At 68.9% G+C, this 56915-nt stretch carries 53 protein-coding genes (2 of these 53 running past the window's edge); 29 read left to right on the top strand and 24 right to left on the bottom strand.

Features of this window, described 5'->3' with window-relative positions; translation table 11 throughout:
* On the bottom strand, positions 1 to 317 hold the 5' portion of the coding sequence (pdxH, locus tag NI2_RS19010; protein WP_371851991.1) for a pyridoxamine 5'-phosphate oxidase. 367 nt of this gene lie to the left of the window's left edge; 317 of the gene's 684 nt are visible here — the first part of the coding sequence; it begins with the start codon at positions 315 to 317; the stop codon falls past the left edge of the window.
* Positions 318 to 471: 154 nt separating this feature from the next.
* Here pdxH and NI2_RS19005 point away from each other — a divergent pair, with 154 nt between their 5' ends.
* The 3 genes from NI2_RS19005 (at position 472) to NI2_RS18995 (ending at position 2462) form a co-directional block, all read left to right on the top strand.
* Positions 472 to 1593, top strand: coding sequence for a citrate synthase 2 (locus NI2_RS19005; RefSeq protein ID WP_067492434.1), 1122 nt, complete (start codon positions 472 to 474; stop codon positions 1591 to 1593).
* Positions 1594 to 1722: 129 nt separating this feature from the next.
* Positions 1723 to 2043, top strand: coding sequence for a type II toxin-antitoxin system Phd/YefM family antitoxin (locus tag NI2_RS19000; protein WP_067492432.1), 321 nt, complete (start codon positions 1723 to 1725; stop codon positions 2041 to 2043).
* Positions 2043 to 2462, top strand: coding sequence for a type II toxin-antitoxin system VapC family toxin (locus NI2_RS18995; RefSeq protein ID WP_067492430.1), 420 nt, complete (start codon positions 2043 to 2045; stop codon positions 2460 to 2462). Before NI2_RS19000 ends, NI2_RS18995 begins: the two co-directional genes overlap by 1 nt.
* 209 nt (positions 2463 to 2671) lie before the next feature.
* Here the strand turns inward: NI2_RS18995 and NI2_RS18990 are convergent, their stop codons facing one another.
* On the bottom strand, positions 2672 to 3307 hold the full coding sequence (locus tag NI2_RS18990) for a hypothetical protein (protein ID WP_067492428.1): 636 nt from the start codon (positions 3305 to 3307) through the stop codon (positions 2672 to 2674).
* Positions 3308 to 3546: 239 nt separating this feature from the next.
* Between NI2_RS18990 and serC the strand changes: the two genes are divergently transcribed.
* From serC to NI2_RS18975, 3 genes are all read left to right on the top strand, one after another.
* On the top strand, positions 3547 to 4668 hold the full coding sequence (gene serC / locus NI2_RS18985; RefSeq protein WP_067492426.1) for a phosphoserine transaminase: 1122 nt from the start codon (positions 3547 to 3549) through the stop codon (positions 4666 to 4668).
* 309 nt (positions 4669 to 4977) lie between these two features.
* Entirely contained in the window at positions 4978 to 6051 is a 1074-nt protein-coding gene (gene sepH / locus NI2_RS18980) for a septation protein SepH (RefSeq protein WP_067492424.1), read from the top strand.
* A gap of 128 nt (positions 6052 to 6179) precedes the next feature.
* Positions 6180 to 6896: a DUF6928 family protein gene (locus NI2_RS18975; protein ID WP_067492422.1), complete on the top strand. Its 717-nt coding sequence runs from the start codon at positions 6180 to 6182 to the stop codon at positions 6894 to 6896.
* On the opposite strand, the gene NI2_RS18970 is transcribed toward NI2_RS18975, so the two are convergent.
* Both NI2_RS18970 and NI2_RS18965 read right to left on the bottom strand, forming a co-directional pair.
* The gene (locus NI2_RS18970; RefSeq protein ID WP_067492420.1) at positions 6870 to 7166 is read right to left on the bottom strand and encodes a DUF2537 domain-containing protein; all 297 of its coding nucleotides are present in this window, start codon (positions 7164 to 7166) and stop codon (positions 6870 to 6872) included. The two genes, NI2_RS18975 and NI2_RS18970, sit on opposite strands and share 27 nt — an antisense overlap.
* On the bottom strand, positions 7163 to 7966 hold the full coding sequence (locus NI2_RS18965) for a TrmH family RNA methyltransferase (protein ID WP_133733954.1): 804 nt from the start codon (positions 7964 to 7966) through the stop codon (positions 7163 to 7165). The genes NI2_RS18970 and NI2_RS18965 overlap by 4 nt, the downstream gene beginning before the upstream one ends.
* Positions 7967 to 7991: 25 nt before the next feature.
* On the opposite strand from NI2_RS18965, the gene NI2_RS18960 reads away from it, so the two are divergent.
* The gene (locus NI2_RS18960) at positions 7992 to 8378 is read left to right on the top strand and encodes a YccF domain-containing protein (RefSeq protein WP_067492416.1); all 387 of its coding nucleotides are present in this window, start codon (positions 7992 to 7994) and stop codon (positions 8376 to 8378) included.
* Here the strand turns inward: NI2_RS18960 and NI2_RS18955 are convergent, their stop codons facing one another.
* Positions 8379 to 8810, bottom strand: a complete 432-nt coding sequence (locus tag NI2_RS18955; RefSeq protein WP_067492414.1) for a MarR family winged helix-turn-helix transcriptional regulator — start codon at positions 8808 to 8810, stop codon at positions 8379 to 8381. It abuts the gene before it with no gap.
* A 68-nt stretch (positions 8811 to 8878) separates the two neighbouring features.
* Between NI2_RS18955 and NI2_RS18950 the strand changes: the two genes are divergently transcribed.
* On the top strand, positions 8879 to 9139 hold the full coding sequence (locus tag NI2_RS18950) for a DUF2530 domain-containing protein (RefSeq protein ID WP_067492412.1): 261 nt from the start codon (positions 8879 to 8881) through the stop codon (positions 9137 to 9139).
* Here the strand turns inward: NI2_RS18950 and NI2_RS18945 are convergent.
* Entirely contained in the window at positions 9136 to 11169 is a 2034-nt protein-coding gene (locus NI2_RS18945; protein ID WP_067492410.1) for a neutral/alkaline non-lysosomal ceramidase N-terminal domain-containing protein, read from the bottom strand. The genes NI2_RS18950 and NI2_RS18945 overlap by 4 nt on opposite strands.
* A gap of 131 nt (positions 11170 to 11300) precedes the next feature.
* Here NI2_RS18945 and NI2_RS18940 point away from each other — a divergent pair, with 131 nt between their 5' ends.
* The gene (locus NI2_RS18940; RefSeq protein WP_243749836.1) at positions 11301 to 11915 is read left to right on the top strand and encodes a TetR/AcrR family transcriptional regulator; all 615 of its coding nucleotides are present in this window, start codon (positions 11301 to 11303) and stop codon (positions 11913 to 11915) included.
* Here the strand turns inward: NI2_RS18940 and NI2_RS18935 are convergent.
* On the bottom strand, positions 11912 to 15064 hold the full coding sequence (locus NI2_RS18935) for a sacsin N-terminal ATP-binding-like domain-containing protein (RefSeq protein WP_067492408.1): 3153 nt from the start codon (positions 15062 to 15064) through the stop codon (positions 11912 to 11914). The two genes, NI2_RS18940 and NI2_RS18935, sit on opposite strands and share 4 nt — an antisense overlap.
* The gene (locus NI2_RS35745; protein WP_371851989.1) at positions 15061 to 16476 is read right to left on the bottom strand and encodes a DUF3027 domain-containing protein; all 1416 of its coding nucleotides are present in this window, start codon (positions 16474 to 16476) and stop codon (positions 15061 to 15063) included. The genes NI2_RS18935 and NI2_RS35745 overlap by 4 nt, the downstream gene beginning before the upstream one ends.
* A gap of 17 nt (positions 16477 to 16493) precedes the next feature.
* Between NI2_RS35745 and NI2_RS18925 the strand changes: the two genes are divergently transcribed.
* The 3 genes from NI2_RS18925 to NI2_RS18915 all read left to right on the top strand — a co-directional run bounded on the left by NI2_RS18925 (position 16494) and on the right by NI2_RS18915 (position 19673).
* On the top strand, positions 16494 to 17270 hold the full coding sequence (locus tag NI2_RS18925; protein ID WP_067492406.1) for a glutaminyl-peptide cyclotransferase: 777 nt from the start codon (positions 16494 to 16496) through the stop codon (positions 17268 to 17270).
* Positions 17271 to 17337: 67 nt separating this feature from the next.
* Positions 17338 to 19158 (top strand): MFS transporter, encoded by a 1821-nt coding sequence (locus tag NI2_RS18920; protein ID WP_174552216.1) that lies wholly within the window; start codon positions 17338 to 17340, stop codon positions 19156 to 19158.
* Positions 19155 to 19673, top strand: coding sequence for a DUF2771 family protein (locus NI2_RS18915; RefSeq protein ID WP_067492403.1), 519 nt, complete (start codon positions 19155 to 19157; stop codon positions 19671 to 19673). The genes NI2_RS18920 and NI2_RS18915 overlap by 4 nt, the downstream gene beginning before the upstream one ends.
* A gap of 180 nt (positions 19674 to 19853) precedes the next feature.
* On the opposite strand, the gene NI2_RS18910 is transcribed toward NI2_RS18915, so the two are convergent.
* Complete coding sequence (locus NI2_RS18910) at positions 19854 to 20276, bottom strand: cold-shock protein (protein WP_174550347.1); 423 nt, start codon at positions 20274 to 20276, stop codon at positions 19854 to 19856.
* A gap of 162 nt (positions 20277 to 20438) precedes the next feature.
* Here NI2_RS18910 and NI2_RS18905 point away from each other — a divergent pair, with 162 nt between their 5' ends.
* Both NI2_RS18905 and NI2_RS18900 read left to right on the top strand, forming a co-directional pair.
* Entirely contained in the window at positions 20439 to 20666 is a 228-nt protein-coding gene (locus tag NI2_RS18905; protein ID WP_067492399.1) for a hypothetical protein, read from the top strand.
* A gap of 368 nt (positions 20667 to 21034) precedes the next feature.
* Positions 21035 to 21643, top strand: a complete 609-nt coding sequence (locus NI2_RS18900) for a transglycosylase family protein (protein WP_067492397.1) — start codon at positions 21035 to 21037, stop codon at positions 21641 to 21643.
* Between the two features lie 64 nt (positions 21644 to 21707).
* Here the strand turns inward: NI2_RS18900 and NI2_RS18895 are convergent, their stop codons facing one another.
* Positions 21708 to 21899, bottom strand: coding sequence for a hypothetical protein (locus NI2_RS18895; protein ID WP_067492396.1), 192 nt, complete (start codon positions 21897 to 21899; stop codon positions 21708 to 21710).
* 39 nt (positions 21900 to 21938) lie between these two features.
* Between NI2_RS18895 and NI2_RS18890 the strand changes: the two genes are divergently transcribed.
* Complete coding sequence (locus tag NI2_RS18890; protein WP_067492395.1) at positions 21939 to 24239, top strand: helicase-associated domain-containing protein; 2301 nt, start codon at positions 21939 to 21941, stop codon at positions 24237 to 24239.
* A 4-nt stretch (positions 24240 to 24243) separates the two neighbouring features.
* On the opposite strand, the gene NI2_RS18885 is transcribed toward NI2_RS18890, so the two are convergent.
* Positions 24244 to 24750, bottom strand: a complete 507-nt coding sequence (locus NI2_RS18885; RefSeq protein WP_133733952.1) for an LppU/SCO3897 family protein — start codon at positions 24748 to 24750, stop codon at positions 24244 to 24246.
* Positions 24751 to 24849: 99 nt separating this feature from the next.
* Here NI2_RS18885 and NI2_RS18880 point away from each other — a divergent pair, with 99 nt between their 5' ends.
* The gene (locus NI2_RS18880; protein WP_067492392.1) at positions 24850 to 25701 is read left to right on the top strand and encodes a hypothetical protein; all 852 of its coding nucleotides are present in this window, start codon (positions 24850 to 24852) and stop codon (positions 25699 to 25701) included.
* Positions 25702 to 25703: 2 nt separating this feature from the next.
* On the opposite strand, the gene NI2_RS18875 is transcribed toward NI2_RS18880, so the two are convergent.
* From NI2_RS18875 to NI2_RS18865, 3 genes are all read right to left on the bottom strand, one after another.
* A complete protein-coding gene (locus NI2_RS18875) occupies positions 25704 to 27095 on the bottom strand; it encodes a M1 family metallopeptidase (RefSeq protein ID WP_067492391.1) in 1392 nt (463 codons plus the stop codon).
* 58 nt (positions 27096 to 27153) lie between these two features.
* Positions 27154 to 27819 (bottom strand): DUF3239 domain-containing protein, encoded by a 666-nt coding sequence (locus NI2_RS18870; RefSeq protein WP_067492389.1) that lies wholly within the window; start codon positions 27817 to 27819, stop codon positions 27154 to 27156.
* 96 nt (positions 27820 to 27915) lie between these two features.
* Positions 27916 to 29586 (bottom strand): DNA repair helicase XPB, encoded by a 1671-nt coding sequence (locus NI2_RS18865; RefSeq protein ID WP_067492386.1) that lies wholly within the window; start codon positions 29584 to 29586, stop codon positions 27916 to 27918.
* 400 nt (positions 29587 to 29986) lie between these two features.
* Here NI2_RS18865 and NI2_RS18860 point away from each other — a divergent pair, with 400 nt between their 5' ends.
* The gene (locus NI2_RS18860; RefSeq protein ID WP_067492384.1) at positions 29987 to 30631 is read left to right on the top strand and encodes a LysE family translocator; all 645 of its coding nucleotides are present in this window, start codon (positions 29987 to 29989) and stop codon (positions 30629 to 30631) included.
* Positions 30632 to 30760: 129 nt separating this feature from the next.
* Positions 30761 to 31420 carry a trimeric intracellular cation channel family protein gene (locus NI2_RS18855; protein ID WP_067492568.1) on the top strand — a complete coding sequence of 220 codons (660 nt, stop codon included), beginning with the start codon at positions 30761 to 30763 and terminating at the stop codon, positions 31418 to 31420.
* A 16-nt stretch (positions 31421 to 31436) separates the two neighbouring features.
* Here NI2_RS18855 and NI2_RS18850 read toward each other — a convergent pair whose 3' ends face one another.
* Positions 31437 to 32615 carry a pyridoxal phosphate-dependent aminotransferase gene (locus tag NI2_RS18850; RefSeq protein WP_067492382.1) on the bottom strand — a complete coding sequence of 393 codons (1179 nt, stop codon included), beginning with the start codon at positions 32613 to 32615 and terminating at the stop codon, positions 31437 to 31439.
* A 173-nt stretch (positions 32616 to 32788) separates the two neighbouring features.
* On the opposite strand from NI2_RS18850, the gene NI2_RS18845 reads away from it, so the two are divergent.
* Positions 32789 to 33004: a hypothetical protein gene (locus NI2_RS18845; protein ID WP_067492380.1), complete on the top strand. Its 216-nt coding sequence runs from the start codon at positions 32789 to 32791 to the stop codon at positions 33002 to 33004.
* Between the two features lie 40 nt (positions 33005 to 33044).
* On the opposite strand, the gene NI2_RS18840 is transcribed toward NI2_RS18845, so the two are convergent.
* Positions 33045 to 33941 carry a sigma-70 family RNA polymerase sigma factor gene (locus NI2_RS18840; protein ID WP_067492379.1) on the bottom strand — a complete coding sequence of 299 codons (897 nt, stop codon included), beginning with the start codon at positions 33939 to 33941 and terminating at the stop codon, positions 33045 to 33047.
* Between the two features lie 112 nt (positions 33942 to 34053).
* Here NI2_RS18840 and NI2_RS18835 point away from each other — a divergent pair, with 112 nt between their 5' ends.
* Both NI2_RS18835 and NI2_RS18830 read left to right on the top strand, forming a co-directional pair.
* The gene (locus tag NI2_RS18835) at positions 34054 to 34638 is read left to right on the top strand and encodes a GNAT family N-acetyltransferase (RefSeq protein ID WP_067492377.1); all 585 of its coding nucleotides are present in this window, start codon (positions 34054 to 34056) and stop codon (positions 34636 to 34638) included.
* A gap of 194 nt (positions 34639 to 34832) precedes the next feature.
* Complete coding sequence (locus NI2_RS18830; RefSeq protein ID WP_084476523.1) at positions 34833 to 35375, top strand: class I SAM-dependent methyltransferase; 543 nt, start codon at positions 34833 to 34835, stop codon at positions 35373 to 35375.
* 139 nt (positions 35376 to 35514) lie between these two features.
* On the opposite strand, the gene NI2_RS35550 is transcribed toward NI2_RS18830, so the two are convergent.
* Positions 35515 to 38289, bottom strand: coding sequence for an ATP-dependent RNA helicase (locus NI2_RS35550; protein ID WP_067492566.1), 2775 nt, complete (start codon positions 38287 to 38289; stop codon positions 35515 to 35517).
* 87 nt (positions 38290 to 38376) lie between these two features.
* Between NI2_RS35550 and NI2_RS18820 the strand changes: the two genes are divergently transcribed.
* Complete coding sequence (locus NI2_RS18820; protein ID WP_067492373.1) at positions 38377 to 38994, top strand: LysE family translocator; 618 nt, start codon at positions 38377 to 38379, stop codon at positions 38992 to 38994.
* 47 nt (positions 38995 to 39041) lie between these two features.
* On the opposite strand, the gene NI2_RS18815 is transcribed toward NI2_RS18820, so the two are convergent.
* Complete coding sequence (locus tag NI2_RS18815; protein WP_067492372.1) at positions 39042 to 40130, bottom strand: 3-deoxy-7-phosphoheptulonate synthase; 1089 nt, start codon at positions 40128 to 40130, stop codon at positions 39042 to 39044.
* Positions 40131 to 40425: 295 nt separating this feature from the next.
* Between NI2_RS18815 and NI2_RS18810 the strand changes: the two genes are divergently transcribed.
* On the top strand, positions 40426 to 41229 hold the full coding sequence (locus NI2_RS18810; RefSeq protein WP_067492370.1) for an NmrA family NAD(P)-binding protein: 804 nt from the start codon (positions 40426 to 40428) through the stop codon (positions 41227 to 41229).
* Positions 41230 to 41241: 12 nt separating this feature from the next.
* Here the strand turns inward: NI2_RS18810 and NI2_RS18805 are convergent, their stop codons facing one another.
* The 3 genes from NI2_RS18805 to NI2_RS18795 all read right to left on the bottom strand — a co-directional run bounded on the left by NI2_RS18805 (position 41242) and on the right by NI2_RS18795 (position 46435).
* On the bottom strand, positions 41242 to 41712 hold the full coding sequence (locus NI2_RS18805; RefSeq protein WP_067492565.1) for a carboxymuconolactone decarboxylase family protein: 471 nt from the start codon (positions 41710 to 41712) through the stop codon (positions 41242 to 41244).
* A 79-nt stretch (positions 41713 to 41791) separates the two neighbouring features.
* The gene (locus NI2_RS18800) at positions 41792 to 42655 is read right to left on the bottom strand and encodes an oxidoreductase (RefSeq protein WP_067492368.1); all 864 of its coding nucleotides are present in this window, start codon (positions 42653 to 42655) and stop codon (positions 41792 to 41794) included.
* Between the two features lie 54 nt (positions 42656 to 42709).
* Positions 42710 to 46435 carry a non-ribosomal peptide synthetase gene (locus NI2_RS18795; RefSeq protein ID WP_067492367.1) on the bottom strand — a complete coding sequence of 1242 codons (3726 nt, stop codon included), beginning with the start codon at positions 46433 to 46435 and terminating at the stop codon, positions 42710 to 42712.
* 151 nt (positions 46436 to 46586) lie between these two features.
* Here NI2_RS18795 and NI2_RS18790 point away from each other — a divergent pair, with 151 nt between their 5' ends.
* Positions 46587 to 48194, top strand: coding sequence for a (2,3-dihydroxybenzoyl)adenylate synthase (locus NI2_RS18790; RefSeq protein WP_067492366.1), 1608 nt, complete (start codon positions 46587 to 46589; stop codon positions 48192 to 48194).
* 290 nt (positions 48195 to 48484) lie between these two features.
* On the opposite strand, the gene NI2_RS18785 is transcribed toward NI2_RS18790, so the two are convergent.
* Positions 48485 to 49771, bottom strand: a complete 1287-nt coding sequence (locus NI2_RS18785) for a salicylate synthase (protein WP_371851990.1) — start codon at positions 49769 to 49771, stop codon at positions 48485 to 48487.
* Positions 49772 to 49963: 192 nt separating this feature from the next.
* On the opposite strand from NI2_RS18785, the gene NI2_RS18780 reads away from it, so the two are divergent.
* The 3 genes from NI2_RS18780 to NI2_RS18770 all read left to right on the top strand — a co-directional run bounded on the left by NI2_RS18780 (position 49964) and on the right by NI2_RS18770 (position 54283).
* Complete coding sequence (locus NI2_RS18780) at positions 49964 to 52390, top strand: glycerol-3-phosphate 1-O-acyltransferase (protein WP_067492363.1); 2427 nt, start codon at positions 49964 to 49966, stop codon at positions 52388 to 52390.
* On the top strand, positions 52387 to 53727 hold the full coding sequence (locus tag NI2_RS18775; RefSeq protein WP_067492362.1) for a 1-acylglycerol-3-phosphate O-acyltransferase: 1341 nt from the start codon (positions 52387 to 52389) through the stop codon (positions 53725 to 53727). Before NI2_RS18780 ends, NI2_RS18775 begins: the two co-directional genes overlap by 4 nt.
* 115 nt (positions 53728 to 53842) lie before the next feature.
* On the top strand, positions 53843 to 54283 hold the full coding sequence (locus tag NI2_RS18770; protein ID WP_067492361.1) for a DUF6069 family protein: 441 nt from the start codon (positions 53843 to 53845) through the stop codon (positions 54281 to 54283).
* 56 nt (positions 54284 to 54339) lie between these two features.
* On the opposite strand, the gene NI2_RS18765 is transcribed toward NI2_RS18770, so the two are convergent.
* Together NI2_RS18765 and NI2_RS18760 are read right to left on the bottom strand one after the other, a co-directional pair.
* Positions 54340 to 55101, bottom strand: coding sequence for a polyprenol monophosphomannose synthase (locus tag NI2_RS18765; RefSeq protein ID WP_255284029.1), 762 nt, complete (start codon positions 55099 to 55101; stop codon positions 54340 to 54342).
* An 84-nt stretch (positions 55102 to 55185) separates the two neighbouring features.
* Positions 55186 to 55869 (bottom strand): GAP family protein, encoded by a 684-nt coding sequence (locus tag NI2_RS18760; RefSeq protein ID WP_067492359.1) that lies wholly within the window; start codon positions 55867 to 55869, stop codon positions 55186 to 55188.
* A gap of 158 nt (positions 55870 to 56027) precedes the next feature.
* Here NI2_RS18760 and NI2_RS18755 point away from each other — a divergent pair, with 158 nt between their 5' ends.
* Together NI2_RS18755 and NI2_RS18750 are read left to right on the top strand one after the other, a co-directional pair.
* Positions 56028 to 56345: a hypothetical protein gene (locus tag NI2_RS18755; RefSeq protein WP_133733951.1), complete on the top strand. Its 318-nt coding sequence runs from the start codon at positions 56028 to 56030 to the stop codon at positions 56343 to 56345.
* On the top strand, positions 56345 to 56915 hold the 5' portion of the coding sequence (locus NI2_RS18750; protein ID WP_067492357.1) for a hypothetical protein. It continues 716 nt past the right edge of the window; 571 of the gene's 1287 nt are visible here — the first part of the coding sequence; its start codon is at positions 56345 to 56347; its stop codon lies beyond the right edge, outside the window. The genes NI2_RS18755 and NI2_RS18750 overlap by 1 nt, the downstream gene beginning before the upstream one ends.

Genomic DNA, 56915 nt, shown 5'->3' with positions numbered 1-56915 from the left:
TACGGGTCGGCGGCGAGCTGATTGCCCTTGGCCGAGTCGTAGTTCGTATAGAAAACGACACCCTCGGGTGAGAGGCCCTTACACAGCACCGTGCGCGCCATCGGCCGTGGCGCCGGTCCGGCGAGCGAGACGGTGGCCAGCACCATCGCGTTCGGTTCGGCCACCCCGAGGGTGCCCGCCTGTTCGATCCAGCGGCGCAGCAGCGGCTCCCAGCCACCGGCCACCCACGACTCGTCCAGATCGGGTTCGGTGGTGCGCACCGCCCGCGGATCGCCGTAGTCGACACGCATCGTGCTCAGGTCGACAGCGCCGGAAATCGCGGCGTCGGACAGGGTTACGGAAGGCTGCGCGGCGGGCTCGGTCGCGGCCGCCGAGGACGGGTCGAGTTCACGCATAGGGGCGACGTTACTCCGCAGTACCAGCGGGTCTATCGTTGCGAAAGATCGGCCTGCCCCTGCAAGGAGAGTCACCATGACCGCGAGCTCGGTACCACAGGATTTCGTCAGCGGATTGGAAGGCGTGGTGGCCTTCACCACCGACATCGCCGAGCCCGACAAGGACGGTGGCGCCCTACGGTATCGCGGCGTCGACATCGAGGATCTGGTCGCCAACCGGGTGACTTTCGGTGACGTGTGGGCGCTGCTCGTCGACGGTCAGTTCGGCCGCGGCCTGCCGCCCGCCGAACCGTTCCCGCTGCCCGTGCACACCGGCGACGTGCGCGTCGACGTGCAGGCCGGCTTGGCGATGCTCGCCCCGATCTGGGGTTACGAGCCGCTGCTCGACATCGACGACGAGACCGCCCGCGAGAACCTCGCGCGCGCGTCGGTGATGGCGCTGTCGTATGTGGCGCAGTCCGCGCGCGGCATCTACCAGCCCGCCGTTCCGCAGCGCAAGATCGACGAGTGTTCCACCGTCACCGAGCGGTTCATGACCCGCTGGAAGGGTGACCCGGACCCGCGCCACACCGAGGCCATCGACGCCTACTGGGTCTCGGCCGCCGAGCACGGCATGAACGCCTCGACCTTCACCGCCCGCGTGATCGCCTCCACCGGCGCCGACGTGGCGGCATCGCTGTCGGGCGCGATCGGCGCCATGTCGGGCCCACTGCACGGCGGCGCGCCCGCCCGCGTGCTCCCGATGATCGAGGAAGTCGAAAAGACCGGCGACGCACGGGCTCTGGTGAAGGGCATCCTCGACCGCAAAGAGAAGCTGATGGGCTTCGGCCACCGCGTCTACCGCGCCGAGGACCCCCGCGCCCGCGTCCTGCGCGCCACGGCCAAGCGCTTGGCCGCCCCCCGCTACGAAGTCGCCGCCGCCCTCGAGCAGGCCGCCCTCGCCGAACTGCGCGAACGCCGCCCCGACCGCGCCATCGAAACCAACGTCGAATTCTGGGCCGCGGTCATCCTCGACTTCGCCGAGGTCCCCGCCCACATGATGCCCGCCATGTTCACCTGCGGCCGCACCGCAGGCTGGTGCGCCCACATCCTCGAGCAGAAGCAGCTCGGCAAGCTCGTCCGCCCCGCCGCCATCTACACCGGGCCGGGCCCCCGCAAGCCGGAGGAAGTCGCCGGCTGGTCCGCCATCGCCGACTGATCCCCACTCCCCCGACCGGGCACCGACTTAACGGTGCCCGGTTTCTTGTTGACCAGGTGACCTCCTGCCCGCGCCGAAGCATGTAGTAATACCGTAGCGCGGCCGTAGCACCAGGGCTAACCTGGAGAAATGACCACACCGGCCGAGTTGCCAGAGATTCCGCAGCGAGAGTTGCGCAACGATGCGAGCAGGGTGCTCCGAGATGTTCGGGGTGGCCGGTCCTACACCATCACCGTGGATGGAACACCCGTAGCGGATCTGATTCCCCACCGGCATCAGCGACGGCGCACCACCGTGCCGCGAGCTGAAGTGCTTGCGGCCTTCGCCGGGCTGTCGACTTCGAGCGCGCAATGGTCTACCGACGCCGAGAGCGCCATCGACGACTCCCTGTACGACCCTTACGACCGCGCCTACCGACGAGGAGAATTCGCCCCGGAAGACTCCGAGTGATGGCCGCGGACACGCGTGGGCTGGTCGACACCAACGTGGTCATCCTGCTCGACGAACTGGAGCCGTCCGAACTGCCCGACGAGCTGGCAATCAGCTCGGTCACGATGGCCGAGCTGGCAGCTGGACCCCACTACGCACCCGACCCGGGGGAACGCGCTGTCCGAATCGAGCGCCTGCAGAACGCCGAGGCCCTGTTCGATCCGCTGCCCTTCGATACACGGGCTGCCCGACGCTACGGGCACATCATCGCGGCGGTACTCACCGCAGGGCGAAATCCGAAGCCGCGTCGCATCGATCTGATGATCGCGTCGATCGCATCAGTACACCAACTGCCGCTATACACGGTGAACCCCAAGGACTTCTCCGGCTTGCAAGGCCTTCTAGAAGTCCGCACTGTGACGCACCCGCACAGGCGATGAAGTGCGTTCACTTAGGTCGACCACCAGATAAGCCAGAGAAATACACACCGTTCCGTACCAATCTTGGCGTTGGTACATGATTCGCTGCGGAGATCAGAACTCCCAGGGTCGCGGCTTCGCTGCGCGTCGCACCTTCACGTCACCACAGCAATTCTGCCCTCGCGGGCTCAATTGCCCTGTGCGCGACCACGAACGCGTATGCCGATGAGTCAGCTCAGGGAGGTGAAGTCGAGGGCTACGGACTTTCCTCGGTCGACGGTGAAGAAGGCGGCTTCCAGGCGGGTGCCCAGTTCTATTTGGCCGACGGCGGTCAAGGGGACGGGTTGGATGAGGCGGACTCGCCAGGGGGTTGGTTCGTCCCAGGCTCGGAGTTCCAGGTCGAGACGTAGGACCGGGTCTTCGCGGGCGGTGTAGTCGGTGGCTATGGGGGCTACGGCGAGGACTGTGGCTTCGGCGCGGCGGCCGTTGGCGAGGATCTTGGCGGTGGAGCCGGGGGTGGATTTCGTTTGTTCGGGGAGGTACAGGACGACGCGGTCGGGGTCGCCGGGGTCGACGCGGCAGCCGATGGTGTCGCCGGGGCGCATCCATTCCAGGTCCTGGCTACGGATCCGTTGCCGTACGCGCACGTCGTAGGGCAGCTCGTCGGGCAATTGGACCCGCACGCTGAACCGGTAGCCACCCTCGCCCCGGCGCGACCACACCGACAAGACGGTGGCACTTGCGGGCAGCCCTCTGAGCAGCAGTTCCCGGCGAGCTCCCTCCGACAGCAAGCCCGGCCGCCGCCCGAAAACCCACAGCCACCGGTCGAGCAGGTTCCGTCCCGAATCGACCGCGAGCAGAGTCATAGCGGAAGAGTACTGCCAACTACGTTGGCGCCAGGGCAAATTCCCCGCACCCGGACCGGTGACCCGCCGGACAGAGCATCCGGACGTCGATAACGCGGAGCACCGAGAGGCAGCTTCCACGCACAACCGGCCAGTCGGCGGGCGGGGGCGTCGGCAGGATCCCAGGTCGGACGTGGGGCGGCTCACAGACCCGCACCCACCGCGACCACCGTCATCCGCCCACCACTAAACTCCCCCGCATGACCAGTGCGTTCCCGACAATTCCCGCCGACCTCAAGCCCGCCGACGGACGGTTCGGCTGTGGCCCGTCCAAGGTCCGCCCGGAGCAGCTGCAGTCGCTGGTGACTGTCGGCGCCTCGGTCTTCGGCACCTCGCATCGCCAGAAGCCGGTCAAGGACGTGGTGGCGCGGGTGCGCAACGGCCTGCGCGAGCTGTTCTCGCTGCCCGAGGGCTACGAGGTGGTGCTCGGTAACGGTGGCACCACCGCGTTCTGGGACGCGGCCGCCTTCGGCCTGATCCGCGAGCGTTCGCTGCACCTGACCAACGGCGAGTTCTCCTCGAAGTTCGCCTCGGTCGCCAAGGGCAACCCGTTCATCGGTGACCCGATCGTCGTGTCGTCGGAGCCGGGCAGCGCCCCCGAGCCCGTGTCGGACCCGAGCGTCGACCTCATCGGCTGGGCCCACAACGAGACCTCGACCGGTGTGTCCATCCCGGTGTCGCGTCCGGCCGGTTCGGAGAACGCGCTGATCGCCATCGACGCCACCTCCGGCGCGGGCGGTCTGCCGGTGAACATCGCCGACTCCGACGTGTACTACTTCGCCCCGCAGAAGTGCTTCGCCGCCGACGGTGGCCTGTGGGTCGCGATCATGAGCCCGGCCGCGCTGGCCCGCGTGGAGGAGATCAAGGCCTCGGGTCGCTGGACCCCGGAGTTCCTCTCGCTGCCCGTCGCCATCGACAACAGCACCAAGGACCAGACCTACAACACCCCGGCCATCGCCACCCTGCTGCTGTTCGCCGACCAGATCGAGTGGATGAACACCAACGGCGGCCTGGACTGGACCGTGAAGCGCACCCTCGACTCGTCCTCGCGCCTCTACACCTGGGCCGAGCAGAGCTCCTTCGCCACCCCGTACGTCACCGATCCGGCGCACCGTTCGCAGGTCGTCGGCACCATCGACTTCGACGATTCGGTCGACGCCGCCCAGGTAGCGAAGATCCTGCGGGCCAACGGCATCGTGGACACCGAGCCGTACCGCAAGCTGGGCCGCAACCAGCTGCGTGTGGGCATGTTCCCGGCGATCGACCCGGAAGATGTCTCCCAGCTGACCCGCTCCATCGACTGGGTAGTCGGTCAGCTCTGAGATAAGACCGCAATCGGGCCGGTGCCCGGCGAACGCATTTCCGCGTCGTCGCGCACCGGCCCTTTGCGTGTTCGCAAAAGTTGCATTGTTCGAACGGACTTTTCGGGCAATATTTGATGTTGATCTATCACCAAAACGCCTGTACACGACCAGGATTCGCGCGGGGAGCTGATCAGATTAGCCGTCTGGGGTGCCCGCGTGCGCGATTTGGGCGTGCGTGTCTGCTGCCGCGGCCAAGTAATGTGCACTACTGTCTAGGAAAGTGGGCGGTGTCCTAACAGACGGAGCCGACGCGATAGGGAGGTAACGGTGCGTGAACTTCGAGTGATCGGGGTGACGCCCGACTCCACGCACATCGTGTGCAGCGACCTCGAGTCCGGCACCAAGTTCCGGCTGCCCGCCGACGACAAGCTCCGCGCGGCGGCGCGCGGCGACCTCGCACGATTCGGCCAGATCGAGATCGAAATGGAAGCGTCTATGCGTCCTAGAGATATCCAGGCCCGTATTCGCGCCGGCGCGTCCGTCGAGCAGGTCACGGCGGAGTCCGGCATGCCGGCGAGCAAAGTCGAGCGGTTCGCCTATCCGGTGCTGCTCGAACGTGCTCGCGCCGCCGAACTGGCGCAGAAAGCCCATCCGGTGCGGCCGGACGGTCCGGCGCTGGAAACGCTGCACGAGATCGTCACCGCGGCCTTCGCCGAGCGCGGGCACACCATCGAACACGCCGAATGGGATGCCTGGAAAGACGAAAAGGGGTTCTGGGTCGCGCAATTGCAGTGGCGCCACGGGCACTCCGAGATCGCCGCGCACTGGCGCTACCAGCCCGACGCGCACGGCGGTTCGGTCTCCCCGCTCGACGACCCGGCCAACGACCTGATCGATCCGGATTTCGGTCGCGCCCTGCGTGGTCTGGCCACCATGCCCGCACCGTCGGCCCCGGTGGTCGAGGCGCCGGTTCCGGTGGAGCCGCGTCCGCGTGAGCCGATGACGCCCGCGCCGCGCCCGCAGAGCCGCCCGCAGCCCGCGCTGGACGAGTACTACGAGCAGCGTCAGGTCGCGGCAGGCGGTGGGACGGCGGCCATTCCGGCCAAGCCTGCGCCGACGGCCATGCCCGCCTCGCCGATGCCTGCCTCGCCGATGCCTACCGCACCGATGCCGACCGCACCGATCCCGGCGGCACCCAAGCCCGCCGCGCCGATTCCGGCGGCGACGGCCCCCGATGCGCCCAGCGAGCCCGCCACACCGGCGCCGCCCGCCGCGCAGCAGGACAAGCCCGCCGCCAAGCCCGAGCCGGAAAAGCCGAAGCCCCCACGCAACAAGCGCGGTAAGGCACCGATGCCGTCCTGGGAAGACGTCCTGCTGGGCGTACGCAGCTCCGGCAACTGACTGTGCACCGGCGGCCCCGAGTTCTCCCGAGAACTCGGGGCCGTGCTGGTCGACAGCGGGGTCGAGCGCACGCCCGGCGCGGCGGCAGCCACCGCACCGCGGGTTCCGATAACAGTCGGAGGTGACACGTGAAATCGGCTTCCACGCTCTGGTATGTCGATACCGCTGATCCCGCCGCCGTCCTGCGCGAGCGGCCCGCGTCCGATCCCGGTGCCGCGCAGGCACTGGCGGGTGAGCTGTACGCCGACAACGATGTTCGCCCGATCGTGGTCGGAACACTCGACGGCTGCGCTGGTCCGGATCGCGACGAGGTCTATATCGGGTGTTATCCCGGGGTGACGGTCGTGTGCACCGCCGAGGCCGCGTTGATCGAGCCGACCAGATTGCCCGATCTGCTCGTGCGCCCGCTCGCTTCCGAACACACCTACCTGATCTCGTTCGACACCACCGTGCACTGGGGCGCGTTCGCCCACTGGGAACGTGGGGAATTCCGGCGCTCGTTCAGCTCGACCAGGGTCGACATCCTGGAGAACGAGGGACTGCCCATGGTGTGGGAGCGCGAGTTCTGGGCGGGAGACCATCCGGTGCCGTGGGATCGGGACGACCGGCCGGGCCCGCAATCGCTGCCCTTCGATCCACCCGATTTCGCCGACGCGGCCAATGCTCATTGGCTCGGCTTCCGCTACCTCGAGGCACCCAGGCTAGGCGACCTGCCCGTCTGCGGATTCACGCTGTATCCGAAAGGCCGGGCGCCCGAACCTGTGTCGACCGCGCCTCCCCGGCGCGGTCTGTCCCGCTGGCTGCGCAGGCCCGGTCGGCTAGCCGACGACCAGGTAGACCAGTAGCGCGATCCAGCCGAGCGCCACGCCGACCACCGCCCCCGCGAGCACCCAGCGCACGACCGGCGTGCACCGCCACCGCCACACGGTCGGCGCGACACCGACCACCGCGATCACGTTCACCGCGATCGCGAGCAGCGGATGCACATCGGCGAGCGCGACACCGAACGCGTACACCGCTACCGCGCCGAGCGCCGCGACGAGCGCGATCACCGTGCCGCCCAACGCCCACGGCACCGAACCCGACCCCGCCCGACAGGGCCCGTCCGGGCTCATGACGTGCGGACTCGTTCATAGAAGGCCATCGCGGCAGCCGTGGCGACATTGAGCGAATCGGTGCCGGGCGACATGGGGATACGTGCGCGAATGTCGGTGGCGCGCATGGCCTCCTCGGTCAGGCCGGGGCCCTCGGCGCCGAGCAGCAGGGCTACCCGCTCGCCCGTCATCGCGGTCGCCAGGTTCACCGCCGCCGGGTTCGGGGTGAGCGCGATGATCTGAAAGCCGTGCTCCCGCAACAACTCCAGCCCACCCGGCCACTGCGGAATCCGGGCGAACGGAACCCGCAGCACGTGCCCCATCGAGACGCGGACCGAACGCCGGTAGAGCGGGTCGGAGCAGCGGTCGCCGAACAGCACCGCGTCGGCGCCCAGCCCGGCCGCGTTGCGGAACATCGACCCCAGGTTCTCGTGATCGTTGACGCCCTCCAGCACGGCCACCGTGCGCGCACCGTCGAGCGCCTCGTCGACGGTCAACTCGGCCGGGCGCGACGCGACCGCGAGCACACCGCGATTCAGGTGGAAGCCGACCACCTGGGCCATCACCTCGGCCGTCGCCTGGTAGTAGGGCACATCGAGGCCCGCGAGGTCGGCGGCGAGGGCCTCGTAGCGCTTGGCGACACCGAGCAGCGCACTCGGGGTGAAACGCGAGTCGAGCATGCGCTGCACCACCACGACCCCCTCGGCGATGACCAGTCCCTTGCGGCCGGGCAGGTCGGGCCTGCGATCGGCGGAGGACAGATCACGAAAGTCGTCGACACGCGGGTCGGCGGGATCGTCGATGGGAATTACTTCGGCCACCGGATCATCCTGGCATGCTGGAAGCATGAAGCTGGTTCAGTTGATCTTGAACATTCTGTGGGTGGTGCTCTGCGGGTTCTGGATGGCAGTCGGCTACCTGTTCGCGGCGCTGATCTGCTTCGTCCTGATCGTCACGATCCCGTTCGGCATCGCGTCGTTGCGGCTGGCCGGCTACGTGCTGTGGCCGTTCGGGCGCACGGTCGTCGACAAGCCGAGCGCCGGGGCGGGGTCGCTGCTCGGCAACATCATCTGGTTCGTCTTCGCCGGCTGGTGGCTGGCGCTCGGCCACGTGTTCACCAGTGTGGCGCTGGCGGTGACGATCATCGGGCTGCCGTTCGCCTGGGCCAATCTCAAACTGGTTCCGCTGTCGCTGTTCCCGCTCGGCCACGAGGTGGTACCGCAGCAGGGGTGACTACTCCGAACCCGCGATGATCTGGTTCATGATCGCCACGGCCTGATCGAGCACCGCGAGCTGTTCCGGGCTCAGGTTGGACAGCTGCTCGGTCATCCAGGCCTCGCGCGCGTGCGTCTCGTCGGCGACCAGCGCCCGGCCGGCCGGTGACAGCGACACGATGATCTGGCGTCCGTCGGTGGGATGCGGTCTGCGCTGGACCAGCTCGAGGTCGGCGAGGGAGGCGATCACGCGGGTCATCGACGGCGGCTGCACGCGCTCCTTGCCCGCGAGATTGCCGGGCGTCATCGCGCCGTCGCGTGCGAGGGTGGCCAGGGCCGACAGCTGCGTGAGCGAGATCTGCGCTTCGGCACGGCGGCCGCGCAGGTGTCTCGTGAGCCGCACAACCGCCAGCGAGAGATCACCGGCGAGGGCACGGACGTCGGATGGCACTGTCACAGTGCAGAACTCTACGGTACGGCTGTGCCCCCTGATGGGTTTCGTGGCGCTACTGTTTGGGTATGGATGCCGGACCCGTCAGCCGCGAGATGCCGCACCTGCCGCGAAGCCTGGTCGATCCGCGCCCGGTTGTGCTCATCGGCTTCGCCGCCTGGGCGGTGGCCAGCGTGCTGGCTTTCGTGGTCCCTGCCTGGGCCGATGCCCGGCCGGTGTGCCTGATGGGCCTGTTCGTCGGCGTGCTCGGCTCGTCGATCTGGCTGGCACAGCGGCGGTCGGCCCTGCGGGGCGACAAGGGCGCCCAGGTGGGTCTCACCGAGGACTAGACGACCTCGAACTCGTCGCTGGTCCCGGTGAACGGGCGCAGCACCCCGTCGGCGCCGAGCGCGTCGGCGAAGTGCACGAACCGGTGCGTTCCCGGTTCCGCGCCGGCCGGGATGTCCCAGACGAACCGGGCGATCGAGACCGCCGCGTCCTGTTTCCGCCAGTGGAATCGCACATCCCACTCCCCCTCGTTGGCCACCCGAATCCAGCCGTTCCCGGTTCGGCGCTGCACCTCGAGGAAGGTGCCGCCGCGACGCGGATTGTGTTTCGGATGGGCCGAGACGAATTCGGCCTCCACCTGGCTGCCGCGAGCGGTGCGCCCGGGCTGACGCACGACATCACCGAAATTCCGGCCGGACGGTGTCGCGTCCGGGCCCGGCGCGGCGGCGAGATTCGGCTGCAAGGCGGAGACGTCGCGCGGTGCGGGGCCGCGCCCCGGGACCGCGCCCGCCACGAAAGCTTCTGCCAGCCTGGTGAATTCCTGCACATACGCGCACAACGTGTAGCGGCCGAACAGCGTCGACGCGCCTTCGTACTGTTGCGTGTCGTACTCCTCCGGCGTGGTGACATATTGGTGGTAGGCATTCGAATAGCCCTGCAACAGCACCTGTTCCACGCCGACACCGAGCGCCTGCGCGACCGCTCGTCGCACGCGCAAGCCGGCGACGATGGTGAACTCGGCTCCGGCGGCGGCCACATAGAGGTCGCCGAGCCGGATCAGCTGAAGCGGAACGACATTCGGTACCCACGGCACCGGCGGCATCAACCCGAGTGGGGCGAAGATCGCCTTGGGCGCCTGCGCGTCGGCAAGCCACGCCGGGTGGGGATGGTCGATTCCGCCGAGAAAGTCCACCAGCGGGTTACGTACACCCTCGGGAATGGGTCCGCCGGGCAGGCCGGGGCCGTCCTCCACGCTGCCCGCCGCCAGCGAGAGGCCCGCGGCGGCCGGTGCGGTGCGGTGTGGTGCGCCGTCGGGGGTGAAGCGGCCCTCGACCGTCACGGCCGCGAGATCGACGTAGCACAGCAGCGAACCGATCGCGCTCGTCATCGGTGCCGCCCGGTCGGCGGCGGCTCGCGAGGCGGTGTACTGGCGTTCGCCGATGATCCGGGTGTTGTCGAACTCGTCGTCGGTCGGGCCGATGCCCGGTGCGAGCGCGAGGTTCGGGGACATGTCACCGGCGTTGGTCTGCACGAACGCGGCCAGATATGACGGATCGCCGTCGAGATGGCGCACGCCGTGCTCCAGGTGCTCGGCGGCGTAGCTGGCGTAGCCCTTGTTGTCGGAGCTGATGAGCCGGTTCTTGTTGGTCATCGACGTGTTGTGGGTGGCGAACCAGGTGAGCGCGCCGACCTCCTTCGCGCCACGGCGAAAGACGAGAGTGGTGACCGCCGGATCGATCGCGTCCGGGAAAGCCGCGCGGTCTTCCACCGGATTGCGGTCGAAGGCCACCCGCGAACGGTTCACGCTCGCGTCGCGCAATTCGGCGCGGCCGAGCGCCACCGTGCCCGGTGCGAGGTCGGCGTCGGCGGCGGCGATCGCCTCGACGATGCCGTCGACTTCGGTGTCGTAGACCTGTTGCTGAAATCCGAGCGTCGCGAGCGTATAGGCGTAATCGTGCGCGGAACCGCCACAACTGGAATGCGTGTGAGTCGAAGTGAGGACGACATTTCGTTCGGTATACCGATCACCGAATCGGCGCGCCAGCGCGAGCAGTACACCCCGATGCACGGACTGGAACAACGCACCGTTCTCCACCGCGACGAACGCGACCCGATTTCCACCCGATTCGATCACGAACGCGCGCGCTCGCGGCCGCAGATGAATTCCCGCGGTCGTCTGTTCGAGTTGTGAGTAGCCCATCATGCCGCATTCCGCGGCGGGGCCCGTGAGATCGGCGATACCGAGCCCGAATTCGAATCCGCCGCGCGCGGATTCGGCGTGCGCCTTCGACGCTCCGTGAACTCCCATGGCCGCGACGAGGGGTACCCCCAGCGTCGAGGCGGCCAGCACGGTACGACGGTTCACAGGCATCCGAACAGCTCCTTCACGGGTGATGTGACGCACACAACCATACAACTGGTCGCCTGTCCAGAAATTCGGCGCGGTTCGGCGAATTGACTGTTCGCGACGTGAGCGCTTAACTCGCACAGGTGTCCTCCCGATTGAGCGTCGAAGAACGACGAGCCCACCTGATAGAGGCAGCGATCGGTCTCGCCGAGAAAAAGGGCGTGGCGGGCGTGACCACACGCGATGTCGCCCAAGCGGCGGGCGTCTCGCTCGGTGTGGTGCATTACTGTTTCGAAAGCAAGGACGCGCTGATGACCGAGCTGGTCAAAGCGCTCTCGATGGAATTACGCGATTCCGTCGATGCGGATGAAACTGTCTGGGCCGATACCGGAACAGGAAAAGAAGCGCTTCAGAAATTGGTTCGCCAGGGGCTGGAACTGATGTGGCGCAACATCGAGGCCACTCCGGAACGTCAGCTGCTCACCTACGAGACCACCACCTACGCGCTGCGCGAGGGTGAGTCGACCCCGGCCAAACTCGCCATCGCCCGGGAACAGTACAAGTTCAACGACAGCACCGTCGCCGACGTGATGGACCACTGCCGCGACGCCACCGGCTGCGACTGGAACATCCCGCTGCCCCAGCTGAGCCGCTTCATCCTCAGCGTCATCGACGGCATCGTGCTGCGCTGGCTCGTCGACGACGACAGCGACGCGGTGCAGGCCCAGCTCGACCTGCTCGCCGAGATGGTCACCGCGCACGCGAACTAACCGCGCGGCACCTGCACGTGCACGGTGCCGTCGGCGTCCCACCACGGCACCCGGACCGTGCCCGAGAACTCGCCGCGCAGAAATACCTCGAGGACTTCGTGCAGCACGAGGGCGCCGGTGGTGTGCGGCGGTGACCACAGCTGGCGCAGCACCACGCCGAGCGGTTCCGTGTCCCAGGTGCTCTGCCTGCCCGCACCGAGCACCTCGGCGCTCACCTGGTCGGACACCAGCGGCAGGTCGAGCAGGGTGGCGAGGGCCTCGGCATGTTCCGCGTCGCCTACCACCAGGCGCTCGGCCGGGACGACGAGGCCGAAGCAGGGCCGGTCGAGGACCATGGCCGACTCGGCGTCGACCACTGTTCCCGCCAGCGTCCTGACCTGCTCGGGGAGGTCGAGTTCGCGTGGGTCGAGCGCGCCGGACGCGACGGCGGCCGCCAGGCGGGCATGAGTTCGCGAAACCGTTTCGGGAGTCGGGGTTTTCGACGGGTCGGCGAGGGCGTCGAGGAGTTCCTCGGCCAGCTCGGGGGTCATGACGTCGGGACGGACGAGGACCTGACGTAGGGCGTCGGGGTCGGCTGCTGTGAAAGGTGGGAGCAGACCGGCGAATTCGGTGTCGTCCGGGTGCCGGTAGCGGCCGAGGGGGATGCCGTCGATGTGTGCGTGGCGGTGCAGCCACCAGGTGGTGTAACCGTCGCGGTCGGCGAGGAGGGCGCGGGTGCGTGGTTCCGCGAGCAGGGTGCGCAGGGCCTGCGGCCAGCGGGTGTCGTCGACCAGGTCGAGGTCGCGGACGGCGACGAGTTCGCGTGGGTCCTCGGGAAGGCTGTTCCACCAGGCGGATTCGTCGTCCAGGTCATGGTCGGGGCCGAGCGGGTCGGGGTCGGTGAGGACGGCGAAATCCCAACCCACACCGATCGCGCGCAAGGCCAGTTCGCCGAACTCGGCGACCGTCGCCTCGGCGACCGTACCGAAGGGTGAGTCGTCGACCAGCACCTCGGCCAGCGGTGCGCCGGGGAGGAGGAGTTCGTCGGCCGGACGCAGTTCTCCTGTGTCGTCGGGCAATTCGAGCAGGCCGAGCCAGTCGGGGAGCTCGTCGGCGCTCACGAACTGGGCGAGATGCAGGACCGCGGTGACCGTGTCCGGGTCGGCCGGGTCGTGTTCGAGAAGGTCGCGCAAGCCGGGATCGGTGAGCAGGTCGGTGGCCGAGGCACTGCGGGCGCCGAGGCGGGCCAGCAGCGGGTGGGTGGCGTCCGGGTGCACCAGGCGGGCCCAGTGGACCGGGACCGCGACGGTGAGCTGATCGTCGAGGACGACGGTGCGCGGGCCGGTGACGAGGCGGCCGTCGGCCAGGGGGACGGCCAGGGCACCGAACTCCTCGGCAGTCCTCGAATCGGTGACGAAGGGTTCCAGCGTGGAGTAGAAGGTGCGCCACCAGTGAGGGTCGCGTTCGAGGCCGGTGGTGAGGTCGGCCAGGGCTGCCGATGACAGGCGGTGGACGTCGAGGACTGCCAGTTTTTCCTGAGCAGAGCGGGACGAGAGTTCCGGGATGACCAGGAAGCCGGTGAGGTCGGCGAGGATTGCGGCCAGTTCCGGCGTCAAGTCAGGGAATACGGAGGCGCGAGTGGGGATTTCGACACTTGCCGAGCGGGTCGGTTCGGCGAGCTCGAAGGTGCCGGGGCGCTGCGCGGTGCCGACGGACGAGTTGTCGGGGGCGGATACATCGGCGGTGACCATGTCCGTACCGAAGGCATCCCGGTCGACTCCGACAGGTGAGTCGTGGCGATCAGTGGACTCGAAATTCGTCCCGGTGAGGGGGTGGAATTCCTCGTGGTTCGGATCGAATTCGTGGTCTGAGCGGTCGCGGGTCGGGCAGACCGGGAGCCAAGGGTTCGTGCGGAGTTCGGTGATGATCGCTTCGCGGAGGAGGGCGTCGGCCTCGCTGCGGGCGAAAGCGGGGGTCGGGACGAGGACGAGGCGGTCCTCCGGGGGCAAGGCGCGGGCGAAATCGGCGTACCCCGAGGCGATTTCAGGCAAGCGAGTGCCGGGAAGGAGCCTGCGGCGGTCGGGTTGCATGGCGATGTCGGCTACGAGGATCGCCGGGAGGGACAGTTCCTCGTCCGAACGAGTGGGCGCGCGCAGGACATCCGGTGCGGCGGGGACCGGGCGGCCGTTGGTCAGCGGGAGCAGCCAGCGCGCACGGGCGGTGCGGTACTGCCACCAGCGTTGGGTGCCGTCGGGTCCGGTGATGGTCAGCTTGGTGAGGGCGCCCACCGGCGGGCCCACATGGGTCTTCGTATCGAGTGCAGGAGCATGGACAATTTCCGCGCCCCCTTCGGACGTCGGCGCGGCGATCGAGATCTCGTTGCCCGGCTCCGTGTCAGGGCGTGGGGCCGTATCGACGTGGGCAGCCTCGGCCGCGAAATCGGCGCCAGGTGTGGCGTTCGCTCTGCCGTGTGGCGGGGCGGGGTGGTCGAGGAGAGTTGTGACGCTGGTGAATTCGCTGTCGGCTACGCGGATTCGGTAGAGGGCGGGGAGTTCGAGGAGGAGGTCGGGGGCCTCGGCGCGCATCGAGGTGAGGAGGGCGGTGGGGTCGATGTCGTCGCGGAGGTGGATGACGACTTCGGTGTCGGCGCCCGAGGGTGGGGTAGTGGGGATGGGCCAGGCCAGGCGTAGGGCCGGTGGGGTGAGGTCTTCGGGATGGGTGATGCCGTTGTCGTGCAGGGCGTTCAGGGTGGCGGTGAGGGAGAAGCGGATGGAGCCGGTGGTGGAGCGGATCTCCACTTCGTCACCCACGGAGCGCACCGCGGTGAAGCCGACACCGAACCGGCCGACCTGCGCGCCGTCGTCCTTGCCCGAGGCACGCAGTGCCGCGAGCGCGTGCACACCCGAAACACTGAGCGGTGCACCGGTATTGGCGACGTGCAACCGCCGGTCCACGATCCGCACCGTCAGCTCACCGGGCACACCGCCCTGCACCGCCGCATCGGCCGCGTTCTGGGCCAGCTCGGTGAGCACCCGATCCCGATAGCCCGCGGCGACCAGATCCGCCTCACCTGCACTGTCCTCACGCAACCGCGTCGGCGAATCCCGCCACGCGGCAAGAACTCCGGCCCGCAGCCCCGCGGTACCGAACGGGTCCGCCCCAGCGTTCAGCGCCCCACCGACGATCCGCGCTCCCCGGCGCCCACGACATGCGTCACACCGGAATCACCCTCGGCAGAAGCAGCATCGGCGGCCGAATCCGCGGCGCCCGCGTCGGCACCTCCCGACGAATCAGCCCCGGCGTCATCAGTCTCCACACCCGAACCTTCCGCCGCGGCCGACTCGGGTCGGTGTGCAGCTCCAACAGCCGAAGACTCCTGCGCCGCACCGCTATCCGACTCGACAGCCGATTCGACATTCGCCGCAGCGGCGTCGGCCGAGATATCTACACCGATGTCGGCGCCATTCGAGGAATCCGCCTCGACATTCTCGGATGGCCCATCGGCAACCGCTTCAGCCGAAATATCTTCGGCCACAGCGGAATCGGTCGGCTCAGCGGCGGCCGCGGTCGAGGTCGACTCGGTCGCCTCCGTGGTGGGTTCGGCTGCCGCAGGGGAAACCACTGTGTCCGCAGGGGATTCAGGGTTGCTCGATGCCTCGGCCGGGTCGGTGGTCGCCGGTACCGATGCGAGGCCGACGAGCGGTGCGAAAGCGGCGAGGTCGGTGTTGGCTTCGGCGGCGATGACCTCTTCCGGGGCTTCCGGAAGCTCGCCTTCGGCGCGGGCCTTGCGGGCAGCGGCCGCCGCGTCGACCGCTTCGGCTTCGGCGGTTTCCTGCGGAGTGATGTCGATGTAGTCGACGGCGTGGTCGTCGAAGGCCTCGTAGCGGGGGGAGCCGTTGCCGGAGGGGGCGACGACGTCGGAGTGGGCGCCGCAGCCGTATTCGACGTGGACGACGTGACCGTCGGCACCCATCGCGTTGGCGCACACGCCGAAGGCTTCGCGCAGGGCGCCTGCCAGGGGCAGGAAGAAGCCGCACAGGCCACAGGTGGAGGGGGCGGCCTTGGCCATCTCGGTGTCGGGGCCGTATTCGCTGTACCAGCGCTGGGCGGCTTCGAGGCGGCCCTCGAGACTGAGCACCTGGGTGCGGCCGAGACCGACCTCGCGGGCCACCTCGTCGATCACCGGGTCGCCGGTAGCGACGTAACCGGGGACCAGGCGCGGATCGTCGGCGGGCGGGGCGAGCAGGTCGCCGGGGCCGAGGTCGCCGGGGCGCACGCGCTGCTCCCACGGGACGAACTCGGGGGCGATCAGGGCGTCGGGGCCGGGCAGCAGGGCCGACTCGCTGACGGTCGCGTGGTCGGCACCGGGCGGCGCGGCGACCACGACGGCCCACTGCCAACCCCGGTAGCCGGGCAGGGTCGCCTCGAACCGGTGGGTGGCCGACGAGTCGTCCTCGGCGGTCACCCCCAGATGGGCTCCGACCCCGTCGGGTTCCAGCTCGACGAGCGCACGAAGTGCGACCTCGGCCGCCTGGGCCAGAACGGGACGCACGCCGGACTCCGAAACAGATACTGCGCTCACGGCATACATTTTGCCGTATGAAGTGCAATCGGAGTTCGTTGGCCGTCGCAGTGCTGGTCAGCGTGCTCGGCGTGAGCTCCTGCGGGGGCCAGGATGAGTCCGGTCCGCCGCGCTGGCGGGTGGAGGTGATCGGCTCGTCACCGCACGATCCGTCGGCGTTCACCCAGGGGCTCGAGGTGGTCGACGGATTGCGCTACGAAGGCACCGGCATGTGGGGCGTGTCGAACGTCCGCGTCAGCGACCAGGTCTCGGGCGTGGAGCGGGCGCGCGTCGACCTGCCCGGCCGGATGTTCGGCGAGGGGCTCACCCGGGCGGGCGACATCGTCTGGCAACTGACCTGGCGTGACGGCGTCGCCTTCGCCCGCGACCCGCACACCCTCGCCGAAACCGGCCGCGCCACCTACGAGGGTGAGGGCTGGGGGCTGTGCGCTCAACCGGGTCGCCTCGTCATGAGCGACGGCACCCCGAAACTCACCTTCCGCGACCCACTGACCTTCGCCGTAACCGGGTCGGTGACCCTGCACGGCCTCGACGACCCGAAACCGAACGAACTCGACTGCGCACCCGACGGCACCGTCTACGCCAACAACTTCCCCACCGACGACATCCTGCGCATCGACCCGGAGACGGGCCACATCACCGCGATCATCGACGCGAGCGGCCTGCTCACCCCCGCCGAACGCCAGGGCACCGACGTCCTCAACGGCATCGCCCACCTGCCCGGCACCGACCGCTTCCTACTCACCGGCAAGTACTGGCCGCGCCTGTTCGAGGTGCGCTTCGTGCCCCGATGAGCGGGTGTGGCCGACACTGCTCGCCCGCGAGTGAACGCCGAAAGCCCGAGTACGACAGAATTGGGCTGTGACTACTCCCCGCGATCCATCCGGTCCTGACCGTGGTCGCCGGGACGGCAGTGCCTCGGGTGCACCACCCGGTCGGCACCCCGGCTTCGGGCATTACCCGCCCCCGTCCACGCCGCGCAAGGTCTTCCCGCACATCGAGCCACCGACCGCGCCGGTCCGTTCGCGCGGCCGGTTCGGGCGTGATCCCGACCCCGGCGCCACCACGCCGTTGGCGAGCCCGAAACGCAACGGCGCCGGTCCCCCGCGCCCCGGCACACCGGCAGGCGGCCGCCCGCACCCGGACCACGACGGACCGGCAGGCAGCCACCCGCACCCCGATCCACTCGACGGACCGGCGGGAACCCGCCCGCTCCCCCGGGCCGACGAACCCGCCGACGAACCGCCCAAGCAGCGGGTGCCGCGCAAACTGACGGTCACCCGCGTGGCCGCGATGCGCAGCCGCGAACTCACCGAACGCGGTATCGCCACCTTCCAGCGCGCCGCCAAGGCCGACGGCGCCGACCAGTCCGGGCTCACCGCCCTCACCTACGCCACGATGGCCAACTTCGCGCTCGACGCCGCGATCGCCGTCGCCCTGGCCAACACGTTGTTCTTCGCGAGCGCGACCGCCGAGTCGAAAACCAAGGTCGCGCTGTATCTGCTCATCACCATCGCGCCGTTCGCGGTGATCGCCCCGCTGATCGGGCCGCTGCTCGACCGGCTGCAACGCGGACGCAGGCTGGCGCTGGCCACGACCTTCGGGTTGCGGGCGCTGTTCGCGGTGCTGCTGATCTTCAATATCGACACGTGGGGGCTGTATCCGCTCGCCCTGTGCATGATGGTCGGCTCGAAATCGTTCGCGGTGCTCAAGAGCGCGGTGACGCCGCGCGTGCTGCCCCCGGACATCGACCTGGTACGCACGAATTCGCGGCTCACGGTGTTCGGCCTGGTCGGCGGCACGATCGGGGCGGGTGCGCTGGCCGCGCTGGCCGCGCTCGCCGCCGGCTCCACGGGTGCGCTGGTGTTCGCCACGGGCATCGCGATCGCGGGCGCCTACCTGAGCCTGCGGATCCCGTCGTGGGTGGAGGTCACCGAGGGTGAGGTGCCCGCCACGCTGACCTACCACGGCGCCGACGCGCGCACCGAGGTGCTCGAGCCGGGCAAGGAATCGGCCGTGCCCGCCAGGAAACGCAGGCAACCGCTTGGCCGCGCGGTGGTCACCGGACTGTGGGGCAACAGTTCCATCCGAGTGCTCACCGGGTTCCTGACCTTCTACATCGCCTTCGTCGCCAAGGGTTCCGGTGGCAGTCCGACCGAGCAGGCGGCCATGCTCGGTCTCGTCGGGGTCGCGGCCGGTTTCGGCAATTTCGGCGGCAACGCCACCGGCGCGCGATTGCAGCTCGGCAGGCCCGCGCTGGTGGTACTCGGCTGCACCGCGGCGTGTGTGGCGGTCGCGCTGTTCGCGGTGTTCACCGGCAATCTGTTCGGCGCCGCGGTGGCCGCGCTCGTCGCGTCGGCGGCCAGCGCGCTGGCCAAGGTGTCGCTGGACGCGGCCATCCAGGACGACCTGCCACCCGAGTCGATCGCCTCGGGTTTCGGCCGGTCGGAGACTGTTCTGCAGTTGAGTTGGGTAATCGGCGGGGCGGCCGGTGTGCTGCTGCCGACCGAGTTCTGGAAGGGTTTCGCGGTGATCAGCGTGATCCTGGTTGCCGGGCTCGCGCAGACCTTCGTCAGCTATACCGGGCACACCCTGCTGCCGGGCTTCGGCGGCAACCGCCCGCAGCACGCCGAGCAGGAAGTGCCGACCCATCCCCGCGAAACAGGAGACCCGCACTGGTGAGCAAGCCCAACGTCCGCACGATCTTCGCGCTGGTCGCGGTGGGCCTGCTGGCCCTGGCCGCGGTGACCGCAGGTGTGGTGGCCTACGCCGTGTCCAAGGCGCCCAAGCACTATCCCGAACTCACCGTGTTCGCCAACGGCGAGTCCGTCGTCGTCGAGCCGTACGGGTACTGCGAGCTGTCGAACGGTGAGTGCGTCAACGACGAGTCGACCTACTACATCCCGGCCACCTCGGGTAAGCCGGTGCAGGTGTCGTTGCCGACCAGCGTCGCCGAGGCGCCGTGGATCGTCGTCACCGTCTACGAACGCCCCAACGGCGAACAGTTCGAACGCATCCTGAGCTTCATCGACTACCCGGCCGAGACGCGTTTCCTGAGCCTGGACACCCAGCCCGAGCCCGAGCTGCGCCTGGCGGGATTCGAGGTGCGGCTGCCGATCGTCTACACCGACCCGGCCACCGGCCAGGAGATGTACGACGTGCACGGCCTCTGGCGCGTCGGCACCCCGCAGCCCTGATCGCACGGTTCCCGCCGCTCAGGACCACCACGACCTCGAGGAGGGTCCGCCGCGAAGCGGCGGTTCGCGGCAGTCCCGACGATCAGGTGCCGTTGCGTAGGCGACGAAGGAGCAAGCAACGGTGCCTGATCGTCGGGACTTGCGGGGCCGCGAACTCGAGCGCGCCAGCGCTCCAAAAGTTCAGTGATCCAGTTCGCGGGCGACCGCGCGGACCACTTCGGAGATGCGCTGGGACATCTTGCGGTCCGGGTACTTGCCGCGGCGCAGGTCGGGCTGGACCTTGGTCTCGAGCAGGGTGATCATGTCCTCGACCAGGCCGTGCAGCTCGTCGGGCGACTTGCGCGGGCCCGCGTCCTTGCGGGCGGGCTGCGCGCCGCGCTCACCGCGGGCGACGGTCGGGGGCGCCTCGAGCAGCTTGAGGCTCAGCGCCTGCGGGCCGCGACGACCGGCGGCCATCCCGAATTCGACCCGCTGACCCGGCTTGAGGCCCTCGACTCCTTCGGGCAGCGCGGAAGAACGGACGTAGACGTCCTCGCCCTCGTCTTGGGAAAGGAAGCCGAAGCCCTTTTCGACGTCGTACCACTTCACCCGGCCGGTCGGCACTGCGCTCACCCGTTCATCATTCGATACCCGAACCCTTGTGGCCCGGGTTACTACCTGCTGCTTGTCGCGAAAAGAACGCGCCCCACAACAAGGCAGGACGCGATGTGGTCAGAGTCTACCCCGGTGGCTATACCGCGAGCACATCAGTTTTACGGTGCACCCGTGACCAACTCACCTCAACCGCCCGCGCGACGTTCCAGCGATCGGCTGCTGCAAGTGGCGGTGGCGCTGTTCGGCATCGGGATTCTCGCCGTCGTCGCCATCTTCGTGACGCCGATCGTCTCCGACTCGGAACCGGGCCTGTGGCTGTATCTGCTCGCGATGCTCGCGCCGGTCGGCTTCCTGCTCGCGATCGTGTTCGCGCTGTGGTCGGGTCGACGGGCACGGTGAACCGGTTATCCCGAGGGTTCGATACCCAATCTCTTGTGTGATCCTCGTCACATAACAGCTGGGTAACGAACTGTGCGTGCAACGGTCGCGCACACCCCGCGCCGCGACTACCTGCGCGGACGCCTCCGGGACAACCCTGAGACCACCCTGATACCCACCCGCACACGCCGGTTACCAAATAGTGACTTTCCCCGCTGACCGTCGTACCGTTTCTCTCAGCCGGGGCAGGCCCCCGGAACCACCGGCCCGCCGCACCGAACCTCACCCCGCGGGTACCGGACCCCGATTGGAATCAAGGGGTGAGGGCGGACCGGGAGACCTCTCAGTCCGGACCACATGCAGGTGCGAACGAGAGGAAGAAACCCGATATGAGTGGACGCCACCGCAAGCCGACTTCCACCGGGCGCACTGCTGCCAAGGTCGCCGTCACCGGCGCGATCTTCGGCACCGCAACCGCTGCCCTCGCCGGAAACGCCAGCGCGGCCCCCGACTCCGACTGGGATCGCCTCGCACAGTGTGAAGCCGGCGGCAACTGGGGTATCAACACCGGCAACGGCTACCAGGGTGGGCTGCAGTTCTCGCCCTCCACCTGGGCCGCACACGGCGGTGGGGAGTACGCCGCCACCGCAAACCAGGCCACCCGCGAACAGCAGATCGCGGTCGCCGAAAAGGTTCTCGCTTCCCAGGGTTGGGGCGCTTGGCCCTCCTGCTCGGCCAAGCTGGGCCTGAGCAGCGGTCCGACCGAGCGCGCCGTGCCCTCGACCCCGAGCTGGGTCCCCGAGGTCAGCGTGCCGCAGGTGCAGGATCCGAGCCAGGAAGTGTTCTCGGCCGTCGATCGCGCCCTCACCGTCGCCCAGCAGCAGGGCGTCGCCGTGCCGCAGGCGGCCATCGACTTCGTCAACAACGCCAAGGGCACCCAGCTGGACCCGGCGGTCATCGACTTCTTCGAGGCGAACAAGGGCCTGCTGCCCTCCTGATCCGCCTTACAACAAGAGCCCGCATCCTTGTCCAGGATGCGGGCTCTTGTCTTTCCCGTTCGAATTACACCCGATTGATGACAGTGTGCGGGTGCACATACGGCAGCGTCGCGGCCGGAACGGGAAACTCGGTGTCCTCACCGAAAGGCGAGAGATTACCGGCGCGGGTCGCCGACAGTTCGGTGACGGCGTGCTCGCCGTCGGCCACCTCGGGCCAGCCGTTGTCGACGTAGGGTTTCTTCGATTTGTTGACCACGGGCTCATTCTGGCATATCGAACACGTACGCTGAATCCGATGATCGCGACCGACTCTCTCGCCGATTGGCTAGGTGCGCGCACCGACGCCCAGCTGGTGAAACTGCTGCAGTTGCGGCCCGATCTGGCGGTGCCGCTGCCCGCGTCGATGTCGGTGCTCGCGGTGCGGGCTCAGCAGCGGGCCTCGGTGCTACGTGCCGCCGACGACCTGGACACCCTCGAGTTCGCGATCATCGAGGCGCTGGCGGCCCATGAGGACGCGCGCACGATCGGCACCGCGCACACCCCGCTCGCCCGGACCGCGCTGCACGCGCAGCTGAAGGACCGGGTCACCAAGACCGCGTTCACCGCCGCGCTCACCCGGTTGCTCGACCGCGCGCTCGTGTGGGAGACCGGTGACGGCCTGCACCTGGCGCCGAGTGCCGTGGAGGCCCTCCCGTGGCCGCTCGGGGCGACGACGGCGCTACCGGACGCGCTCACCGAGCCGGAAGTACGCACGGCGCTGAACGCGGCCGGCCCCGCCGAGCGGGCGCTGCTGGACAAACTGGCGACGACCGGTCCGCGTGGGCGCACGCGCGACGCCGCGCCCGACGCGCCCGCCGACCGCCCGGTGCAGCGGCTGCTCGCGGCGCGGTTGCTGCGCTGGATCGATGACGAGACCGTCGAACTGCCGGTCACCGTCGGGCAGATGTTGCGTGGCGAACCCGTCACCGATCCGCATGCCCTCGCCCCGCCCAAGCCCGCACTCACCAAGCACGCGCCCGCCGAGGTGAACGCCGTCGGCGCGGGTGAGGTGGGTGAGTTGCTGCGCGACTGCGCCGACCTGCTCGACGCGCTCGGCACACTTCCCGCCCCCGCGCTGCGCGCCGGTGGACTCGGGGTGCGCGAGCTGCGCAGGCTGGCCAAGCAGACCGGCGTGGACGAGCAACGCACCGGCCTGCTTCTCGAACTGCTCGCGGCCGCGAAGCTCGTCGAGAAGGGTCTGCCCGAACCGCCGCCCGACCTGGATTCCACCGACGACTTCTGGGCGCCGACACCCGCCGCCGACGCCTGGCTCGACGCGCCACTCGCCACGCGCTGGGTGACGCTGGCCCAGGCGTGGCTCGAGCTGGACCGGATGCCGTGGATGATCGGGTTGCGCGACGCCGCCGACAAGCCGATCGCGGCGCTGTCGGCCGAGTTGCGGATCCCGCACGCGGTGCGCGACCGGCACGCGATCCTGGGCCTGCTCGCCGAATACCCCAGCGGCACCCAGGTGTCGCCCGCCGATCTCGGGAAACTGCTCGCCTGGCGAATGCCGAGGCGGCGCAGGCACTTCCGGCTCGACGTGGTGACCGCGACTCTCGCCGAGGCGGCGACCGTCGGGCTACTCGGACGCGGCGCCCTCGATTCGGCCGCCCGTGCCCTGTTGCACGGCAGCCCGACGAGCGTGGCCGATGCCGAGGCCGAGATGGCCGCCGCTCTACCGGAACCCGTCGACCATGTCCTCGTGCAGGCCGACCTCACGGTGATCGCACCCGGTCCGCTCGTGCCCGAATTGCGCAGCCGGATCGCGCTGGTCGCCGATGTGGAATCCGCGGGTGCGGCGACGGTGTATCGGGTGGGCGACGCCTCGGTGCGGCGCGCGCTCGATGCCGGGCTCACCGCCGCCGAGTTGCACGCCTTGTTCGCCAACCACTCCCGCACCCCGGTCCCCCAGTCGCTGACCTATCTCATCGACGACGTGGCCCGTCGGCACGGGCAGTTGCGCGCGGGGATGGCGCAATCGTTCCTGCGCAGCGACGACCCGGCGCTGCTCGCCCAGGTGCTGTCGGCCCCCGTGGCCGAGACATTGGCGCTGCGCGCGATCGCCCCCACGGTCGCGATCGCGCAGGCGCCGCTCGGCGAACTGCTCGAGCGGTTGCGGGCGGCGGGCTTCACGCCCGCGGGCGAGGATTCCGGCGGCGCCATCGTCGACCTGCGGCCGCGTGGTGCGCGCATCGCCGTGCGTCCCCTGGCTCGCAGGCCCTACCGGCCCAACCCGCCGTCGGACGATCAGCTCGCTCAGCTGGTCACCGAACTGCGCGCGGGCGAGCGGGCGGCGGGTGCCCGCACGTCCCAGTCGGTCCGTGCCGACGGCACCCGCACGGGCACCCAGGCCACCCTCGCGCTACTCCAGCTGGCCGCCCGGGTGGGCCGCCCGGTGAACATCGGTTACGTCGATGCCCAGGGCGTGGCGAGTCAGCGGGTGGTCGAACCGGTCCGGGTCGGCAACGGGCAACTGGACGCCGTCGACCCGGTGACCGGAGCCACCCGCCACTTCACCCTCCACCGCATCGCGTCGGTGGCTCTCCTGGACTGACCTGTCAGGGCTTGGCCATGCAGAACGTCGTCTTGGGGTCCGGGACCGTGCGGTACAGCGTCGCGTCCATGCCGCACAACATCTCGTCGGTCTCGCCGTCGATGCGCTTGACCACCTTGAAGGTCGCTTCGGGCGCGGTGCAGTCCACCGCCTCGACCGGGCGGGTGCCCGCGTCGGCGTAGCAGGCCCCTTCGGCGAAGTTGGGCGACAGGCACAGGCCGGTCTTGGTGTCACCCACCGTGCCGTTGAAGGTGGCGTTCTGAGCCGTACAGTTCAGCGGCGCGGCGCCGACCTGCGCGATCCGGTAGTTCGACTTCGCCGACGAGCAGTCGCCGACGGTGGCCTTCATCGCGTCGACCGCGTTGTCGGTGACCTCGACGCACGAGCCGACGGCAGGCGCCGACGACGCCTCGCTGTCACCCGAGCACGCCGCTACCGCCCCGACCAGCGCGACTGCCGCCACTGGCGCGAACACGAGCCGGACAAGCAGCCGCTTTCCTGGGAAAAACACTCCAAAACCTCACTCACCGAACGGTTCAGCCGATATGACCGCCGGTGACGATACCCAAACGCCCACCTCCGCCGCTCCCCCCATGGATACGATCGGAGGATGACCATCGACGATGTCGCGGGCGAGCTGTACGGTCTCGACCCCGCCGACTTCGTCGCGACACGCACCGAACGTGCGGCCCAGGCCCGTGGCGACGGCGATCGCGAGCTGGCCAAGGCCATCGGTGCCCTGCGCAAGCCGACGGTCGCGGCGTGGACGGTGAATCTGCTGGCCCGGCACGCGCCGAAGGAGATCGCGGCGCTGCTGGATCTGGGTGACGCGCTGCGGTCGGCGCAGCGTCAGCTCTCCGGTGACAAGTTGCGCGCGCTCGGTGCGCAACGTCAGCAGGTGGTGAACGCCATGACCAAGCGGGCGGGTGAGCTGGCCGCCGAGCACGACCGACCCGCGAGCGAGCAGGTGTTGCGGGAGGTCGGTCAGACGCTCACGGCCGCGCTGGCCGACCCGGATGTCGCCGACCAGGTCCGAGCCGGGGTGCTGCCCGCGACGGTCACCTATGACGGTTTCGGTCCGGCCGGGCTGGTCGCGATCACGGGCGGCAAGGGCAAGGCTCCGGTGAAGAAGGCCCGTCCCAAGAAGCCGACCGACGACGCCGAGGCGGCCCGGCGCGCCGAGGCGAAGCAGGAACTCGACGACGCGGAGTCCGGACTGGCGGAGGCCGAATCCGCCCGCAAGGAAGCGGAAGAGGCTGCGGCGCAGGCCAAGTCCGAACTCGACGAGGTCGAGCAGCGGATCGACCAGCTGCGCGCCGACCTCGAGCACGCCGAGCAGCAGCGGCATTTCCTGCGGACCGCCGAGCACCGCGCGCGTGGTGAATTGACCTCGGCCAAGACGCAATCCGAGCGGATGCAGCGGTGGGTCGAGCGGGCACGCTCTCGCCTCGAGGAGGACTGACCCTATCGGCGCAATGTTCCCGGGAACAGGAATGTTTCGCGCGGCGGGGTCGTACCGTCCAGCCATTCGGACAGGAAATCGCCGAGTGGCATCGAGGTCCGGCTCTGGACGAACGCGCGGAATTCCGGCATCGAAGCATGGCCGTCGCGGTGCGCGTTCACGAAATCCTTGACGGCCGTGAAGAACACATCGTCACCGATCAGTTTGCGCAGGGCGTGCAGGAATAGGGGGCCACGCCAATAGACGGAGGTGAACTCGCTACCGGCGCCGGGGTCGGCCAGCGGGTACGTCCAGAAGTCTTGGTCCCAACGGTATTTCGCGATGTCCTCACGGTACTTCGCATCCACATCGGCACCGTCGACGCGCTCGATCCACAGGTAGTCGGCGGTATAGCTGGCGAAGCACTCGTTGAGGCAGATATCGGACCACTGCCGTACCGACATGGTGTCGCCCCACCACTGATGCGCCAGCTCGTGCACCACGGTATTGAGATCGGCCCACGGCGCGTAGGTGGGGCGGGTCTGGGTTTCGAGCGAGAACGGGACTTCGGCGTCCACATAGATGCCGCCGGCTACCTCGAACGGGTAAGGACCGTAGAGGTTTTCGAGGAAGTCGAGGATCTCGGGGAGGCGTTGTTCGTCGGCGCGATTGTCGTCGGAATCGGGGGCGAACGCGCTCAGCACCGGTGTGCCGTCGGCACGGCGCTGTTCGAGGAAGGTGAAGTGGTCCACGGCGATGGTGGTGAGGTAGCCGAGCACGGGGCTGCGGGTTTCCCAGCTGGTGTGCAGCTTGCCGTCGCGCGCCTCGTGGCGGGTGCGCGCACCGGTCGACATCACCTCCCATTCGGCGGGCACCGTGGCGTGCAACGTGAAAGTCGCCTTGTCCAAGGGTGTGTCGTTGAGCGGGTACCAGCTGCTCGCGCTGTGCGGCTGGCCGATGGCGAAGGCGCCACCGCTCGGCGCGTACGTCCACCCCTCGCCCTCGGTGTCGGCCGCCTCGCCCGCGTAGTCGATGACGATGCGCATCGGCAGTCCGGGCAGCAGCGGCAGCAGTGGGGAGACGACGAGTTCGTGGTCGCCCTCGCGCGCGAACCCGGCAGGCTGGCCGTTGACGGTCACCATGAGCACATCGGGACCGCGATAGTCCAGATTGAATTGCGCCAGCGGCTGATTCGCCCGCGCATCGATGCGCGCGGTACCGCGCAGCTGATGGGTCGGTGGGTCGTAGTCGACGGTGATGTCGTAATGGCTCACGTCGTAGCCGCCGTTGCCGTCGAGCGGGTAGTACGGATCGCCGAGCCCCGGTGCACCGATCAGGCCCGGATCCGCTGCTACCGGCGGGATTCCCAGTGCAAGGAGCGCCAGCACCACCACCGAACCTGCCGACCATCGCATGCCGCGGACCCCCATTCTCGCCGACTCGGATCCGAGTATCGTCGCAGGCGAGCGTCGTTCAGGCCAGTTCCGGCGGCAGGTGTTGCGGGTCGAGCATCAGCCGCTTGGTCGCGGTGCGGCGCACTCGCGCGGCGAGGGCGAGATTGTCGGCGAGCAGGCGCCATTCGAGGTCGGAGATGGTGTCGCGGGCCCGCTCGATCACCGTGCGGTCGCGGGTGCCCCAGGCGATCGGCATGGCCGTCACCAACTGCCAGCGTTCGCCGACCTGACGGGGTGCGCCGTCGGTGCGCACCGCGACCGACGGCACCCGCTCCCCCAGTGTCGGTTCGTGGCCGGGCAGCGCGCGCACCTTGCGGGTGACCAGTGCCCAGCCCCGCGCGGACGCGGTGGCTTCGGCGGTGTCGACGAGGGCGAGCAGGATGATCCCGTTCGGTTCGGCCGCACAGACGACGGCGGGCACGAGAACCCCGTCGCGGTAGAGCTTTTCGATATCGGAGCGGTGCGGTGTCCACAGCGCGACCCACAGGGCGATGACCGCGGCGAGGGCACACACGAAGGCGAGCAGATACCCCCAGGCCTGCCCGCTCCACAGGAACGCGGCGGTGGCCGCGACGGCCAGCCCGGCGGCGAGCAGGGCGAGCACCCGCATCCTGCGTAATCCGGTGAAGGTCTCGTTGACCGCATGAGCGTGCTCACGGTCGACCTCGAATTCGAAGCGGCGCACGTTTCCTTCCTAGCACAAGTTGCGGAGGTGTTGCCTCCACTTATCTGCCGGGGGTTCCGACCCGCACGCTACCGGCACCTGAGCGGGGAAACGGCGCTACACGCCGCTGTCCCCGATGGCCGGCCCGAGCAGATCGTCGGCATCGGTGATGCGGTAGGCATACCCCTGTTCGGCGAGGAAACGCTGACGGTGCGCGGCATATTCGGCGTCGAGGGTGTCGCGGGCGACCACCGAATAGAAATGTGCCTGTCCCCCATCCTGTTTCGGCCGCAACAGTCTACCGAGACGCTGGGCCTCCTCCTGCCGTGAACCGAAGGTGCCCGAAACCTGCACCGCCACCGAGGCTTCCGGCAGGTCGATGGAGAAGTTCGCCACCTTGCTCACGACGAGCACGGGAATCTCACCGGAGCGGAAGGCGTCGAAGAGTGCCTCGCGTTCGCGGTTCTTCGTCGCCCCGGTGATCACGGGAGCGTTCAGGTCGATGCCGAGTTCCTCTAGCTGGTCGAGGTAGGCACCGATCACCAGGGTGGGTGCGCCCTCGTGCCTGGCCAGGATGGACTCGACGACCGGGATCTTGGTGCGCGCGGTGGAGCACAGCTTGTAGCGCTCCTCCGGTTCGGCCGTGGCGTAGGCCATGCGTTCGGCGTCGGTGAGCGTGACTCGCACCTCGATGCACTCGGCGGGGGCGATCCAGCCCTGTGCCTCGATGTCCTTCCACGGCGCGTCGTAGCGTTTCGGGCCGATCAGCGAGAACACGTCGCCCTCGCGGCCGTCCTCGCGCACCAGCGTGGCGGTGAGCCCGAGCCTGCGGCGCGACTGCAGATCCGCCGTCATCCGGAAGACCGGGGCGGGCAGCAGGTGCACCTCGTCGTAGATCACCAGACCCCAGTCGCGGCTGTCGAACAGCTCGAGGTGCTTGTATTCACCCTTCGATTTGCGGGTGATGACCTGGTACGTCGCGATGGTGACCGGGCGGATCTCCTTGCGCTCACCGGAGTACTCGCCGATCTCGTCCTCGGTGAGGGTGGTGCGCGCCAGCAGCTCACGCCGCCACTGCCTGCCCGCGACGGTATTGGTCACCAGGATCAGCGTGGTCGCCTTGGCCTTGGCCATCGCGGCGGCGCCGACCATCGTCTTGCCCGCGCCACACGGCAGCACCACCACACCCGAGCCGCCCGCCCAGAACGAGTCGGCGGCCATTTCCTGGTAGTCGCGCAGGTGCCATTTGCCCTCGGTGTAGTCGAGGCCGATGTCGTGCGCCTCGCCGTCGACATACCCGGCCAGGTCCTCGGCGGGCCAGCCGATCTTCAGCAGCATCTGCTTGATGTGACCGCGCTCGGACGGGTGCACGATCACGGTGTCGTCGTCGATGCGGGCACCGAGCATGGGCGCGATCTTCTTGTGCCGCAGCACCTCCTCGAGCACCGCCCGGTCCAGGCTCACCAGGCACAGGCCGTGCGCGGGGTGCTTGACCAGCTGCAACCGGCCGTAGCGGCCCATGGTGTCGACGATGTCGACCAGCAGCGGCTGCGGCACGGCGTAGCGCGAGAAGTTCACCAGCGCGTCGACCACCTGCTCGGCGTCGTGACCGGCCGCGCGGGCATTCCACAGCGCCAGCGGGGTGATGCGGTAGGTGTGCACGTGCTCGGGGGCACGCTCGAGCTCCGCGAACGGCGCGATGGCCTGACGCGCGGTGCCTGCCAGGTCGTGGTCGACCTCGAGCAGCAGGGTCTTGTCGCTTTGCACGATCAACGGACCGTCTGTCACAGCACTCCGTATCTTTTGCGGCCGGGGCCGCGGGTTCGGGGCCTATAACCCTTCGATTCAGCGCTCGAGACTCGCGCTGCGCGCATGCGCTTCGAGCGCTGAATCGAAGGGGCGGCCCCGAACGGCTCGTAAGACTCGCCAGTGCGGGGTTGCGTTCGGCCGGGATTTGTCGGGATTCGGTGAGCCGTTCCGGGGAGGTTCGGCAGCTCGATCGATTGTACGGACCTGCGGTGACAGGGTTCGGCGTCGCGATGGCGGGCTGCTGAGCGCAGGGCCGCGAACCACCGCTCTGTGGCTCGAGACCGAGGCGGTGCGGATCTCGGATAGAAGCCGGTGGCAGCGGTCCAGCGATCGTCGACTGGACCGCGACATACCTGGCTGACCAGGTCAGACTCGTCTCATGCTTCAGACGGCGGCGGTATTCGGTGTGGGGGCGGCGGCGCTCGGGATGGTGCTCACGCCTGGGCCGAACATGATGTACCTGGTCTCGCGGACGGTAGCGCAGGGGCGAAGGGCGGGCATGATCTCGCTCACGGGTGTGGCGGCCGGGTTCGGGGTGTACCTGCTGGCCGCGACGGCGGGGATCACGGCGTTGTTCGCGGTGGTTCCCGGGCTGTACCTGGCGCTCAAGCTGGCGGGTGCCGCCTATCTGCTGTGGTTGGCGTGGCAGGCGATCCGGCCCGGTGGGGTCTCGGTGTTCGCGCCCGCCGCGCTGCCCGCCGATCCGGCGCGGCGCCTGTTCACGATGGGTTTGGTCACCAACCTGCTCAATCCCAAGATCGCGATCATGTACATGGCCCTGATCCCGCAATTCATCGACCCGGCCCTCGGTTCGCTGTGGTTGCAGAGCCTGTCGCTCGGCGCGATCCAGATCTCCGTGGCCCTCACGGTCAACGCGCTGATCGTGCTCGGTGCGGCGGGCCTGGCCGCCTTCCTCACCGCCCGCCCGCTGTGGTTGCGCATCCAGCGCTATCTGATGGGCACCGCCCTGGGCAGCATCGCGGTCCTCCTCGCCACCGACCGCACCCGTCCCGCTCCGGTGTAAGGCGCGCACCGACCGGCCCCGGCACGCTGGAGGGCGTGCGCTGCGACACATGGGCGGGTGTGCGGCCGCCGGGGGTCGCCGTGCCACCCTGCTTGCAGCGGAAAGGAGCGGGTGGTGAGTGGTGTGGTGATGGCGGGCGCGCTGGCGGCGCAGCTCGACGAGGCGGTCACCGTGGTGCATCGCAGCGGCGAGCTGCTCGGGGTGATCTCGTTCGCCGCGTCGGGTGCGCTGGTCGCGGTGCGCAAGCGGCTCGACCTGTTCGGGATGGTCGTGCTCGGCTGCGCGACGGCGCTCGGTGGCGGCATCGTGCGCGACCTGCTCATCGGACGCACGCCGCCCGCCGCGTTCACCGACCTGACCTTCCTGACCGCGTCGATCGTGACCGCGCTGATCCTGTACTTCATCGCGCCCTCGCCACGGCTCACCAAGGGCCCGCTCGAAGTGGCCGACGCCATCGGGCTCGGATTGTTCTGTGTCACCGGCACCGTGATCGCCGACTCGGTCGGGCTCGGCGCGCCGACCGCCGCCCTGCTCGGCATGACGACGGCCATCGGTGGCGGCGTGCTGCGCGACGTGCTCAGCGGCGAGGTCCCGCTGGTCCTGCGACCCGACCAGGATCTCTACGCGATCCCTGCCCTGTTCGGCGCCGCGACCACCGCAGTCCTGCTGCACCTGGACATCTACCAGACCTGGACAGGATTGCTCGCCGCCGCGGGCGCCGTCGGATTCCGTTTGCTCGCAAGGCATTACGGCTGGCACGCACCCACCGCACGCCACGCCCGGGACTGACCGGCAGTCTCGCCGATCAGCGAGTCGCGACTCCCGAACGCAACCGGCGGACGCCCTCGTCGATGGTTTCGTCCCGTTTGCTGAAGGTGAAGCGCACCAGGTGTTTCCAGTCGTCGGGATGGTCGACGAACGCGCTCACCGGCACGGCGGCCACGCCGAGCCGAGCAGGCATCTCCCGGCACAACGTCAACCCGTCGTCGAGGCCGAGCGGTCGCACATCAGCACACACGAAGTAGCCGCCCGCGGTGGACGACACGGCGAAGCCGGTGTCGCGCAACGCATCCGAGAGCCGGATACGTTTGTCGGCGAGGCCGTCACGCATGCCGTGCACCCACTCCAGCTCGGTGTCGATCGCGTGGGCGACGGCGGGCTGGAACGGCCCGCCACCGACGAAGGTCATGAACTGCTTCGCCGTGAGCACGGCATTCAGCAGTGGCGCGGGCGCGCACGCCCAGCCGATCTTCCAGCCGGTGACATTGAAAGTCTTCGCCGCGCTGGACACCACGACGGTTCGCTCGCGCATCCCCGGCAGCGTCGAGATGCTGATGTGCTCCACGCCGTCGTACACGAGGTGCTCGTACACCTCGTCGGCCAGCACGAGCAGATCGTGCTCGCGCGCCAGCTCGGCGATCGCGATGAGTTCGTCGCGCGAGAGCACCGAGCCGGTGGGGTTGTGCGGTGAATTGATCACCAGCATGCGAGTTTTCGGGGTGATCGCGGAACGCAGGCTGTCCAGGTCGAGAACGAAGCGGTCGCCGTCGGGAACCAGTCGCGCGGTCCGTCGCTGCGCACCCGCCAGGGCGACCGCGGCGGCATAGGAGTCGTAGTAGGGCTCGATGAGCACCACCTCCGCGCCCGGTTCCACCAGGCCGAGCAGTGTCGCGCTGATCGCTTCCGTGGCGCCGACGGTGACCAGGACCTCGGTGTCGGGGTCGTAGCGGGTGCCGTAGCGGCGGGCGCGATCGTCGGCGACGGCGCGGCGCAGGGCGGGCACCCCTCGGCCCGGCGGGTACTGGTTGTGGCCCTCGGCGATGGCGGCGCGGGCCACCTCGAGCATGCTCGCCGGACCGTCGGTGTCGGGGAATCCCTGTCCGAGATTCACCGCGTCGTGGCGCACGGCCAGTTCGGTCATCTCGGCGAAAATGGTCGAGCCGAAGGGGCGCAAGCGGGCGACGGTGGGCGGCACAGACGACATCTCCGCAGCGTATCCCACCTTTCCCCGCCGTTGCCGCACGATAGCGAACACCTATGTTTCACAAACGTTTTTGGGCTTTGACCTGCGGTATTGTGCGATCACTCAACCTCAGCTAGCCTCGCCGTGTTCTACCTCACACACCACAGCGTGGTGGCATATCGAAAGGGGCTCGCATGGCCTCACCTCTGCTCGACTTCATCCTGCAACCGGCCGCGTCGGAGGTCGCCGGTTCGGCACTTCGCTTCATTCAGGAACAGCTGGAAGCCAGCCCGATCGTCGATTTCTTCACCGGGTCGGCCACGCCGGACAACAACATGGGCTCCTCCACCGGGGACCACAACCTCGGGTCGTCCACCGGTGATCACCAGTGGGGGTCCACCTACCCGTAGACACCGCAGCGCCGGATCGGATCGCGCGGGTCCGGTCCGGCTAGGTGCGCAGCCGGGCGCCGGACAGCTTCGCCACATTGGCGAAATCGTAAGCGGCACAGACCAGCCCATCGCGCACCGAGAACGCGAGCACCCGAACCGCCCGGCCGAACGGCGAGTTCGGGTCGGTGAGTACCAGGCCCGATTGCCCGTTCACCGCGGCGAAACCGATCTCCAGCGCCGGCTCCTCGAGCTGCTTGCGCCACAGGCCGACCGCCAGCCGCGCCACCTTCTCCGCACCCTCGACGACATTGAGCGCCGTGCGTGCCGTGCCGCCCGCGTCGGCGATGAAATTCACGTCCGGATGCAGGGTGGCGGCCACCGCGGCGATATCGCCGGTGGCCAGCGCGGCCAGGAAACGCTGCACCGCCTCGTCGTGCACGTCGTCGGTCACCGGGGGTGGGGTGCGGGCGACGGTCTTGCGGGCGCGCACCGCCGATTGTCTTGCCGCATCGGGTGATACGCCGAGGATGTCGGCGATCTCGTCGAACGGGACGGCGAGGCTGTCGTGCAGCACCAGCGCCACCCGCTGCTGCGGGGTGAGCGCGTCGAGCACCACCATCGCCGCCATCCGGTTGTCCTGATTGCGGACGACCACCTCGAGCGGGTCGTCGGTACGGGCCTGCCCGGTGACGATCGGCTCCGGCAGCCACTGGCCCACGTAGGTTTCCCGGCGCACCGCCGCGCTACGCAGATGGTCGAGGCAGATCCGGCTCACCACCGTGGTGAGCCAGGCACGTAGGTCCTCGATCTCGGACTGGTGGGCGCCCGCCATCCGCAGCCAGCTCTCCTGCACCGCGTCCTCGGCGTCGCCGACGCTTCCGGTGAGCCGGTAGGCCACCGAAATAAGATGTGCTCGATGCGATTCGAACAGGTCGGCGAGAAGCGGGGAAACCATCGCCGCTGATCCTACGGAGTGGGTTCACGCTGGTTGCACAGGTGTACCGGTTTTGCCTTCGCGCGCGGAAAATGCGGTGAGAACCAGGCCCCCGTCCTGCCAGGATGAGCTGATGTACCAGCACACGCTCACCGACGGCACCGTGTGGCTCATCCGGCCGACCGCCGCCGACATCGACCGCATCGTCGAGTGTTGTCAAGACCCCGCCGTAGGGCGCTGGACCACCATCCCCGTGCCCTACGGCCGCACCGACGCCGAGGAATTCCTCGACCGGAACGTGGCGGGAGGGTGGCTCCACAACGAGCCGATCTGGTCCATCCGTACCGCAGCCGACGGCCGGGTCGAGGGGATGGTCGGCCTGCACGCCCGGGGTCCGGGCGCCTGCGAGATCGGCTTCTGGCTCAGCCCCGAACATCGAGGCCGGGGCCTGATGTCACGCACCATCACCCTGGTCTGTGATTTCGCCTTCGCTCCTGAAGGGCTTGGTCTGCAACGCATCACGTGGCGCGCGATGGTCGGCAATCACGCTTCGGCCGCCGCCGTTCGTCGCAACGGATTCCACTACGAGGGGAAGGCCCGGTTGGGTGGCGTGCAGCGTGGGGTTCGGGTCGACGAGTGGTACGCGGCGCGGTTGGCCGACGATCCGGCCGGTCCCGTGGATGGATGGCCTGCGGAAACCTTTCCTCCGGAAGGCTGAGCCAGGTCTCGGCGATCCTGTCGCGAGTCGGAAACGCAGCCGCTCTCGCCGAGCCGTATGCGTGAACCAAGCAGGATGTACTTCCGCACCACAGGTTGTGCCCGGAGGGCAGGCTCGGCGATGGTGGCCCCTCGCACGTGCGAGCCGTGCCACGATCAGTCCTGGCTGGTGAACGCGGAGAAAGGGGCGCGATAGTGGCTGATGAGGCGCGGTTCGAGTGGTTCGCCGACGTCATGGGAGTGCGGGCCGGTGAGCAGGTCCTCGAAATAGGGCCCGGTAACGGCGCGTCGTTGGCACGGATGGCGGAGCGGATCGGCGACGGGCGGATCGTCGGCGTGGAGCGTTCGGCGACCGCGCTGGCGCGAGCCCGGCAGCGGTGTGCCGACCAGATCGCGGCAGGCCGAATCCGGTTGGTGGAGGGCGAGATCGGAAAGATCGCACCGGCCCGCCTGCTCGCCGAACTCGATCCCGGCGAACAGTTCGACCTGATCTACGCGGTCAACGTCAACCTCTTCTGGACCTCCCCCGCGCCCCAGGCCTGGGCAACGCTCCGCACCTGCCTGTCCCCCACCGCCCGCCTCTGGCTCTGCTACGGCTACGGCACCCCCACCGACACCCCCACCTCCCCGAAACCCGCCACCACCCGCCTCGCCGACCGCTGCGCCGCCGCCGGCTTCACCTGCGAACCCACCACCTCGGGCGACCTCCTCGCCGTCCACCTCGCCCCCACCCGCTGAACCAAGATCACCACGCTCTGGTGGCGCTCACTTCTCGGTCGATGCCGCCATCAGAGCGTGGTGATCACATGTCCAGATCGATGGGTGGCCGCTGGCCTGGAGCGAGGGCAGGCGGGACAGGCGCCGGTCTCGAGGGTGGTCAGGTGGGGCGGAGGCGGCGGGCGGTGCCTCGGTGGGCGGGGGTTCGGGTGGGGTCTTCGGGCCAGGCGTGTTTGGGGTAGCGGCCGCGGAGGTCGGCGCGAACCTGGGGCCAGCCGGTTTGCCAGAAGGAGGGGAGGTCGGCGGTGACGGCTACGGGGCGCTGGGCTGGGGAGAGCAGGTGCAGGAGGAGAGTGGCGCGGCCGTCGGCGAGGGTCGGTGGGGTGGTCCAGCCGAAGATTTCCTGGACCTTCACCGCGAGGACCGGCTGGTCGGCGCTGTAGTCGACGCGGACGCGGCTGCCCGAGGGGACCTCGAGGCGCTCGGGGGCCAGGTCGTCGAGGCGGGCGGCTTCGGGCCAGGGCAGGAGGCGGCGCAGGGCGGTACCCGCATCGATGCGGGCGAGGTCGGCGCGGCGACGGGCGGTGGCGAGTTCGGGGCCGAGCCAGGAGTCGAGGTCGGTGAGGAGGGCGTCGTCGTCGACATCGGGCCATGGTGTGCCGAGCGTGCGGTGCAGGAAGGCGAGGCGATCACGCAGGTTGCGCGCGTCGTCGGACCAGCGGAGCAGACCAACCCCTTCGGCGCGCAGTCCTTCCCGCAACGCCGAGCCCACCAACGCCGAATCCGGTTCACGCAGCGGCTTTTCGGACAGCACGATCGCACCCAACCGCTCGACCCGCCGCGCGATCACATCCCCGCCGTCCCAGCGCACCTCCTCCCGCAGGCTGACCAGCCCAGGCGCCGCCTCCCGCGCTAAATCCTCAGAAGCGGTGGCCGCCAGCCGAATTCGGCCCTCCGCACGCCCCGGATCCCGATCCGCCACCGCAACAGCCAACCACTCCGCCGCCACCAGCCCGGACCCCGCAGGCAACGAAACCGCCGTCCCACCCGCCATCAAATACGACCCCGACCCACTCCCCCGCCGCCGCGCCAACCGCTCCGGCTGCGCCAACGCGATCATCAACGCCACCCCTTCTTCGAGCACCTCCACACCCGCCCCGGCCGAGTCATGCCTCCCCGCACCCGACCCGGCCGAGTCACGCCTCCCCGCACCCGGGCCGCCACTGCCACGCCTCGCGTCCGCCTGCCGATCACCATGGCTCCCCACAGGCGAACTGCCCTCAGCGCGACCATCACCTGGCGATCCCGCCTTGGCTCGGACATCGAACGATGTCGCCGCAGAACGGCTTTCCTCGCCGACCAGCGCCGCGCCGCCGGTCTCCGCGCCCGATGCGATTGCGCCATAAGCGCTCTCGCCCGGCACGGCCGAGCCACCGGATTCGCCGACGAGGCGGGTGAGGCGGGCGACCTCTCGGGTCCAGCGGGGTGGACGTTCAGTGCGGAGGGTGCGCAGGGCCGCGGTGGCGTCTGTGCCGGGGGCGAGGGTGTCGTCGTCCATCAGGGCGACCATTTCGGCGGCGAGTTTCGGGCCGAGGTGGGCGGCGCCGTCGAGGAGGGCGCGAGCCAGGCGGGGGTGTAGGCCGAGGGTGGCCATGGCGCGGCCGCGGGCGGTGATGTGGTCGTTGCCGTCGAGGGCGCCGAGGGCGTGCAGGACGGTACGGGCGGCGGCGAGCGCGCCTTCGGGTGGGGCGTCCCACCAGGCGAGGGCGGAACCGTCGGGGGTGCCCCAGCAGGCCAATTCCAGTGCGAGGCGGGTCAATTCGGCGGTGCGGATCTCCGGGTCGGGGTAGGCGGGCAGGGTGTGGTGTTCGTATTCGGGCCAGCAACGCCAGGCACGACCGGGCGCCTCACGACCGGCGCGCCCGGCACGCTGTTCGGCGACCGCGGCCGAAACACGCACTGTCGCAAGGCCGGACAGCCCACGCCGATGGTCGACCCGCGACACCCGCGACAATCCGGAGTCGACGACGGCACGCACTCCGGGCACGGTGAGACTGGATTCTGCTACGGCAGTGGACAATACGACCCGCCGACGCGCACCCGGCCGTAGCGCACTGTCCTGCGCCGCCCCGGCCAGCCGACCGTGCAACGGCACGACATCCACATCGAGATCACGCAGAAGCGCGGCCGCCCGGTTGATCTCGCCGACACCCGGCAGAAAGACCAGCACGTCCCCGTCGGACTCGGCCAAGGCGATCCGCGTCACCCGCGCGACATGCCCCTCGACCCGTTCCCGAGGCGCTGCGGGCACATATCCGACCTCCACCGGATACGTCCGCCCCCGTACCTCCAGCACCGGCGCCTGATCGCCGCCACCGAGCAGCTCGGCGAGGCGATCGGCCGCGACGGTCGCGGAGGTCGCGAGCACCTTCAGGTCTGGTCTCAAACCGGACCGCGCGTCGAGCAGCAGGGCAAGCAGCAGATCGGCGTCGAGGTGCCGCTCGTGGCACTCGTCGAGGATCACCGTGCCGACCCCCGCGAGCTCCGGGTCCTGCTGCAACCGCCGGACCAGCAGACCGGAGGTCACCACCTCGATCCGTGTACGCGGCCCCATTTTGCGATCCCCACGGACCGCATACCCGACGGTCTCCCCGACCCGTTCCCCGAGCAATCCGGCCATGCGCGCGGCTGCCGCCCGCGCCGCCAACCGCCGCGGTTCGGCCACCACAACCCGCCCACCGCCCGCCGTCGCAGCCGACGGCACCGCCCTCCCCGACCCCACGTATTCGTCCGCAGCCAAGGCCAGCGGGACCAGCGTCGTCTTCCCGGTGCCCGGTGGCGCGACCAGCACCGCGACACCCCGATCGGCCAGAGTGCGCGTGATCTCCCCCAGCGCGGGCCGCACCGGAAGATCGGGAAGTTCGGGAAGTCTCATCAGCGAACAGTCTGCCGACCCGCCCACATCGCGCACCACTGAGACTGCCTGTTCCGAACAGGGCCGGAACTGGCTAGCCTGCGGGAGATGAGCATCGAGTTCGCGTTGACCACGCTCGTCATCGTCGCCACGCCGGGCACCGGGGTGCTGTTCACGCTCGCGGCGGGCCTGGCGCGCGGCGTCCGGGCCAGCGTGATCGCGTCCTTCGGCTGCACACTCGGCATCATCCCGCACATGATCGCCGCCATCACCGGGCTGGCGGCGGTCCTCAACGCCAGCGCGGTGGCGTTCCAGACCTTGAAGTACCTCGGGGTGGCGTATCTGCTGTACATGGCGTGGAACACCTTCCGCGACAAGGGCGCGCTGTCGCTCCCGGAGGCGGAGTCCGGTGCCGCGCCGTCGGCGCGCAAGATGATCACCTCGGCGATCCTGCTCAATATCCTCAACCCGAAGCTGACGATCTTCTTCTTCGCGTTCCTGCCGCAGTTCGTGCCGACGGGTACCCCGAACGCGTTGGCGCGCATGCTCGAACTGAGCGGGGTGTTCATGCTGGCGACATTCGTCGTGTTCGCGCTCTACGGCGCGGCCGCGGCGGCGGTGCGGTCCCACATCCTGTCGCGCCCGGCCGTGGTGACATGGATGCGGCGCGTGTTCGGCGCGTCGTTCGTGGCCCTCGCGGGCAGACTCGCCTTGCAGAACCAATAAAAGCACTGTGGCCCCGGGGTTTCCGGGGCCACGAGTGTGCAGCGAATTCAGCCGCGCCGGGTTTCGACAGCCTGCGCCAGGCGGTCGAGCTGCGTGGCGGTGGTCTCCCAGTCGATGCAGGCATCGGTGATGGACTGGCCGTAGGTGAGCTCGGTAGCCTTGCCGAGGGTGAGGTCCTGGCGGCCCGCGACGAGGAACGACTCGAGCATCACACCGACCACGCCCTGCTCGCCGGCGGCGAGCCGGGTCGCGATATCGGTGACGACGTCGACCTGACGGTTGTGGTCCTTGTTGCTGTTGCCGTGGCTGGCGTCGACCACCACGCGCTGGGGCAGCGACGACTTCTCGAGGCGCAGCTTGGCCTCGGCGACGGAGGCGGCGTCGTAGTTGGTGCCGTTGCTGCCACCGCGCAGGATGACGTGGCAGTCCGGGTTGCCCGAGGTGCGGATCAGCGCCGAACGGCCGTCGAGATCGGTGCCGGGGAACACGTGGCTGGCGGCGGCGGCACGCACACCGTCGACCGCGACCTGCACGTCACCGTCGGTGCCGTTCTTGATGCCCACCGGCATCGACAGCGCCGAGGACAGCTGACGGTGCACCTGGCTGGCGGCGGTGCGCGCGCCGATCGCGCCGTAGGAGACCAGGTCCGCGATGTACTGCGGGGTGATCGGGTCGAGGAACTCACACGCCACCGGCAGGCCGAGGGCGGTGATGTCGACGAGCACCTTGCGGCCGATACCGAGGCCGGTGTTCACGTCGAACGAACCGTCCAGGTGCGGGTCGTTGATCAGACCCTTCCAGCCCAGCGTGGTGCGCGGCTTCTCGAAGTACACGCGCATGACGATGTGCAGCCGGTCGCCGAGTTCCTCGGCCTTGGCGGCGAGCTTGCGGGCGTAGTCGAGGGCGGCGACGGGGTCGTGCACCGAGCACGGGCCGACGATCACCATCAGGCGGTCGTCGTCGCCTTTGAGCACGTCGACGGTGGCTTTGCGACCCGAGCGCACGGTGTCGGCCAGCTCGTCGGTGATGGGGTGCACGAGGCGGACCTCGGCGGGCGAGCGAAGGGGGCTCACGCTGAGGGTGCGCTGATCGTCGAGATCGGAGTGCCGCGCGTCTACGTCAACTGCGGTGGTCATGAATGTGGGTCCTTTTCGGTTGAAGGCCGACCCACGGAAATTTCGCTACCCGTCGAGCCGGTCAGGTATCCGGCTCGGGGTGGAGGAAGTCAGCGCGCAGGGTCGCAGACCGGCCCACCCAGGGCCGGCTCGCTAAACCAGAAATATGCGCGCTGCATGCCGTGGACTGTACCACCGGTGAAACGTCGCGGACCCGCGCGTGGTTGCCCGAAGTGCGCACGATCACACCGCTGCGCCGATTGACCTCAACCTCTGTTGAGTTCCTAGCGTGGGTGCCGAGGAAAGGAAATCGACTGTGACAACACTGGTTACGGGCGCGACCGGCAATACCGGGCGCCAGGTGGTTCGTGAACTCGTCGAGCGCGGCGAAAAGGTCAAGGCACTCACCCGCGATACCGAAAGGGCACGCGCACTCCTCGGTCTCGAGGTGGAACTGGTCGGCGGAACGCACACCGAGCCGGGCACGCTCGACTGGAGCGGTGTCGACCGATTGCACGTGACCGTGACGGCGGGTCTGACCGAGGTGGGCCAGGAACTCGTCGACCGGGCGGTGGCGGCGGGCGTACGGCGCATCACGGTGGTCTGGGGTGGCGGCGTCGGTCCCGTCGAGCAGGCGATCGAACGTTCCGGCGTGGAATGGACGCGGCTGGAACCACAGGAGTTCATGTCGAACACGCTCACCTGGGCCGATTCGATCCGGGCCGAGGGCGTGGTGCGCGAGCCGTACGCGCATCCGAGCGCGCTGGTGCACGAGGCCGATATCGGTGCGGTGTCCGCGGTCGCTTTGCTCGAGGACGGGCACGCCGGGCGCGCCTACAACCTCACCGGCCCGCGGGCGCTCACGCCGCAGGAACGGTTGGCCGTACTCGCCGAGGCCGCCGGCAGGGAGATCGCGTTCGCGACCATCAGCCATGAGCAGGCGATCGAACGGCTGACGGCGACCGGGGTGTCGCGGGCGGATGCCGAATACGTGATCGGCTGGTACGCCGAGTCGAGCCCGGAGTCCCGCACCGTCGACCCGACGGTCGAAAACGTGCTCGGCCGCCCAGCGCGCACCTTCGCGCAGTGGACGGCCGAATACGGGCACCGATTCGCCTGAGCGCCCGGATTCTCAGCCGAACTGGCCTGCCACGTAGTCGCCCGCCGGGGTGTGGGCGATGGCATTGAGCCGGTTCCAGGCGTTGATCGTCGCGATGGCGGCGATCAACGCGGCGATCTGGTCGTCGTCGTAGTGCTTGCGGACCTGGGCCCAGGTGTCGTCGGTGACCTGGCCGCCGTCGGCGACACGGGTCGCCTCCTCGGTGAGGGCGAGCGCGGCCCGCTCCGCCTCGGTGAACACGTTGGCCTCGCGCCACGCCGCGACCAGGTTGATCCGCACCGAGGATTCGCCCATGTGCGCGGCGTCCTTGGTGTGCATGTCGACGCAGAAGCTGCACCCGTTGATCTGCGACGCGCGGATCTTCACCAGCTCATGGGTGGCCTTCGGCAGCGGCGAGCCGTCGATCACCTTGGCCGCGGTCTGCAGCCGCTTCACGAAGCTGATGGCGACGGGGTTGTTGTAGAGGTCGAAACGCGCTTCCATGATCACTCCTTCGTCGGGTGGAATACACCTCTACGACGACGCACGGCGCCGGAGTGTGACATGGGTGATCGCGATCACCTCAGAGCAGACCGCACAGCTTCTCCGACAGCTCCCAGAGTTCGGCGGCGACGGCGCGATCGTGCGCGGGCGCGGCCATCGCGCACGGCGCCGGGTAGCCCCACAGGCCGAACAGGCCGTCGGGACCGTAGAACCCGCCGGGCTCCACGTCGGCGGTGGCGGCGAACAGCGTGGGCAGGGCGCCCTGAGCGGGGCTCTGCGCGAACATCCGGTTGCCGAGCCACATGAAGACTTCCTGCACCGATTCGGTGTGCGACATGAGTTCGGTCGCGGCGTAACCAGGGTGCGCGGCCACCGAGAGCACCGACGACCCCTCACCGGCCAGCCGGCGCTGCAGTTCGGTGGCGAACAGCAGATTGGCCAGCTTGGACTGGCCGTAGGCGCGCCAGCGGTCGTAGCGGCGCTGCTCCCAGTTGGGGTCGGTCAGGTCGATGCGGCCGATGCGGTGCGCGTTGCTCGACACGGTGACCACCCGGTCGGCGATCCGGTCGAGCAGCAGGTTGGTGAGCGCGAAGTGTCCGAGATGATTTGTGCCGAACTGCATTTCGAAACCGTCGGCGGTGCGGCGCAGCGGCAGCGCCATCACGCCCGCGTTGTTGATCAGCACGTCGACCCGCTCGATCGACTCGGCGAAAGCGCGCACCGAGTTCAGGTCGGCCAGATCGAGCTCACGCACCTGGGTCTCCCCCGGAAACTCGCTCGCCACCTGCTCGGCCTTGGCCGTATCGCGGCAGGCCAGGATCACCCGCGCGCCTTTCGCGGACAGCGCCCGCGCGGTGGCGGCGCCGAGACCGCTGTTGGCGCCGGTCACGATGACAGTGCGGCCGGTCTGGTCGGATAGGTCAGCGGTAGTCCACTTGCTCACCGACCGAAGTGTAGTGCGAGCTGGGACAACCGCGAATCGAGAACCGCCCTCCGGTCAGGACTGTGCGAGGACCTCCTCGTCGGTCATCGCGGCCACCTCGAGATACATGGTCGCGACCGCCGCCAACCTACCCGGCGTACCGGACTCGTTCTCCCGCTGCGTCATTCGCTTCGCGAGACCCTCGACGCTGCGGGCGGTGAACAGGTCGGCGACCACGGTGTCGGGTGCGTCGAGCCATTCCCGGATACGGGCGACGGCGGTGGTGGCGAGCACCGAATCACCACCGAGAGCGAAGAAGTCGTCGGTGACACCGATGCGTTCGGTCGCGAGGACCTCGCCGATCACCGCCGCGAGCGCGCGTTCGAGATCGGTGCGTGGTGCGACGAATTCCTCAGCAGCCTCGCCCTTTTCGAGTACAGCGCGAATGGCCTTGCGGTCGGGTTTGGCGTTCGGGGTGAGCGGGAGTTCGGGCAGCAGTTCCAGACGGGTCGGCACCATGTAGGTGGGGACCAGTTCGGCGGCGGCGGCCAGCACGGTGTCGGCATCGAGGGCGGTGCCCGGGGTCGGCACCACCAGCGCCACCAGTTTCGGCGCGGCCTTGCCGACTACGGCGGCGACCGCGTGACGCACGCCGGGCACGGCGCGCAGGGCGCTCTCCACCTCACCGAGTTCCACCCGGTAACCACGGATCTTCACCTGATGATCCGCGCGGCCCAGGAACTCCAGACCGCCGTCGGGCAGGTAGCGGGCCAGGTCGCCGGTGCGGTACCAGCGCACACCCTCGTGGGCGACGAAGCGGTCGGCGGTGCGTTCGGGGTCCTTGCGGTACCCGGCGGCCACACCGTCCCCACCGATCCACAGTTCGCCGCTCACCCAGTCGGGGCAGTCGTTGCCCGCCGGGCCGACCACGCGGCACCGCACATTGCGCAACGGGGTGCCGTAGGGAACGGCCGTCCATTCGGCAGGCACCTCGGCGCCGACGACCTCGCAGATGGTGGAGTGGATGGCGGTTTCGGTCGCGCCACCGAGACCGGCGAAGCGACAGTCCGGCGCCACGTCCGCCAGGCGGGCGGGCAGCGCGACATCCACCCAGTCGCCGCCGAGGATCACCGTGCGCAGCGACGGCAGCGCCTGCCCGCCCGCCGCGGTGAGCAGCATGTCGAGCAGGCTGGGAACACAGTTGACCAGCGAAACCTCGTGGCGGCGAATGATTTCCACCCAGTGGGCCGGGTCGCCGCGCTGTGCGTCGTCGACGGTGACCACGGCGCCGCCCGCCGCGAGCAGGCCGAAGATGTCGTAGACCGAGAGGTCGAACTCGAGGGCCGACAGGGCGAGGGCACGGTCGTCAGCGCCGACGCCGAAGCGGTCGTTGAGATCGTCGATGGTGTTCATGGCGGCGCGGTGCGGCACCTCGACACCCTTCGGCTTGCCCGTGGAGCCGGAGGTGAACAGCACATAGGCGATGTTCTCCGGATCGCCGAAGACAGGGCGCGGCAAGGGTTCCGGGTGGTTGCGTGCCTCGGCCAGGTCGACGACCCGGGCCTCGGGGATCTGAGTGCCACCGACTGTGAGTACCGCGACAGAGTCGGCGGTGGAGAGGATTTCGGCGCGGCGGGCGGCGGGCTGGTCGAAGCCGATCGGCACGTACACCGCACCGGCGGCGAGCACGCCGAGGACGGCGACGACCTGGTCGGGCCCCTTCGGCAACTGCACGGCCACCGAATCACCCGGCGTCACACCGGCTTCGCGCAGGGCACCGGCCACAGCGAGGGCGTCGGCGGCCAGCTCACCGTAGGTCAGCTGCCCGGCGGGCTCCCAGAGCACCGCGGGCGCGGACGGGTTCGTCGCGGCATTCGCGAAGAAGCCCGTGTGCAGCAGGTTGCCGCTCAGGGGCGCGGCCGTCGCGTTCACCCGAGCGCGGGTCGCGGCCTGCTCCACGGGAATTCGCACGCCTGCCTCGGCCTGCCAGCCCGCGACGGTCGCCGAACTCTGGCCACCCAGGCGTTCGATGGCCTCGATGTAGCGGGCGAACATGTCCTCGACCATGCCGGGCGGGAAGGCGGATTCGCGGATGTCCCAGTTGAGCAGGAGGCCGCCGCGGACCTCGGTGACCTGGGCGTCGAGCAGCACCTGCGGGCCCTGGGAGATGATCCAGACCGGGTCACCGAAAGTCTCGGTGACGGTGTCGGCGAACAGTTCGCCGAGGTTGAGGGCGCTGGTGTAGACGATGGGGGCAAGCACCGGTTCGCCGCGCTGACGGCCCAGGTCGCGCAGGACCTCGAGGCCCGAGTAGGCCGAGTGGGCGCCCTCCTCGTGCAGGCGCTGCTGCAGGGTGCGCGCCCGATCGGCGACGGTGGCGGGCTCGGTGACATCGACCTCGAGCAGCACCGAGGAGGTGAAGTCGCCGACCACGCCGTCGACCTGCGGGTGCACCGGCTCCCGATGGAACAGCGGCAGATTCAGCAGGAAGCGGCGCTGCGCCGACCAGCCGCCGATGGTCTCGGCGAACACCGAGGCCAGCGCCATCGCCGGGGTGATGCCACGCGCGTGGGCGGCGTCGAACACCTGCGCCTTGGCCTCCGGGGACAGCCATCGGTGCAGGCGGACGGTGCGGTTCGGCTCCGAAACATGCTGTGCCTGCGGCAGTTCGGGTGCGCCGGGCAGTTCGGCGAGCCGGTCGCGCCACCAGTCGCGATCGCGTTCGCGCTCCTCGTCGGTGGACGGCTGTTCGGCCAGGTACTGGCGGAATGTGTAGTCCTGAGGGGCGAGCTGTTCGCCGTGGTAGAGCTTGGCCAGGTCGGTGACGAGGATGCGGTAGCTCATGGCGTCGGCGGCGAGCATGTCGACATCGAGGTGCAGGCGGGTGCGACCGTCGGCCAGCCGGGTGAGGGCGATATCGATCACCTGGCCGTCCTCCACGGCCATCCGCTGATGGGTGCGCTGATCGCGAAGTTCCGCCAGCCTGCGCTGCGCTTCGTCCTCGGGCACCGCACGCAGATCGGTGACCCCGAACACGGCCCTGCCCGGGCGGTCGAGGGTCTGCTGGGTGCCGTCCGGCAGGAACCTCGTCCGCAACATCGGGTGGCGCACGAGCAATTGCTCCACGGCCCGCTCGAGACGCTGCGGGTCCACGTCCTTGCCGTCGAACTCGACATACAGGTGCGCGGCTACCCCGCCCAACTCCTGCGCATCCGAACGTCCGATCCAGTACGCGTGCTGCATGGGCGCCAGCGGGAACGGAGTACCGTCGTCGGGGATGACATCCGCTGCGGCAGAGCCGTTTTCGTCAGGCACCTGCGCGCCGTCGGTCGGTGTGGTCGGTTGCGCACCTGCAGCCGTGCCGACACCCGCGGCCTGACTCGATCGGTGCGTGGCCGATGCGCCGGCAGTCGGGCCGGTCGGGCCGACCGCGGCCGACACGGCGGTGGTCGACACCTCGTCGGCGATTGCGGTCGGAGCGGACGCGACAGCGCCCTCGACCGGCTCCGCGGCGACCCGCCCGTGACGGGTGGCGGCGGTCAGGGATTCCGGGTCGGCGCCGTTGAGTAAGGCGTGCCAGGCATCGATGGTCGGGTGCGCGGCGAGGAGGGCGAAGTTCACCTTGATGCCGCGTTTGCGCCAGGCGCCCGCGAGCTTCATGGTGCGGATAGAGTCGAGGCCGAGCTGGATCAGGTCGTCGGCGTCGGCGACAGCGTCAGGGGTGATGTCTAGGTGACGGGCGATCGCGGCCCGGATCTCGGCACGGTCGATTCCGCCGCCGTTCGCGGGTGCTGTCTCCATCTGCCGATCACTCCTTGCTCGCCGTCCGACCACGGACGGATTCGATACTGCTCGCCGGGAGCCTACTCCACTGAGATAGGGTTGCCTAACCTATGGTCGAGTACCCCCGGTTCTCGGCCGCTTTGATCTGGATCGACCGGAGGGTTCGACTGTGACCACGTCGACAAGCCATCGCGAGGGCTACGTTCCGTTTCCCGAGGCGGCAGCGCAGGAGTACCGCACGGCGGGCTACTGGCCCGGGCGCACGCTCGGTGACCTGCTGCGCGACACCGCACGCACCCAGCCGTCGAGCCCCGCGATCCTCAGCGACGCCGCCGTGCAGTCCTACGCCGAACTCGACGCCGCCGCCGACGCCATGGCGCACGGACTGCTCGCCCTCGGCATCCGCCCCGGCGACCGGGTGATCGTGCAGCTGCCGAATATCCCCGAGTTCGCGACGGCCCTGTTCGGCCTCCTGCGGGCGGGCGTCATCCCCGTACTCACCCTGCCCGCGCACCGCCGCGCCGAGATCGAGCACCTGGCCGCGCTGTCGGAGGCCGTTGCCTACCTGATCCCGGACCGGCTCGGCGATTTCGACTACCGCGAGCTGGCCGCCACGGTGCGCGCCGCCGTGCCGAGCCTGGCGCACGTGCTGGTCGCGGGCGAGCCCGGCGAGTTCCGTGCCCTCGATACCGTTCCGGCGCAGGGTGATTCGCTGCCCGAGGTGGATCCCGCCGAGATCGCGGTGATGCTGGTTTCCGGTGGAACCACCGGTCTGCCCAAGCTCATCGCACGCACCCACGACGACTACGTCTACAACGCCACCGCGAGCGCGCAGGTGTGTGAGCTCACCGCCGATGACGTGTACCTCGCGACTTTGCCTGCCGCACACAACTTCCCGCTCGCCTGCCCTGGCATCTTCGGTACCGTCGCCACCGGCGGGGCCGTCGCCTTCACCCTCGACCCGAGCCCCGAGGCCGCGTTCGCCGCCATCGAGAAGCATCGCGTCACCGTGAGTGCCGTGGTGCCGCCGCTTGCCCAGTTGTGGAGTGCCGCGGTGGATTGGGAGGACGCCGATTTGAGCTCGCTGCGGCTGCTTCAGGTGGGTGGCGCGCGGTTGGCCGAGGTCAATGCCCGTGAAGTGGAACCGGCGTTGCAGTGCCGGTTGCAGCAGGTGTTCGGGATGGCCGAGGGGCTGTTGAACTTCACACGCCTCGATGACGCCGATGAACTGGTCTACACCACTCAGGGCAAGCCGCTTTCGCCTGGCGACGAGATCCGTGTGGTCGATGGTCAGGGCAACGATGTGCCTGCCGGTGAGGAGGGGGAGCTGCTGACCCGCGGGCCCTACACGCTGCGTGGTTACTACCGTGCCCCCGAACACAATGCTCGCGCGTTCACGCCCGACGGGTTCTACCGCAGCGGCGACCTTGTCCGTCAGCTTCCTACCGGACACCTGGTGGTCAGTGGGCGGATCAAGGATGTCATCAATCGCGGCGGTGAGAACATCTCTTGCGATGAGTTGGAGGAGCATCTGCTGGCTCATCCTGCCGTCCTCCATGCCGCGGCGGTGGGGGTGCCCGATCCGTCGCTCGGGGAGAAGGTGTGTGTGGTGCTGGTGGTGACCGGGTCGTTGCCGACGCTTCCTGAGTTGAAGACGTTTCTTACCGAGCGTGGTCTGGCTACTTACAAGCTGCCTGACTTGATTCGCCAGGCGGATTCGCTGCCGGTTACGGCTGTTGGCAAGATCGATAAGAAGGCGCTGCGGGCGAGTTTGTAGGGGGCTTACGGCACTCGAGTTCGGGTGCCTGTCGGGCTCGGGTGCCGTGCGGAAATGCCTTGGTGTTTTGTGCACCACAAAGGTATTGGGCTGTATTTCTGGAGCGCTGGCGCGCTCGAGCGCGGCCCCTGGAGGGCCGCTGCGCCGCTTCGCGGCGGACCCTCCTCGAGGTCGGGTCGTGCGGGGTTGGGACTGCGGTCATGGCGGGCTGCCTGGAATGCGGATGGGGGCGTGCGTTACTCAGGTCTGCCACCTGCCGCACTTCCGGCCCACGCGGCACGACTCCTAGATCACGCCTTCACGACGTAAGGTGCGACGCTTCCCAGCTTCTCGCAGGTTTCCTCGAACTCTCGTTCCGGGCGGGACTGGCCGACGATCCCCGCCCCGGCACGTAACCACGCCCCTTCGCCGGTTTGGTAGATCGCCCGCAGAACCAGTGTCGCCTCGAGTGCGCCGGTTGGTGAAACACACACGACCGCGCCGGAATACAGCCCGCGCTCGTCGTGGTCGTTGCGGAAGACGGAGTCGACGCCTGCCTGCTTCGGGATGCCGGAGGCGGTGACGGACGGGAACAGCACTTCCAGCGCGTCCCAGGCGGTGCGTTCGGGAGCGAGTTCGCCGCGGACGGTCGACGCGAGGTGCTGCACGCTGCCACGTTCGCGCACGGCCATGAAGTCCGAGACCGCCGTGGTACCGGGAACCGCTACCTCGGCGATCTCGGCAAAGGAAGTTTGAACCGAAATGGCGTGTTCGACGATTTCTTTCGGATCGGCCAGCAGGTCGACTCGGGCCGCGCTGTCCGCTTCGGGGCCGAGGCCGAAGGCGCGGGTGCCGGCGAGTGGTTCGGTCGTGACCACTCGGTCGTCGTCGACGGAGGCCACCAGCTCGGGGCTGAATCCGGCCGCTTCCAGACCGCCGAGGCGCAGCAGGAAGGAGCGGGCGGGGGTGTTGTTGGCTCGGCCGAGGCGGTAGGTGGCAGGGACGTCGACAGCGAAGGGCAGTGCGACCTTGCGCGAGAGGATCACCTTTTGATAGCTGCCGGAACGGATTTCCTCGACGGCGGTGGCGACCCGATCCTGGTAGCCGGTGACATCGGGCCGCACGTCGACCGGATGCGCCGACGGCAGCTCGGCGCCCTGCGAGGCCGCGATGAGGTCGTGGATATCGCACATTTCGGCGGGGGTGGCGCCGCTGATCCGCACACCGTCGGCGTCGATGCGCACTTCGATGCGGGGAATCATCAGGTTGGCCAGGGAGGTCAGCGGGTTGAGATAGCGGGTGGCGCCGAGGGAATAGGCGCAGAATTCGAACCCGATCCAGCCGTAGGCGTTGCGCCCGTCCAGGGGCAGGCTCGCCAGGGCGGCGTCGACGGCGGCGGCAGGCCTGCCGGTCCACGCGCGGGCGGTGGTCTGCTCACCCCAGGTGGTGCGCAGTTCGTTGGCGTCGAGTTCGACGCTACCGAGTGGGTCGGCGGCAAACACCCAGACACCGGGCCGTTCGTACATCACGTACTCGCCGAACCGATCGGCCGAGGCCAACCACGACATCGCTGCCGCCGGATCGGTCACATATTCCACCCGTGTGGGCTGTTCCGTCGACGACAACGATCCTCCAAGGTAAAGCTGACCTAATTTAGCTTGGTTAGGTTAGCATTACCTCTAGGTTTTGCTACCCGTGTGCGGAGTAGCCTTGCCCACTCATTGTCACCCGCGAACGCGCTGTCGGCGAAGTTCGGTGCGCTACGGCGAATCTGCGGCTTCAATGGAGAGATGATCGACAACGATGGGCGGCCCACGCGCACGACTCCGCAGGCGGACTCGGTAGTCGCCCTGGTCGACGCGGCCTCCGGCGTGGAGCGCGAGGTGATCGGCACCTGGATCGCCGAGGGCGGGCTGGCGCGCGAGATCGACTCCGACGGACCCGTCACGCAGGTGGATCTCGATGCCAAGGCGCTCATCAAACGCCTGGTGAACCGACGCGACGACCCGCTGGTCGTCCCGGTCCGGGTGCTGTGGCTGCCGCCCGAGCGCGACGGCGTGCGCCGGGTGACCTTCGCCGACCTGGCCATGCTCACCAATCCGCGCAAGCCGAACCGCCTGGTGCAGCGCCGCTTGCTGCGCACCCACCCCGACCGCCATCAGGTGCTGGTCGGCGCGCCCGCGCGGCTGAGCGAGCTGCGCACCAATTATCCGGAGGCCGCCGCGCTGCTGCGATCGGGCTCGCCCGACGCCTTCGCCCGCTCGGTGCTGCGCGCGGCGGTCGTCGCGCTCGAACGCGCGGAACGCACGGTCATCGGCGACCGCTACAAGGTGCCGCAGCTGGTGGCCGAGGAAATCCTCGACTCACCGGAATTCCAGCGCAAGCTCGATTACATCGCCGACGAGTTCGGCTCCGATCCCGCCCACGTCCACCGCAGCGCGGAGAAGGCGCTGCGCGAGCTGGTCGCCGCGCAGAGCAGGCTGGTGTCGGATCTGTTCACCCAGGCCATGCGCCCGGTGCACGCCTCGACCTGGAAGGTCGACACCGACCTCGGCGGCCTGGACGCCCTGCGTTCGCTCAACCGCAAGTACCCGCTGGTCTTCCTGCCCTCGCACCGCTCGTATGTGGACGCCTTCGTCCTCGGCGACGTGCTGGCCCGCAACGACTTCCCACCCAACCATGTGATCGGTGGGGCGAACCTGAACTTCTGGCCGATGGGTCCGATCGCCCGGCGCACCGGCACCGTTTTCATCCGGCGCAGCTTCGGCGACGACGAGGTGTACAAGGCGGTGGTCGAGGAGTACTTCGCCTACCTGCTGTCCAAGCGGTTCAATATGGAGTGGTACTTCGAGGGCGGCCGGACCAGGACCGGCAAGCTGCGCCCACCCAGGTACGGCCTGCTCAATTACCTTGCGGCGGCAGTACGATCGGGTCGCGTCGAGGACGTGATGCTGGTGCCGGTGTCGATCACCTACGAGCGGCTCAACGAGCTCGGTGCCATCGCCAGCGAGCAGGCAGGCGGCAAGAAGAAGCCGGAAGGCATCGCGTGGCTCGCCAGATATGTTCGCAGTCAGCAGCATTCGGCCGGACGCGTGTATGTTCGCTTCGGCGAGGCGATTTCGGCGCGCGAACGGCTGGAAACCCATGGCGACCCACTCGGTGAACGGCCCAAGACCATCCCGCTGCACGACACCGCGACCGGGGCCACCAAGGTGCCCGACGAATCGGAGCTGAGCGAGACCGAACGCAAAGCCGTGCAGCGCTTGGCCTTCGACGTGGCGGTGCGGATCAACGCGGTCACCCCGATCACCGTCAACGCCCTGGTCACCCTGGCATTGCTCGGCGTGCACGAACGCGCGCTGACACTGGGCCAGGTACGCACCGTGCTCGATCCGGTGCTCGGCTATATCGATCGGCGCGGCCTGCCCGCGGGTGAGTTGTCCAAGCTGCGCGACGAGCAGGGCCTGCAGGTCGTCCTCGAACAGCTGGCGCTGGCCGGGGTGGTCACCGTGTATCGCGGCGGGCTGGAACCGGTGTACTCCATCGAACCCGGCGCCCACCTCGAGGCGGCGTTCTACCGCAACAGCGCGGTGCACTGGTTCGTCAACCGGGCCATTCTCGAGCTGGCCGCGCTCACCGCCGTCGAACAACCGGGCGACGACCCGCTCCGGGCGGCATGGCGGGCCGCCTTCGCGCTGCGTGACCTGCTCAAATTCGAATTCTTCTTCCCCGAACGTGAGGAATTCGCCGACCAGATCATCGAAGAGGTGCGTGTGATCGTCCCCGAATGGGACGAGAACACCCCCGACGACCGCCTCGATCAGCAGTTCCTCAGCGCGCTCACCGAGTCGGGCTTCGTCATGGCGCACCGTGTCCTTCGCTCGTTCTTCGACGCGCAACTCGTGGTGGCCGAACGGCTCACTGCCCGCCCGGCCGACGCCGTCATCGACCGCAAGGAATTCATCGACGAATGTGTCGCCGTCGGCAAGCAGATGCTGTTGCAGCAGCGGCTACACAGCCCCGAATCGGTATCTACGGAATTGTTCACCAGCGCGTGGAAATTGGCCGACAACCACAATTTGATCGCTCCGGCGGAGCCCGGTGGCGAGGACGACCTGATCGCGCGCCGCAACGAATTCGCGCAGCAATTACGTGATCTCGGCGAACGGATCGCCCGGGCCGCCTCGCTCGACCCATCGAATCGGAACTCGCTGTGAGCGGCATCGACGACGCGGTCACCGCCATCAGAACCGGTCCACAGGGCGATCGGGTGCTCGCCGTCTTCGACACCCTGGCTGTAGTCGATGCATTGCCCCGAAAGCGATTGCCCGGCAAGCGTCGCCGGCGCGGCGACGCTCGGCGGGACGCGATGCTGACCGGCTTCCGACGGGACCATCAGCGTTTCCTCCGCGAAGCCGAACGGGCGTGGGCCGGTGTGCCGGAAGCGGAACTCGAGAAATTGGGTCGCGGCGTTTTCCGCACGGAGATGCACGGCCGGGTCTTCCCCGAAGCCTGGCAGCTGGTCCGTGAACACCGATCCGCCGGACACACAGTGCTTTTGGTCAGCGAATTGCCGGTGTACCAGGTGGGCCCCTTCGCCGAACTCCTCGGCATCGACAACGTGCTGTGCACGAAGTTCGCCACCGACAACGGTATTCTCACCGGTCAGCTCGATGGACCGCCGCTGTGGGGGACCGAGAAAGCCGAAGCGGTGGGCGAATTCGCCGCGGCGCGCGACTGCGAGATCGGCTATGTCTACGCCGACACCCCCGCGCTGCTCGAATCGGCGGGCATCCGGTCGGTCGACCCGAGCGCGTTCCAGCCCCGCACAGCGCCGAGCCCGATCGACTACGCCCGCACCGTCCTCGCTTTCATCGCCCTCGTCACCGGTGCCATGACCGGCGTGATCCGCAAGTCCTACACCCGCGATCGCCAGGCCATGGCCGACGCCCTCATGCACGACGGGACCACCGCGACCCTGCGCACCCTCGGCGTCGAGCTGCGCGTGGTCGGAGCCGAAAACGCCCGTGCCCCACGGCCCGCCGTGTTCCTGTTCAACCATCAGAGCCAGTTCGACGTCATCATCGTTCCCAAGGTGCTCGACGGTGGCGTCACCGGCATCGGCAAGAAGGAACTGCGGTCGCATCCCCTCTTCGGACCGCTCATGCGCTTCGTCGGCGTCACCTTCATCGACCGTTCCGACACCGAACGCGCGAAAGCGGCGCTGGCACCGGTCGTTTCGACGCTGCGCGAAGGTCTGTCGATCGCCGTCGCCCCGGAGGGCACGCGCTCGTACACCCGCGGGCTCGGCCCGTTCAAGAAGGGCGCCTTCCACATCGCCAAGCAGGCGGGCGTCCCGGTGATCCCGATCGTCATCCGCAATGCCGGTGACATCGCCTGGCGCGACTCACCCATCGCCCGAAGCGGTGTCGTCGACGTGGCGATTCTGCCGCCGATCGATGTGTCGACGTGGAATCCCGCCGCGATGGACGAGGAGATCGAAGAAGTCCGCAGGCTCTACGAACGCACCTTGCTGAACTGGCCGAGCGCCTGACAGCTCACCCTCCCGGAATGTGACCAGGGTCTCAGGCGGATGCCGCCGCCCGCCCTTGACCTAAACCATTCTTCAGGTTTGAAGATTGTGTCACCACCGAATGAGGGAGAACATCATGACCACCGCAGTCACCACCGCAACCACCACCCGCACCCTGCCTGCCCTGAACCGGCCCGTCGCCGTGCTCGGCGCCGTCGCCGCCGCCCTGATCGCGAATCTGATCGTCTGGGGAATCGGCGAGGCAGCGGGCGGTTCGTTCACCACGACCACCGACGGCAAGGTCGCCGACGTCGCTCCTGGCGGGGTGATCCTGATGTCGGTGGTTCCGCTGCTGATCGGACTGACCGCCGCGATGCTGGTCTCCTACAAGTGGACCGGGGTGCTGCGAGTCGCCGCGGTCGTCGGCTCGGTGCTGTCGATCGCGACCATCGGCATGACCTTGACCGCCGGCTTCGACACCGCCTCCACCATCGCCCTGTCGCTGATGCACGTGGTGCTGGTGCCGGTCATGGTGATCGCACTGGAAGGCGTGCGCCGCCACATCGCCGAGCAGTGACACACAGCGAAGGGCCCGGCCGGGAACGTTCCCGGCCGGGCCTTTTCGCGGGTGGTCTAGACAGAACGGCCGAACAGCAGCTTCCACGGCATGAGCGCCGATTCCAGCTGCACCTTCAGGCTCATCTTCGACGCGCCGACCGTGCGCTCCTCGAAACGGATCGGCACCTCGGCGATGGTGTAGCCACGCTTGATCGCGCGGTAGTTCATCTCCACCTGGAACGAGTAACCGTTGCTGCGGATGGAGGCCACGTCGATGGCACGCAGGGTGTCGGCCTTCCACGCCTTGAAACCGGCGGTCGCGTCCTTGACGCCGAGGCGCAGAATCAGGTTCACGTAGAAGTTGGCCCAGGCCGAGAGGGCCTTGCGGTACCACTTCCACTCCTCGGCGGTGGAGCCGCCGGGGACGTAGCGGGAGCCGAGCGCCACGCCGACGTCCTCGGAGGTCAGCTTCTCGAGCATGGCCGGGATCACCTCGGCCGGATGTGAGAGGTCGGCGTCCATCTGGATCACCACGTCGGCGCCGTCGGCCAGGGCCTGGGTGATGCCCGCGATGTAGGCGCGGCCGAGGCCGTCCTTCTCGGTGCGGTGCAGCACGCTCACCACGTTCGGCAGCTCGGCGGCCAGTTTGTCGGCCACCTCGCCCGTGCCGTCGGGTGAGTTGTCGTCCACCACCAGCACATGCAGATCGGGCACCGGCAGCGCCGTCAGCCGCTCCACCGCCACCGGCAGATTTTCCCGCTCGTTGTAGGTCGGCACAACAACGGTAACCCTCAAGGGTCGCCCTCCCTGCTCACCTGGTAACGCCCGGCGGCCCAGGGTGCGGGCGCCGCGGCACGTCATCGATTCGTTATGACCGTACTCGATAGACCTGACGTGTTCCTGAGCGGCCGCCCGGGGCCCTCACCACAGCTGCCCGGCGTGGACCAGCGCGTCGACGACGAGCACGACACCGAACACGACGAAAAGGACACGAACCACCGGCGGACCGTACCGGGTCACGCCACGGACGAGCATCCGGTACATCCGCCGTGCCCCAGGGGTTCTGCGCAACGCCAGCGCGAGCACGGCCAGCGGCAGCACCAGCGCCACGAGGCAGTAGCCCGCCACCAGCACCGGCCAGCTCGCGGGCAGCGGACGCTGCGCGGAAATCAGGGCGAGCGCCGCCAGGTACGGCACCGAGGTCGGCACCTTCGCCAGACCGAGGGTGAAACCGATCACCCCCATCAGCCACGGGTACTTGCGCACCGGCTGGACCCACCGGCCGCCCGGCGCCGCGCCCGCGTCGACCGGAATCGCCGCCACCGCGATCAGGACTAGCCCGATCACCAGCTCACCCCAGTAGCGCAGGGTGGGGGTGAGGTCGAAGTCGAGCAGGCGGACGAGGAAGTCGATGCCGAGCACCGTCGCGACGCCGAACAGCACCGATACCGCGAAGACACCGCCGAGGAAGCTCAGCACACCGACCAGCGGCGAACGTCTGGCCAGCCTGCTGTCGGCGACCACGGCGGTGGTGATCGCCACCAGCAACACGTCGAGCGCGTCCAGCAGGGCGAACCCGAGCAGCGTGAGCAGGAGGACAGCCATCGCGGCCGACCCTACCGGTCGGTCAGCTCGGCGCCGACCAGGGGTTTCTCGAGAACCGGCCGTCCAAGAGTGCTGGACGCCCCCACGAACGGCCCCAGGTGGTTACGCTTTTCAGTGCCGGCAGCGCCGGGATCCGCGATCGTGAAGGGGCAGACATCGTGGCAGAAATGTCATTCGACCCGTCAGCGCTCGACGCTTATCAGCGTGCGGCAGCTCGGGTTTCCGAACTACTTGGCACCGCGGCCACCCAGACGACCACCGCGGCGGGCGTCGACCTTTCCGGATTGGGCGTGCTCGGCCGCGAATTCGCCGCCGTGTGGACCCAGGCGGCGGGCGCGCACGCCTCAACCCTCAGCACGGCCGGGAATCTCGTCAGCGCCTACCAGGACATCCTGACCCGGTTCGGCGACGACGTCACCGGCGTCGACACGGATGTGGCCGCAGGCCTGCGCGCGGTCGAGAACGAGGTGGCCTGATGCGCACGAAATCGCTCGTCACCGAGAACACCCTGAGCACCATCACCCCCGAAGAGGCCGAGGCCAAGATCGAACCGGTGATCGCGCTGCTCGAGGTGCCGCTGCTGGAATTGCGGAAGGCGCTGGGCACCAACACCTCCGCCGACCCCGATCCCGCCGTCGTCTCCGCCCTCACCTCCGCCTCGGCCGCGACCACGGCCACCGAGGACCCCCACCGGCTCGGCCTCTACGCGCTCGAGTCCACCGACACCGCCGCACCGGCGACTCCGGCGCTGCGCCGGACCGCCACCGAGGTGTCGGCCGCAGCCGATCGGGGTGAGCGCCTGAGTACTCTGCTCGGCCAGGCGCATACGACGCAGGCGAACGCGGCCGCCAAGGTGGACGCGATCATCGCGGAGTTCCGGCGCAAGGCCAAATCCGCCGCACCCGCCGTGAACAGCAACAATCTCGACGCCATCGTGGAGCTCGCCGAGGAGGCGATCCAGGAGGCCGTCGGGGTGGTCGGTGCGGCCAGCACCGAGATGGACCAGCACACCCGCGACACCCAGGGCCTCACCAGCGATCTCGGCG

This window comes from Nocardia ignorata NBRC 108230 (assembly GCF_001612905.1).
GTDB lineage: Bacteria > Actinomycetota > Actinomycetes > Mycobacteriales > Mycobacteriaceae > Nocardia > Nocardia ignorata.
This window is presented reverse-complemented; position numbering and strand designations above follow the sequence as displayed.

Bases quoted from the DNA above. Each gene is read 5' to 3' on its own strand.
- NI2_RS19005 (WP_067492434.1), top strand. From the start codon at position 472: ATGACCGCGAGCTCGGTACCACAGGATTTCGTCAGCGGATTGGAAGGC.
- NI2_RS19000 (WP_067492432.1), top strand. From the start codon at position 1,723: ATGACCACACCGGCCGAGTTGCCAGAGATTCCGCAGCGAGAGTTGCGC.
- NI2_RS18995 (WP_067492430.1), top strand. From the start codon at position 2,043: ATGGCCGCGGACACGCGTGGGCTGGTCGACACCAACGTGGTCATCCTG.
- NI2_RS18990 (WP_067492428.1), bottom strand. From the start codon at position 3,307: ATGACTCTGCTCGCGGTCGATTCGGGACGGAACCTGCTCGACCGGTGG.
- serC (WP_067492426.1), top strand. From the start codon at position 3,547: ATGACCAGTGCGTTCCCGACAATTCCCGCCGACCTCAAGCCCGCCGAC.
- NI2_RS18970 (WP_067492420.1), bottom strand. From the start codon at position 7,166: ATGAGCCCGGACGGGCCCTGTCGGGCGGGGTCGGGTTCGGTGCCGTGG.
- NI2_RS18960 (WP_067492416.1), top strand. From the start codon at position 7,992: ATGAAGCTGGTTCAGTTGATCTTGAACATTCTGTGGGTGGTGCTCTGC.
- NI2_RS18950 (WP_067492412.1), top strand. From the start codon at position 8,879: ATGGATGCCGGACCCGTCAGCCGCGAGATGCCGCACCTGCCGCGAAGC.
- NI2_RS18945 (WP_067492410.1), bottom strand. From the start codon at position 11,169: ATGCCTGTGAACCGTCGTACCGTGCTGGCCGCCTCGACGCTGGGGGTA.
- NI2_RS18925 (WP_067492406.1), top strand. From the start codon at position 16,494: ATGAAGTGCAATCGGAGTTCGTTGGCCGTCGCAGTGCTGGTCAGCGTG.
- NI2_RS18900 (WP_067492397.1), top strand. From the start codon at position 21,035: ATGAGTGGACGCCACCGCAAGCCGACTTCCACCGGGCGCACTGCTGCC.
- NI2_RS18890 (WP_067492395.1), top strand. From the start codon at position 21,939: ATGATCGCGACCGACTCTCTCGCCGATTGGCTAGGTGCGCGCACCGAC.
- NI2_RS18880 (WP_067492392.1), top strand. From the start codon at position 24,850: ATGACCATCGACGATGTCGCGGGCGAGCTGTACGGTCTCGACCCCGCC.
- NI2_RS18875 (WP_067492391.1), bottom strand. From the start codon at position 27,095: ATGCGATGGTCGGCAGGTTCGGTGGTGGTGCTGGCGCTCCTTGCACTG.
- NI2_RS18860 (WP_067492384.1), top strand. From the start codon at position 29,987: ATGCTTCAGACGGCGGCGGTATTCGGTGTGGGGGCGGCGGCGCTCGGG.
- NI2_RS18855 (WP_067492568.1), top strand. From the start codon at position 30,761: ATGGCGGGCGCGCTGGCGGCGCAGCTCGACGAGGCGGTCACCGTGGTG.
- NI2_RS18850 (WP_067492382.1), bottom strand. From the start codon at position 32,615: ATGTCGTCTGTGCCGCCCACCGTCGCCCGCTTGCGCCCCTTCGGCTCG.
- NI2_RS18845 (WP_067492380.1), top strand. From the start codon at position 32,789: ATGGCCTCACCTCTGCTCGACTTCATCCTGCAACCGGCCGCGTCGGAG.
- NI2_RS18840 (WP_067492379.1), bottom strand. From the start codon at position 33,941: ATGGTTTCCCCGCTTCTCGCCGACCTGTTCGAATCGCATCGAGCACAT.
- NI2_RS18835 (WP_067492377.1), top strand. From the start codon at position 34,054: ATGTACCAGCACACGCTCACCGACGGCACCGTGTGGCTCATCCGGCCG.
- NI2_RS35550 (WP_067492566.1), bottom strand. From the start codon at position 38,289: ATGAGACTTCCCGAACTTCCCGATCTTCCGGTGCGGCCCGCGCTGGGG.
- NI2_RS18820 (WP_067492373.1), top strand. From the start codon at position 38,377: ATGAGCATCGAGTTCGCGTTGACCACGCTCGTCATCGTCGCCACGCCG.
- NI2_RS18815 (WP_067492372.1), bottom strand. From the start codon at position 40,130: ATGACCACCGCAGTTGACGTAGACGCGCGGCACTCCGATCTCGACGAT.
- NI2_RS18805 (WP_067492565.1), bottom strand. From the start codon at position 41,712: ATGGAAGCGCGTTTCGACCTCTACAACAACCCCGTCGCCATCAGCTTC.
- NI2_RS18795 (WP_067492367.1), bottom strand. From the start codon at position 46,435: ATGGAGACAGCACCCGCGAACGGCGGCGGAATCGACCGTGCCGAGATC.
- NI2_RS18780 (WP_067492363.1), top strand. From the start codon at position 49,964: ATGATCGACAACGATGGGCGGCCCACGCGCACGACTCCGCAGGCGGAC.
- NI2_RS18770 (WP_067492361.1), top strand. From the start codon at position 53,843: ATGACCACCGCAGTCACCACCGCAACCACCACCCGCACCCTGCCTGCC.
- NI2_RS18760 (WP_067492359.1), bottom strand. From the start codon at position 55,869: ATGGCTGTCCTCCTGCTCACGCTGCTCGGGTTCGCCCTGCTGGACGCG.